The organism is Joostella atrarenae (assembly GCF_021764745.1).
GTDB classification, from domain to species: Bacteria; Bacteroidota; Bacteroidia; order Flavobacteriales; family Flavobacteriaceae; genus Galbibacter; species Galbibacter atrarenae.
Window position 1 is genome coordinate 1 of the sequence record NZ_JAETXX010000012.1, and the last position, 57,671, is coordinate 57,671.

Below are 57,671 nucleotides of genomic sequence, written 5' to 3' on the forward strand. Positions count from 1 at the left end.
CTTTTGATCGTTGCATGACCTTCTGAAGTTCCATCCCAGTTGTTTTGGTAATCTTTAGCACTATATACTTTGATCCCCCAACGGTCATATATATCCACCCTATTTCCAGGATAGTTTTCTATACAACGAACTGTGAAGTAGTCATTCTTACCATCTCCATTAGGCGTAAATTCATTGAAAATTTCAAAACATTCTGACAAAACTATATCAGCACCAGCACTGGCCTCATTATTAGTGTCGTTAAAATCTTCTTGATCTAAAGACTCTAAACGCGCAACATTATTATAATCTGTTATATTAAGTACTGAAACACGCATTATAAGTGTTACACTCTCACTAGGAGCCAAACTAACAACACTAAATACTCCTGTAATTTCATTATAGTTACTTCCAACACCTGAAGTTGCCCCAATAAAACGGTATCCATCAGGCAATCTATCACTAACGTCAATATTTGTAGCCTCGATTGTTCCTAAATTCTTTACCGTTATAGTAAACTCTATCTCTTCATTTAACACAACATATTGCTTATTAACTGACTTATATATTGCAATATCAGTTTCTGTGAGTGGTGGGGGTGGTGGAGATACTTGATCTTTACTACAAATTATTTGATGTGTACAAGATGAACTGTTCCCGCATTGATCTATCACAGTATACGTTCTTATTACAATGTATGGGTCCTCTACTGAACCAGCACCTCCATTATCAATATCTTCATAGGTAATGATTAAGTCTTCTTTAGGCGTCTCATTATCAATCGCATCTATAAACGATACGTCGCCTTCTGGAATTGAATTAATGTCACAGTCATCTATTATTATATCAGAAGGGCATGATGTAATAACTGGAGCCTCTATATCCTTTACTTCAATCTGTTGACTATGCATAGTTGTGTTTCCACAATCATCTGTAGCTGTCCATTTTCTAGTCAAAATAAAGCTACCTATACAGTCTCCTTCTGTTGTAATCTCTTCAAAAGACACTTTTGCTTCCGCACAATTGTCTGCAGCAAGCACTTCTGGGATTTCAGGAATATTATTTGAATCCGTGACCATATCTGTTGGCAATGTACTTGTAAAGAATGGTGCCGTAGTGTCTTCTACTGTTATTGTCTGTGTATGAACTGTTGTTAATCCACATTCATCTGTCGCTATCCATTCTCTTAATAAACTATAACTATTAGGGCAATCTCCTGCAGTTTCTGTTTCCGTAAAAGTTACGGTAGCTGTTCCGCAGTTATCCGTAGCGGTTAACGTTTCCGCAGTTGGAATTGCATCACAGTCAACAGTTATATCGGCTGGTAGTGTTTCCACAAAAGTAGGAGCCGTAGTGTCTTCTACCGTTATTGTTTGCGTGTGAACTGTTGTTAATCCACATTCATCGGTAGCTGTCCATTCTCTTAATAAGCTATAACTATTAGGACAATCTCCTGCAGTTTCTGTTTCCGTAAAAGTTACGGTAGCTGTTCCGCAGTTATCCGTAGCGGTTAGTATTTCTGCTGTTGGAATTGCATCACAATTAACAGTTCCATCTGCTGGTAGTGTTTCCACAAAAGTAGGAGCTGTAGTGTCTTCTACCGTTATTGTTTGTGTGTGAACTGTTGTTAATCCACATTCATCTGTCGCTATCCATTCTCTTAATAAGCTATAACTATTAGGACAATCTCCTGCAGTTTCTGTTTCCGTAAAAGTTACGGTAGCTGTTCCGCAGTTATCCGTAGCGGTTAGTATTTCCGCCGTTGGAATAGCATCACAGTTAACAGTTATATCTGCTGGTAGCGTTTCGACAAAAGTAGGAGCCGTTGTGTCTTCTACCGTTATTGTTTGCGTGTGAACTGTTGTTAATCCACATTCATCAGTAGCTGTCCATTCTCTTAATAAACTATAACTATTAGGACAATCTCCTGCAGTTTCTGTTTCCGTAAAAGTTACAGTTGCTGTTCCGCAGTTATCCGTAGCGGTTAATATTTCCGCCGTTGGAATAGCATCACAATTAACAGTTACATCTGCTGGTAGTGTTTCTGCAAAAATAGGAGCCGTTGTATCTTCTACTGTTATTATTTGCGCGTGAACTGTTGTTAATCCACATTCATCTGTCGCTATCCATTCTCTTAATAAACTATAACTATTAGGACAATCTCCTGCAGCTTCAGTTTCCGTAAAAGTTACAGTTGCTGTCCCGCAGTTATCCATAGCGGTTAGCGTTTCTGCCGTTGGAATAGCATCACAATCAACAGTTACATCTGCTGGTAGTGTTTCTACAAAAGTAGGAGCCGTAGTATCTTCTACCGTTATTGTTTGTGTATGAACAGTAGTTAATCCACATTCATCAGTAGCTGTCCATTCTCTTAATAAACTATAACTATTAGGACAATCTCCTGCAGTTTCTGTTTCCGTAAAAGTTACAGTTGCTGTCCCGCAGTTATCCGTAGCGGTTAGCGTTTCTGCCGTTGGAATAGCATCACAATTAACAGTTACATCTGCTGGTAGTGTTTCCACAAAAGTAGGAGCCGTTGTGTCTTCTACCGTTATTGCTTGTTCGCAGCTTACAGTATTTAAAATAGTATCCTCTCCTGTATCTCTTACACCATTACTGTTCACATCTTCATATTCTATAATAGTAAAAGTTCTTGTAACTATTTGAGAACAATCACCTGAGTCAGCAGTGTTACTTGCTGTGATTTCAATAACTCCACATGGGTCACCAATACTGCCATCAGCATTTCCAAGGGCTTCGAATTCTGTAATCGTATATGCGTACTGTGTTGAAATATCTTGATAACATTCCACAGCAGAAGTAGGGAAAGTAGGGCAAACAATTTCAAACTTGCAACAGTCTGTAGGTGCCTTTCCTGTAACATTTAACAGATTACAAGCATTATAATCTTCAATATTAACATTATAATCTATCATTGGTGAAATTTCATCTGAAGTCCATGTACTGCCTGACCAAGTTCCTGGAGCTCCTGTTCCAGATACAGTGGTAAAAGGACCTACACCTATAAAGTCGATGGTTACTGTGTAGTTACCATTCTCTTGACAGGTTGTATATGTTGTACTTGGATCACTATTTTGTTCAACTTCAGAGAATACTGTAATGTCTATGGTATCTAATCCAGATAAGCTAGACGTACACCCTAATGTCGAATTTAAAGCATAGGTTACCGTATATAATGTATTTTCAGTAGGAGCTACGTTTATAACACTTCCTGTTCCTATTGATACTCCAGACTCAAACCATTCAATATCGTAAATACTTTCTGGTAAAGCCATAATTAAATTTGTAGATTCACCTGTACAAATAGCATCCATACTTGCTATAGGATCAGGGTAAATAACGGTTCCTTGTTGTAAAGTTATGGTCTGTTCTGTATACCCGCAATCTGTAGTAATTCTAACCTTATAAGTACCTACACTTAAATTCTGAAATACATGAGACATTTCAGTAACATCATTTGTGAAATAGGTCTGTGTAGGGTTATCTGTGTCTGGATCTAAAGGGTCTAACCATATGTCATATTTAATAGAGCCTAAAGGAATTCCGGAGGCGACTAAAGCCATAATACCTGAATCATCATCATCGCTATCACAAAACAAGCTAGTAACATTGAATGCTACTTGTTCATAAGGAGGTATAGTTACAGTTGTTTCAAACTCTGTATAACCATTAAACATCTTTAAAGCTGCATCAAACATTACAGACTCTACAAAGCGAATGTCAGGTAATGTAGGATCCCTATAGGCAAATTGTTCAAACCTTAAAATGTAATCTCCTGGAGGAACACTACTAAACTGACCTGCATTTTTGTTGGATGGATTTTCTGAAGCATCTCTAATTAATGTAACACCATCACTTGCATATAGCCTTGTTATTGTATAATCTGTAATATTAGTGCCTCCCATATCAAAAATAATATCAGATGAAGCACAACCTGGTGTAAGCACAATAGAAGGATTGTATGTTGCAGGCTCTGTTAAATTAATAGTATTGGTTATACTATCACCACAAGCATCTACAAGCACTATTTGATATTCCCCTAATGGCAAGTCTTGAATTACAGGTCTTGATTTCCAATCATTCTCACCTCCATCTGGATCATCAAAAATGGCAGTCATGGGAAATGTATATGTATAAGACCCTGCTTGACTATATGGTTGAGTTGGGTTTATAGTTGTATTGGTAATGCCATCAGTTCGAGTTATTGTTGCAGTAATTGGCCAATTTAAAGGGTCATCTACATTCCAAGCTCCTCCATTTTTCTTAATCTCAATAGTAGAAGTTCCCTCTAATTTACCATTAGTTTCATCTAAAGTAGCTTCCATTAAAAGATTCTGATAAGTAACATTAGGAGTTATTATTTCTTCAACAGTATGACAATCGTCTTCAGCTACTATCTTATATGTGGCGTTGGGGTCATCAGCAGAGAGCACTAAACTACCTCCAAATATACTGAGTTGCTCTGAGTTGTAAACAGTTTCTAGAAGCTGAAAAATTCCCGATCCTGCTGGATCCTCCTTATAAAGGGAAACAGAATTACTTTCTTGAAAGGTAAAGGCTGCCCTACCAGGTGGTAAACCATCGTCTATAAGACCATCAATAAGGATATTAACCCCATCTTCACATGATGCTGTTCTAGAGGCTATAGCGTCTACATCTAAATAATCTTCAGGTAAGTCTGGTATTGTAATATCTTCTCTCGTGGCAACATTACATCCGTCTGTCACAAGTATGTTAGTAAGTATATCTCCAGGAGTTAATCCCGTAAAATCAAATACAGTAGAATTTTTTGCACTGCCATAGATAGTGGCTCCTCCATTAAGAGTAGCGCTTGCAGCGTATGGATCGCCCATTATTACCTCTGCATTACCACCGGTAATAGCTATTCTATAAGTTACTTTACCACATTCATCCTCGTCTGGCCTGGTTCGCTCATAACGATAAGCTATAGGAGTATTTGAAGTTTCTGCAATTGTAACACTTCGTATTTCTTGGCTTGAGCAAGAAGGACTGTTATCCGTAACACTTACACTATAATCACCTATAATTAAGTTGCTAAAAGTATAACTTGTTACAGCTATTGAGCCAGAGGTCTCAATAATACTCCCACCTAACAAAAGATTATAAGTAAATGGACCAATACCGCCGGTAACACTTACGCTAAGCGATCCATCATTTGGGTTATTAGTATCCGAGCTACTGCAAGTAGTATTACTCGAGGTCGTCATTAAGCTCATTGGCTCGTATGAACTCCCTACAGTTATAGATGACTCTTGAGAAATCATACTCCCCTGCTGTAAAATAACATCGTAAGTATTCGGAGCTAAATTAAAAAATGTACCAGTTCCTGTACTTGATAGGGTTATAAAATCTAAATCGGTACTAGTTTGTGCGAGTCTAATATAAGCAAAAACAGGAGCTGAAGAGCAATCTGTTGCCCCTGTAACTTGTACATTTATTTCGCCATTTTGTACACAGGTAGCATCTAATGGAGTTGCTGTAAAATTATTAATGTTACATTGCGAATACATACTGTATTGAGAGACAACAATAACGATTAATATAAAAAGTAATTTTTTTATCATATTATTTGGTTTAACATTATTATATTACTTAATTATTTCATTCAAGAAATACTTATTAATTAAACCAACTTTGCTAATCGTTGCCATAATATGTATACTCCTCATATTCGAGAACATGAAACTCGTGATTACCCACTATATGAGGTACGCCAATTTCATGTATTACTTCTTATTTATTCATAAAAAGAAAAGGGGGTAAATATTAAAAATAGACCTGCTATTCAATAATTTCTATAATTAATGGTCATTCAACTATCACATTTTATTAAAAAAAACGATAAAATATAAAGATTATATACCTCTACAACACATGTTAACTTTTATTATTTATAAAAGTCTAACCACCTAATCATAACATCTTTATCAATATTAACTCTTAATGTTTGGAACAATACATTCTTTTAAAGCATAATGAAATTGATTTTTAAGCTTATACATACGCTGACAAAGCACACCATATGACGTTATCCGTAAATATTTATAAATCAAATATTTATAAATAAATAAAGGTATACTTTTAATTCACACCAAGTCAATTAAACTTTAAATAATATATCAACGCAAAAGTCTCTAATTAAATAATATAAAAACATGATATTTATCACGTCCATGTATATAACTCACAATATCAGCATGATAAATCAAACTAGTCCGTAGTAAGAAAACTACATTAAAAAGAAAAATAAATTATGAATAATCGTCACAAAGACAATATATGTATTAATAAGAAATTAACACAAGAGTAAATAACCTACATGTAGTTACATGTAAAAAAAGGTTTCAACTTAAAAAAAAGTTGAAACCTTCAATAAATTATTGTATTTATTACTAGTTAATGACTAAGCCTCTCCAGTTGGGCCAAAATTTAACGGCATAGGTGGTTGCTCATAATCTTTAATTTCTCCATTAGCTTGTTCGAAACGTTGTACGTTATCTCCAAGTGCTTTCAAGAAACGTTTTGCATGCTGAGGAGTTAAGATAATTCTACTTTTTACTTTTGCCTTAGGTCTTCCAGGCATAATACTTACAAAGTCTACTACAAACTCAGAAACGGAATGATTGATAACCGCAAGGTTCGCATAAGTCCCTTCTGCTGTAGCATCATCTATTTCTATATTAATCTGATTCTTTTTTTGTTCGTTTTGATCACTCATTATTTTAATTTTAAAGTTGAAAAGCTGAAATATTTAAAACGAGAAGCACGATTGCTATATCTGTTTATATTAAAAGCTCTTGTAAAAATACTATTTAAAAAAAGAAAACCCCAAAGGAAATAATCCTTTGGGGTTTTAAATATAAATTTAGGTACGTTTAAAAGTTAACGTGCTGTTGTTTACTAGCCATAATCTCATTGTACTCATCTTTAGATCCTACGATAATATTATCGTAATCTCTCATTCCGGTACCAGCTGGGATTCTGTGTCCAACAATAACATTCTCTTTTAATCCTTCAAGATTATCAACTTTACCGCTTACTGCAGCTTCGTTCAGTACTTTTGTAGTTTCCTGGAACGATGCAGCCGAGATAAACGATTTCGTTTGTAATGACGCTCTTGTAATACCTTGAAGTATCGGTGTAGCAACCGCAGGAACTGCGTCTCTAGCCTCTACTAATTGCTTATCTGCTCTTTTAAGGATCGAATTCTCATCTCTCAATTCACGAGGAGTGATAATCTGACCTGCTTTTAAAGTTGTAGACTCACCAGCATCTTCGATAACTTTCATTCCAAAGATTCTATCGTTTTCTTGGATAAAATCAGATTTGTGAACTAGTTGTTGCTCTAAGAACGTAGTATCACCAGAATCTTTAATATTAACTTTACGCATCATCTGACGTACTACTACCTCAAAGTGCTTATCGTTAATTTTCACCCCTTGTAAACGGTATACCTCTTGTACTTCGTTTACTAAGTACTGCTGTACCGCAGATGGGCCTTTAATTCTTAAGATATCTTCTGGAGTAATAGAACCATCAGAAAGAGGCATTCCTGCACGAACGTAATCGTTCTCTTGAACAAGAATCTGATTTGATAGTTTTACCAAATACTTCTTAATGTCTCCTAACTTAGACTCTACAATAATCTCACGATTACCTCTTTTGATTTTACCAAAAGAAACAACTCCATCAATTTCTGATACTACAGCTGGATTAGAAGGATTACGTGCTTCGAAAAGCTCGGTAACTCTTGGTAGACCTCCTGTAATATCCCCTGCTTTAGAAGATCTTCTAGGAATCTTAACAAGTACTTTACCTTCTGCTATCTTCTCATTATTATCTACCATAATATGAGCACCTACAGGTAGGTTGTAAGAACGTAACGTTTCTCCTTTTCCGTCTTTAATCAATAACGTTGGAATCAATTTCTTGTTTCTAGATTCAGAAATTACTTTCTCTTGGAATCCAGTCTGCTCATCGATTTCAACTTGGTAAGTTACACCTTGATCAATATTTTCGTATGCAATTTTCCCTGAGAATTCAGAAACAATTACCGCGTTATAAGGATCCCACTGACAAATTACATCTCCTTTTTCTGAAATCTGACCTTCCTTTACAAAAATCTGCGATCCGTAAGGAACGTTACTTGTTGCAAGTGTAATACCTGTTTTTTCGTCAATAAACTTAACCTCTGCTGTTCTAGAGATTACGATATCAACTTTATTTCCTTCAGCATCAGTTCCTTTAACAGTTTTAAGATCTTCGATCTCAAGTCTACTCTTAAATTTAGTGATGATTTTATTTTCTTCTGAAATGTTTCCTGCAATACCCCCTACGTGGAAAGTACGTAGCGTAAGCTGTGTACCTGGCTCCCCAATAGATTGTGCTGCAACAACACCAACTGCTTCTCCTCGCTGAACCATTTTACCGGTAGCTAGATTACGTCCGTAACATTTCGAACAAATACCTCTTTTTGCTTCACAGGTAAGTGGCGAACGTACTTCCATTTTCTCAATTGGAGACGCTTTAATTTTCTTAACAATAGCTTCAGAAACTTCTTCTCCTGCACTCACCAATAACTCTTCTGTTAATGGATCATATACATCGTGTAAAGAAACACGACCAAGGATTCTTTCTCCTAAAGATTCTACTATCTCATCATTTTTCTTCAATGCTTCAACTTCTACACCACGTAAAGTACCACAATCCTCAGTGTTTACAATAACATCTTGAGAAACGTCTACTAAACGACGTGTTAAGTATCCTGCATCCGCAGTTTTTAATGCCGTATCCGCAAGTCCTTTACGTGCACCGTGAGTAGAGATAAAGTACTCAAGAATCGAAAGACCTTCCTTAAAGTTAGAAAGAATTGGATTCTCAATAATCTCACCACCACCAGCAGTAGATTTCTTAGGTTTCGCCATTAATCCACGCATACCTGTAAGCTGACGAATCTGTTCTTTAGATCCCCTTGCTCCAGAATCAAGCATCATGAATACCGAGTTAAATCCTTGGTTATCTTCACGAATACGCTTCATTGCAAGTTCTGTCAACATAGCATTTGCAGAAGTCCAAACGTCAATCACTTGGTTGTAACGCTCGTTGTTGGTAATAAGACCCATATTATAGTTGGTCATAATTCCATCTACTTGAACATTAGCTTCAGCAATCATTGGTTGTTTCTCTTCAGGAATAATAATATCTCCTAAACTGAATGATAATCCTCCTTTAAAGGCGAAGTTATAACCCATGCTCTTAATCTTATCTAAGAAATCGGCAGTGGTAGGAACATCTGTTGCTTTAAGGATATCTCCAATAATGTCTCTAAGTGACTTTTTAGTAAGTACTTCGTTAATGTAACCTGCTTTCTCTGGAACTACTTCGTTGAATAATATTCTACCAACTGTAGTTTCAATGATTTGGTACACTAATTCTCCTTCTTCATTAAAATCTTTCGCACGAACTTTAACCATCGCGTTCAAGTCTACTTTCTTCTCATTAAAAGCAATTGTTACTTCATCAGCAGAATAGAAAGTAAGACCTTCACCTTTTATTGGATGATCTGGCGTAGATCTTCTTGCTTTGGTCATATAATACAGACCCAAGACCATATCCTGAGAAGGTACTGTAACCGGAGAACCATTTGCAGGGTTCAATATGTTATGAGAAGCCAACATTAACATTTGTGCTTCTAATATAGCTTCTGGGCCTAGTGGTAAATGTACCGCCATCTGGTCACCATCGAAATCCGCGTTGAATGCCGTACATACTAATGGGTGTAACTGGATCGCTTTACCTTCTATCAACTTAGGTTGGAACGCTTGGATACCCAAACGGTGAAGCGTAGGAGCACGGTTAAGTAGTACTGGATGTCCTTTAAGAACATTCTCAAGAATATCCCAAACTACAGGTTCTCTCTTATCTATAATCTTTTTAGCAGACTTTACAGTTTTTACAATCCCTCTTTCTATTAGTTTTCTAATAACGAAAGGCTTGTAAAGCTCCGCTGCCATATTTTTAGGAAGACCACATTCGAACAATTTCATTTCAGGTCCAACAACAATTACCGAACGTGCTGAATAATCTACACGTTTACCTAAAAGGTTTTGACGGAAACGTCCTTGTTTTCCTTTTAATGAATCTGAAAGCGATTTTAATGGTCTATTAGATTCTGTTTTAACAGCAGAAGACTTACGTGTATTATCAAATAATGAATCTACAGATTCTTGAAGCATACGCTTCTCATTACGTAAGATTACCTCTGGTGCTTTAATCTCCATCAATCGTTTTAAACGATTGTTTCTGATAATTACTCTACGGTAAAGGTCATTTAAATCTGAAGTAGCAAAACGACCTCCATCAAGTGGAACTAATGGACGTAATTCTGGTGGAATAACCGGAATTACTTTCATAATCATCCACTCAGGATTATTCTCTCTATTCTTTTGAGATTCACGTAATGCCTCAACAACTTGAAGACGCTTAAGTGCTTCCGTTTTACGTTGCTTAGAAGTTTCTGTATTAGCTTTGTGTCTTAGCTCGTAAGAAAGTTCGTTAAGCTCTATTCTAGACAATAGCTCAATAAGACAGTCAGCTCCCATCTTAGCGATGAACTTATTTGGGTCTGAATCTTCTAAGTATAGGTTTTCTTGTGGAAGAGATTCAAGAATATTCAAGTACTCTTCTTCCGTTAAGAAATCCATTTTTTGAACAGGTTCTCCATCAGCATTTTTTGCATCTCCTGGTTGGATAACAACATAACGCTCGTAATAGATAATCATATCCAACTTCTTAGATGGTAATCCAAGAAGGTAACCTATTTTATTTGGTAAAGAACGGAAGTACCAGATATGTGCAACTGGTACAACTAGGTTAATGTGCCCAACTCTGTCTCTACGTACTTTTTTCTCAGTAACTTCAACACCACATCGGTCACAAACAATACCTTTATAACGTATTCTCTTATATTTACCACAAGCACATTCGTAATCCTTTACTGGACCGAAGATACGCTCACAGAAAAGACCGTCACGTTCAGGCTTATGTGTACGGTAATTAATAGTTTCAGGCTTAAGCACTTCTCCTCTAGACTCTCCTAAAATAGCCTCTGGAGATGCTAAACCGATAGAGATTTTGCTAAAGCTCTGTACTGTATTCTTATCTTTATTTCTTGCCATAATATATGGTGATAATGAATTAAGTGTGATTTTTATTACCTTTTTAATGGAGGCACTTAGGGATACTAAGCGCCTCTATTAAAATTATTATTCCTCTAATCTGATATCTAATCCAAGACCTTTCAATTCATGCATTAATACATTGAATGATTCTGGTAATCCTGGTTCTGGCATCATCTCTCCCTTAACGATAGACTCGTAAGTTTTAGCTCTACCAATAACATCATCAGATTTAACTGTCAATATTTCTCTAAGTGTACTTGATGCACCATATGCTTCAAGTGCCCAAACTTCCATCTCACCAAAACGCTGACCTCCAAATTGTGCTTTACCACCTAATGGTTGTTGTGTAATTAATGAGTATGGTCCTATTGAACGTGCGTGCATCTTGTCATCTACCATGTGACCTAACTTAAGCATGTAAATCACACCTACAGTAGCTGCTTGATCGAAACGTTCTCCAGTACCACCATCATATAAATATGTATGTCCGAATCTTGGAATTCCTGCCTCGTCTGTAAGTTCATTGATTTGTTCTAATGAAGCACCATCAAAAATTGGAGTAGCATACTTTTTACCTAAGTTTTTACCTGCCCAACCTAATACGGTTTCATAAATCTGACCAATGTTCATACGAGAAGGTACCCCTAGTGGATTTAATACGATATCTACTGGTGTTCCATCTTCTAAGAATGGCATATCTTCTTGTCTAGTAATTCTGGCAACAATACCTTTATTACCGTGACGACCCGCCATCTTATCTCCTACTTTAAGCTTACGTTTCTTAGCGATATACACTTTGGCAAGTTTCATGATTCCAGCTGGCAATTCATCTCCAACAGAAATTGTAAACTTATCTCTACGTAACGCACCTTGAAGGTCGTTTAGCTTAATTTTATAATTATGAAGAAGATCATTGATTAAAGCATTCGTCTCATCATCTGTAGTCCATGTTCCACTTACTAAGTGAGCGAAATCATCTACTGCATTCAACATCTTTTGAGTATATTTCTTTCCTTTAGGGAATACTTCTTCACCTAAATCATTAAATACACCTTGAGAAGTTTTTCCATTTACGATGGAGAATAACTTTTCTACCAATACATCTTTAAGTCCAGTGAATTTTGTTTCAAATTCTAATTCTAACTTAGCGATGTCTTCTTTATCTTTTGCTCTTTTGCGCTTATCTTTAATAGCTCTAGAGAACAATTTTTTATCTATTACAACTCCATTTAATGAAGGAGAAGCTTTTAAAGATGCATCTTTTACATCTCCAGCTTTATCACCAAAGATTGCACGAAGTAATTTTTCTTCTGGCGTAGGATCAGACTCTCCTTTTGGAGTAATCTTACCAATTAAAATATCACCAGGTTTTACCTCTGCACCAATACGAATCATTCCGTTTTCATCAAGGTCTTTTGTAGCCTCTTCAGAAACGTTAGGAATATCGTTTGTTAATTCTTCAGCTCCTAATTTAGTATCTCTAACTTCAAGAGAGTACTCATCAATATGGATAGAAGTAAAGATATCTTCTCTTACTACTTTTTCAGAAATTACAATTGCATCCTCAAAGTTATACCCTTTCCAAGGCATAAACGCTACTTGTAGGTTTCTACCTAAAGCAAGCTCTCCTTGTTGCGTAGCATATCCTTCACAAAGTACTTGTCCTTTTAAAACTTTATCACCTTTTCTTACGATAGGCTTTAAGTTAATAGAAGTACCTTGATTTGTTTTTCTGAACTTAACTAAGTTGTATGTTTTGAAGTCATCATCAAAACTAACTAATCTGTCATTTTCAGTTCTATCGTACTTAATTGTAATTTTTGAAGCATCTACATAATCAATTACTCCATCTCCTTCAGCATTAATTAATACTCTAGAGTCTGAAGCCACCTGACGTTCTAAACCTGTACCTACAATTGGAGATTCTGGTCTTAATAAAGGAACTGCCTGGCGCATCATGTTAGATCCCATCAATGCACGGTTGGCATCATCATGCTCCAAGAATGGAATTAACGATGCTGAAATCGATGCAATTTGGTTTGGAGCAACATCCGTATAGTGAATCTCTGCTGGATCAACTACTGGGAAGTCACCTTCCATACGAGCAATTACTTTATCTGTATCGATATTTCCATCTTCAGATAAAGGTATATTTGCTTGCGCTATTTTCTTTTCTTCTTCTTCTTCAGCACTTAAATAAAGAATCTCAGAAAGATCTACTTTACCTTCAGTCACTTTACGGTATGGAGTTTCGATGAATCCCATTCCGTTCACTTTTGCGAATACACTTAATGAAGATATCAAACCAATGTTTGGACCCTCTGGTGTTTCAATAGGACAAAGACGTCCGTAGTGAGTATAGTGAACATCACGCACCTCGAAACCTGCTCTCTCACGAGAAAGACCACCTGGTCCTAATGCTGATAAACGACGTTTGTGTGTAATCTCTGCTAATGGATTTGTTTGATCCATAAACTGAGATAACTGATTTGTTCCAAAGAAAGAGTTAATAACCGATGATAATGTTTTAGCATTAATCAAATCGATTGGTGTAAACACCTCGTTATCACGTACATTCATACGCTCACGAATTGTTCTTGCCATACGAGCAAGACCTACTCCAAACTGAGACGATAATTGCTCTCCTACTGTTCTAACACGACGGTTAGATAAGTGATCGATATCATCAATCTCTGCTTTAGAGTTAATTAACTCAATAAGATATTTTATAATGGTAATAATATCTTCTTTAGTTAAAACTTGTTTATCCATTGCGATATCCAAGCCTAACTTCTTATTCATTCTATAACGACCAACTTCACCTAAGTTATAACGTTGATCTGAGAAGAATAACTTGTCAATAATACCTCTTGCTGTCTCTTCATCTGGCGGTTCAGCATTACGTAATTGACGATATATATGTTCTACAGCCTCTTTTTCTGAGTTTGTAGGGTCTTTTTGTAACGTATTGTAGATAATAGCATAATCTCCAGTCTGGCTATCTTCTTTATGTAACAAGATAGTTTTAACGTCTGTATCTACTATTTCTTCAATGTGTTCTTTTTCAAGAATCGTATCTCTATCTAGAATGATTTCATTTCTTTCGATAGAAACCACCTCTCCCGTATCTTCATCTACGAAATCTTCATGCCAAGTTTTAAGCACACGTGCCGCTAACTTTCTGCCCAACACTTTCTTTAATCCGCTTTTAGATACTTTTACTTCTTCAGCAAGATCGAATATTTCTAGAATATCCTTATCACGCTCAAAACCTATAGCACGGAAAAGTGTAGTAACAGGTAATTTTTTCTTTCTATCGATATATGCGTACATAACGCTATTGATATCGGTAGCAAATTCTATCCAAGAACCTTTAAAAGGAATTACTCTTGCAGAATACAATTTTGTTCCATTTGCGTGAAACGATTGACCAAAGAATACACCTGGAGATCTATGTAATTGGGAAACAACAACACGCTCAGCTCCGTTTATAACAAAGGTACCACTAGGAGTCATGTAAGGAATTACTCCTAAGTATACATCCTGTACTATGGTTTCAAAATCTTCGTGCTCAGGATCTGTACAATAAAGTTTTAGTCTAGCCTTTAAAGGCACACTATAAGTCAAACCTCTCTCTATACACTCTTGAATCGAGTAACGTGGAGGATCGATAAAGTAGTCTAAAAATTCAAGTACAAATTGATTACGCGTATCAGTAATGGGGAAATTCTCCAAGAAGGTATTATAAAGACCCTCGTTACCTCTCTCTTCAGATTTTGTTTCCAGTTGAAAGAAATCCTGGAATGACTTAATCTGAATGTCCAAGAAATCCGGGTATGCCGGAGTATTCTTTGCAGAGGCGAAATTAATTCTTTCAGTCTGATTTGTGAACATCAATGGACAATATTTTGATTAAAGTGAAAATTGAAAAAAACGTATACATTCATATACGCAAAAAGGGTTTAGGTCACTACCCGAAAAACGGGAAGGACCTAAACCGTATCTTACAGCTAAGAGCTGTAGGGTGGAATTATTTTAATTCTACCTCAGCACCAGCTTCTTCTAAAGATGCTTTAAGGGCATTAGCCTCATCTTTAGATACACCTTCTTTTATTGCTTTAGGAGCTCCGTCTACCATCTCTTTAGCTTCTTTAAGTCCTAAACCAGTTAATTCTTTAACTAATTTTACAACAGCTAACTTAGATGCACCAGCAGCTTTAAGGATAACATCAAATTCAGTTTGCTCCTCAGCAGCTTCTCCTCCAGCAGCAGCACCACCAGCAACAGCTACAGCTGCAGCAGCAGGCTCTATACCGTACTCCTCTTTTAATATCTCAGCTAATTCGTTTACTTCTTTAACTGTTAAGTTAACTAATTGTTCTGCAAAATCTTTTAAATCTGCCATTTTCTATCGTTTTAATAAATTTTTAAAATATAATTGTTTAAGTGCGTACTACTTATGATTCTTTCTCTGATAAAGTTTTAAGAATACCAGCTAATTTACCACCACTTGCTTTAAGTCCGCTAATAACGTTCTTAGCAGGTGATTGTAATAATCCGATGATATCTCCAATAACTTCTTCTTTAGACTTGATACTTACAAGAGTGTCTAATTGCTCATCTCCTAAATATACAGCCTCTTCAATGAAAGCTCCTTTTAATAAAGGTTTATCAGATTTTTTACGGAAGTCTTTGATTAATTTTGCAGGACCATTTCCAGTTTCAGAAAACATTAAAGAAGTATTTCCTTTAAGTACTGTTGGAAGATCACCGAAATCTTTATCAGAAGCCTCCATTGCTTTCGCAAGCAATGTATTTTTTACAACTGCGAGTTTGATGTTTGCTTTAAAACAAGCTCTACGTAAGTTAGAAGTTGTCTGAGCATCCAATCCTGAAATATCAGCTAAATAGATATTTCCATTATCACCTAACTGCGCAGTTAAATCTTCTATTACCGTTAACTTTTCTTGTCTAGTCATGATTAAAAAATTTATACTGCCAATTATACTGCCTTAGGATCTACAGGAACACTAGGACTCATTGTGCTAGACATAAAGATACTCTTTACGTAAGTTCCTTTAGCCGCAGTTGGCTTAAGTTTTGATAATGTTTGTAATAATTCATTTACGTTATCAGCAAGTTTATCTGCCGAGAATGACGCTTTACCTATTGCAGCGTGAACGATACCAGTTTTATCAACTTTAAAGTCAATCTTACCAGCTTTTACTTCACCAACAGCTTTAGCAACATCCATAGTAACTGTTCCTGTTTTTGGGTTAGGCATTAATCCTCTTGGCCCTAAAACACGTCCTAAAGGTCCTAATTTACCCATTACGCTTGGCATTGTGATGATAACATCAACATCAGTCCAACCGTCTTTTATCTTTTGTAAGTATTCATCTAAACCTACGAAGTCTGCACCAGCTTCTTTAGCTTCAGCCTCCTTATCTGGAGTAACCAATGCTAACACTTTTACATCTTTTCCAGTTCCATGAGGAAGTGTTACAACCCCTCTAACCATTTGATTAGCTTTACGTGGATCTACTCCTAAACGTACTGCTAAATCTACAGATGCATCAAACTTAACGTTAGTGATATCTTTTACTAATTGAGAAGCTTCTAAAACAGAATATAATTTACTGTTGTCTACTTTCCCAACTGCTTCTTTTTGCTTTTTTGTTAATTTTGCCATTTCTAGATTCTTTTAAGATTTAAAAAGGCTTATCACCCGAAACCGTTAATCCCATTGATCTTGCTGTTCCTGCAACCATACTCATCGCTGATTCTACAGTAAAAGCATTAAGATCCTGCATTTTGTCTTCTGCGATAGCTTTTACTTGATCCCAAGTAACACTAGCCACCTTTTTACGGTTTGGCTCTCCAGAACCCTTCTTAACCTTAGCCGCTTCCATAAGCTGAACTGCCGCTGGCGGTGTCTTAATTATAAAGTCAAATGACTTGTCTTTATAAACGGTGATCGCAACTGGTAATACTTTACCTTGTTTGTCCTGCGTACGAGCATTAAACTGCTTACAGAACTCCATGATGTTAACACCGGCAGCACCTAGAGCGGGTCCAACCGGTGGCGACGGATTCGCAGCACCTCCCCTAACTTGTAGCTTAACTACTTTACTAACTTCTTTTGCCATTGTTTTTGTTCAATTTTAAAATTTGATACGCCAAATTTGCTGGAAGCAAGGCGAATCTATATATAAATGTGTAACAATTATACTTTTTCAACTTGCATATAACTCAACTCTAACGGCGTCTTTCTTCCGAAAATCTTAACCATCACCTCAAGTTTACGCTTTTCTTCATTTATCTTCTCAACAGTTCCATTGAAACCATTAAAAGGCCCATCTACAACTTTCACAGTTTCTCCTAAAACATAAGGAATAGCAACATTATCTGTAGTTACAGATAATTCATCAACTTTACCTAACATTCTATTTACTTCGGATTTTCTTAAAGGCACAGGATCTCCTCCTTTTACCTCACCAAGAAAACCTATAACTCCAGTTATAGACTTAATAACGTGAACAATCTCTCCACCTAAGTTGGCTTTCACCATTACATATCCAGGAAAATAAACACGTTCTTTATTTATTTTTTTTCCATTACGCACCTGAACTACTTTTTCCGAAGGAACTAGCACTTCATCCACATAATCTGAATACCCAAGACGAGATATATCCTGTTCAATGTAGCCTTTAACTTTATTTTCTTGACCGCTAACTGCCCTTACTACATACCACTGTTTTGCCAACGCTTCTGCCATTGCAATACTCGTCTTTAAATATTAATTATTAATTACACCAAAATAAAGCTTGATCAGTTTAGCAAAAACTGAATCAATACCCCAAATTGCTAATGAAAAAAGTATAGAGAAAACAGCAACAACAACCATTAGGTTTTGTCCTTCAGCCCATGTAGGCCAAGTAACATGTGCTCTTAACTCCTCAAATGATTCTTTTATATAATTCACCATTTTATCTCTATATATTTTTATCAGAAATGAAAACTTTTATTAGCACGGGTAGAGAGATTCGAACTCCCATCAACGGTTTTGGAGACCGGCATTCTACCATTGAACTATACCCGTTTATTCAAGTTTAAAGGCGTCTGATTCGAAAAAATCAGACACCTTTAAGACTTGTATACTTATGAAATTAGTCTAAAATTTCTGTAACCTGACCAGCTCCAACTGTTCTACCTCCTTCACGGATAGCAAAACGTAAACCTTTACTCAAGGCAATTGGCTGCAACAACTCAACAGTAATAGTTAAGTTATCTCCAGGCATAACCATCTCAACTCCATCAGGTAAAGAAATAGTACCCGTTACGTCAGTTGTACGCACGTAGAACTGTGGACGGTAGTTGTTATGGAATGGAGTGTGACGTCCACCTTCTTCTTTTTTAAGAACGTAAACCTCAGCTTTAAATTTAGCGTGTGGCTTAACAGAACCTGGCTTACAGATAACCATACCTCTTTTGATGTCAGTTTTCTCGATACCTCTTAAAAGGATACCTACGTTATCTCCAGCTTCACCTCTATCTAATATCTTACGGAACATCTCTACTCCAGTTACTGTAGAAGTTAATTTCTCAGCTCCCATTCCGATAATATCTACAGCTTCTCCCGTTTTAGCAACTCCAGACTCAATACGTCCTGTAGCAACTGTTCCACGTCCAGTAATTGTAAATACATCCTCGATAGGCATTAAGAAATCTTTATCAACATCTCTCTGAGGTAATTCAATCCACTCATCAACAGCTTCCATTAATGACATAACTGAATCAACCCATTTTTGCTCACCATTTAAAGCTCCAAGTGCAGAACCAGGAATAACTGGACCATTATCACCATCATACTCATAGAAAGAAAGTAATTCTCTTACCTCCATATCAACAAGCTCTAAAAGCTCCTCATCATCAACCATGTCAACTTTGTTCAAGAAAACAACGATTCTAGGAATACCTACCTGACGGCCTAAAAGGATGTGCTCACGAGTTTGTGGCATTGGACCATCTGTAGCAGCAACTACTAAGATAGCACCATCCATTTGCGCAGCACCTGTTACCATGTTCTTTACGTAATCCGCGTGACCAGGACAGTCAACGTGAGCGTAGTGACGATTAGCAGTTTGGTACTCTACGTGAGAAGTGTTAATTGTAATACCTCTTTCTTTTTCCTCAGGAGCGTTATCGATTGAATCGAATGAACGTGCATCAGAAAGACCAGCATCTGCCAATACTTTAGTGATAGCAGCCGTTAAAGTAGTTTTACCGTGATCTACGTGTCCAATAGTACCTATATTTAAGTGTGGTTTGGAACGATCAAAAGTTTCCTTTGCCATGATTTAATAATTTTAATCTTAGTTATATATTAGTGTTCAAATTTAAAACGCAACAAGAGCCAATGACGAGATTTGAACTCGTGACCTCTTCCTTACCAAGGAAACGCTCTACCCCTGAGCTACACCGGCTTAAAAGCTTAAGATCAAGTTTAAAAATTTCTCTCTAAAAGATCACCCAAACAAAACCATAAACTCAAAGTACTAGAATTAGAGAGGAGAACACATCTTATTTTCTTAAGATAATTCTCATCTCTATTTTAAAACCTGAATTAAAAACTCAAGCTATTCTGTTTTGAGCGGGAGACGAGGTTCGAACTCGCGACATTCAGCTTGGAAGGCTGACGCTCTACCAACTGAGCTACTCCCGCAGTAACAACTCCGAAAAACAGAGTCGGTTTGCAATTTATTTGTGGGGAGAGCAGGATTCGAACCTGCGAAGACGTAGTCAGCAGATTTACAGTCTGCCCTCGTTGGCCGCTTGAGTATCTCCCCAATCTAAGTTTCTTTAAAAATCATCAATCAAACTTAACGTTGAAATTGATTTTCTACTTAAAATTCCGAGCGCAAAACTAATAATTTTTATTTGAATAACAACTATTTTTTAAATCTTTTTTCAAAGATATTTTTTACACTCTTACAAATTGACAAATTTTCAAAAAACTAAAACTTTTTGAGCCGATGGAGGGACTCGAACCCACGACCTGCTGATTACAAATCAGCTGCTCTAGCCAGCTGAGCTACATCGGCTTTTCAGTAAAAAAGTCCGCTATTTCTAACGGACTGCAAATGTATATAAATTATTCTTTTTACAAAACAATTTTTAAAAAATTTTTATTCAAATATATGAACGCAATTTTTGTTTCCTTTTCTTTAGTGATCGCTCTAATGCACTTGCTGCAGAATCGACAGCTTCCTCAAAAGTTTTACACTGTTTCTTTACTATGTATTCATCTCCAGGAACATGCACCTTTACCTCAGCTATTTTATTCTCCTTAGCACTCGTGTTTTGTACCTTTAAATACACTTCTGAATGGACGACTTTATCGTAATAATGATCTAATTTATCCAATCTCTTTTGGATAAAATTTAACAATTTCTGATCTACATTAAAGTTTACAGATTGCGTGTTTACTTCCATTTCCTCTAAATTTAAGGTTAAACTATTCTCCCAATCTCATGGGCTAAACTTCATCGATTGTTCACATCGAATAGCACCGTTTACTACTTAAAACTTAAATACCACGCTCCTTCAAAGCAACTAACGCTACTTTTTATTTCTTGGGTGCGCATTTCCGTATTGTTTTTTTAATTCCGCGATACTATTATGAGTATATACTTGAGTAGATGCTAAACTTGCATGACCTAATAACTCTTTTACTGAATTTAGATCGGCTCCCTCATTTAAGAGATGCGTAGCAAATGTATGTCTTAATATATGCGGACTTTTTTTAAGTTTCGTTGATGCCTTACTAAAGTACTTATTTATTGTTCTATAAACAAGATTTTCATAAACTTTATGACCGCTTTTAAGAAGAAATAAACAGTCTTTTGAGTCCTCATTAACATAATCACTCCTTATCCTCAAGTAATCTTTTATAGTTATTTCCAAAGAAGAAGCCAATGGCACATAACGTTCTTTATTCCGCTTACCTAAAACCTTAATAGTTCTATTCGCAAAATCTATATCTTGAAGCCCCAAGTTAACAAGCTCTATCCTTCGCATTCCTGTTGCATAAAAAAGCTCTATGATTAACTTATCTCGTAATCCCTCAAAGCTATCTTCAAACTCCATATCATTTAAAACCTGCTTCATTTCTTGCACAGAAAAAGGCACCTCTATCTTTTTAGCAGTTTTTAGAGCTTTATGCTTTGCTAATGGATTCACTTCTATCTGTTTTGTCTTCAGTAAAAATTTATAATAGGCCTTTAAAGAAGACACTTTTCTATTTATACTCCTATTACTGATATTACTATCTACTAAAAGAACAATCCAAGATCGAATTTGAGAATAATTTATTTGCTGAATAGAGGTTTCTTCAAAAGTAGCTTCACAAAATTCAAGAAACGCAGCAAGGTCATTCTTATATGCTAGCACCGTATGCTTAGAATAGTTTTTTTCCAACTGAAGATAATCTAGAAACTTTGCGAACGGCATATAAAAAGGATTTAAATCAAAGATAAGGAAATAGTTGTTTGAAGTTTTGCCAAGTTCTTAGAAGATCTATTGAGTAGAAATAAAAAATCCCGCTTCAAAAGAAACGGGATGTTGATATTATTAAGCCTGAAAAAAGTTATATCTCTTCTAGGTTTCTTAATCTTTGAACGTAAGACGCTTTCTGGATCTGAGCTCTTTTCTCTACAGATGCCTTCGTAAATTCTTTTCTGCTACGTAGCTGACGCATTGTACCAGTTCTGTCAAATTTACGCTTGTAACGCTTAAGCGCTCTGTCTATATTTTCTCCTTCTTTTATCGGTATTATTAGCATAAGTGTACCACCTCCTCTCTTTTACGGCGGCAAAGATAAAAATTTATTTAAAATGAAAAATAAAAAAATAAAAAAATATCTTCTGCTAAAATACTAAGGCTCAGCCTAACAAACCTACTTTAAAATATTTCTAGCGATCACTACTTTCTGAATCTCTGTAGTTCCTTCTCCAATAGTACACAATTTAGCATCTCTATAAAATTTCTCTACAGGAAAATCTTTTGTATACCCATAACCTCCATGAATCTGTACAGCCTCATTTGCAATTCTAACACATGCTTCTGAAGCAAACATTTTACACATTGCACTCAGCTTTGTCATCTTTCTTCCTTTATTCTTTTCTGAAGCCGCTTTATGCAATAACAATTCTGAAGCTTCTATATCGGTAGCCATATCTGCCAACTTAAAAGAAATCCCTTGGAACTCTGAGATCGGTTTCCCAAACTGCACACGTTCTTTAGAATATTTAAGAGCAGCCTCATATGCTCCTCTTGCGATTCCTAGAGATAATGCTCCAATAGAAATTCTTCCGCCATCTAGTATTTTCATAGATTGAATAAATCCATTACCAACCTCTCCTAAACGATTTGCATCGGGCACTCTACAATCAGAAAAAACAAGCTCCGCAGTTTCGCTAGCTCTCATTCCTAATTTATTTTCTTTTTTTCCGCTAGAAAAACCAGGAGTCCCCTTCTCTACTACAAAAGCAGTCATTCCGTGGGAATCACCTTTCTCTCCAGTTCTTACGATTACTACTGCTACATTCCCACTAATACCGTGAGTAATAAAATTCTTAGCTCCATTTAAAACCCATTCATCTCCATCTTTAACAGCAGTAGTACTCATACCTCCTGCATCCGATCCTGTGTTATGCTCTGTTAACCCCCAAGCCCCAATCCACTCTGCAGTGGCTAACTTAGGCAACCATTTTTTCTTTTGCTCTTCGTTTCCAAAAGTTAAAATATGATTTGTACAAAGTGAGTTATGTGCTGCAACTGACAAGCCTATAGAAGGATCTACCTTAGAAATTTCATCTAAAATGGCAATGTATTCATGATACCCCAATCCGGAACCACCATATTCTTCAGGAACTAAAACTCCCATAAAGCCAAGTTCTCCTGCTTTTTTAAATACATCAACAGGAAAAATTTGGTCTTCATCCCACTCCATTATGTGTGGTCTTATATATTGTTCTGCAAATTCCTTTGCAGAGTTCGCTACTAAATGTTGCGTCTCTGTATAGTCAAAATTCATTTGTTCCGCTGTATCCAATTCCATTCTTTCTTTTTAATCAAGGCTCAAATATAATTCAATTCTGTTTAATTTATCAGTAGGAAAATCTTCTATTTTTGTTAATTCAGCAATCGAATTGATTTTCTGATGCTCCGTTCTATAAGATACAATTTTTATAGCCAACTCCCAGTTTATATATGGCAAACTGCTTAACTCTCTAACAGAGATATTATTAATATTATATTGATTGTATTCTGGCAAGTCTTTTATTTCAAACTTCTTCCAAAGCTGAAGAATAACTTCTGGCTTTAAACCATAAACTTCCGCGAGCTGATCTTTAAAATAAAATCCTTTAAGCAAGCTTCTATATTTAATGATTCTTTCAGATAGTTTTTCTCCAATACCATAAACGGCAATCAACTCCTCCTTCGTTGCACCATTAATATCTAATCTTACTACAACTTTTTTTGCTGATTTTTCTTTTCTGACAAAGGGTTTAAAAACAGGAAACTTAAAATATGGAGCGATTGTTTTTAGGAGTGAATCGGAAACTCCTGTAACTTTTTTAAAATCTTCTTTTGAGTTTACATACAAACCCTTAGCACGATAGGCCAATAATTTATCAATTTCATTAGAAGTGAGTCCCAAAGAGTAGCCTTTAAAATCGGAGATATAATTTGGGTTAAAAGGATAGATAGTATAATTACTTGTAGTCTGAGATACTTCAGCAGGAATAGTAATAGCTACTATTTCCTTTTGAGGACTAAATGAAGTCCACCCAATAGATATTAATTGAATAGAAGTGACAATTAGGAGCAAAAAAAATATCCCACTTCGCTGACTTTTTTTGAAGCGAAAGTGGGATATCAATTTCATATATATTTTATTTATGCAGTCTTATTATTTATTTTTTGTTTTTTAAATAATTCTCCTGCTTTTAATTTCTTCATATACTCACGAAGATCTTCTCTAACCTCCCCACTCATAATATACAATCCTATAATATTAGGGAAAGACATTGCTAAAATCATCATATCAGAGAAATCTAGCACCGCTCCTAAACTTACAGAAGCTCCAATTACGATAAATACCATAAAGAAAATCTTGTAAACGATCTCTGTTTTTTTACTCTTTCCAAATAAGAATGTCCAAGCTCTCATTCCGTAATAAGACCAAGAGATCATTGTTGAAAATGCAAATAAGAAAACTGCTACTGCTAATACATAAGGGAACCAGCTAATAACGCTTCCAAAAGCATCTGAAGTTAATTGCGCGCCTGCAATACCTTCTACTTCATGCATTCCTGTAAAGATTAATACTAATGCTGTTAATGTACAAACTACAACCGTATCAATAAACGGCTCTAATAAAGCTACAAAACCTTCAGAAGGCGGGTGATTTGTTTTTGCCGCACTATGCGCAATTGCTGCTGAACCTACTCCAGCTTCATTCGAGAATGCTGCTCTTTGGAAACCTACGATTAATACTCCTATAACTCCTCCTTTTAATGCACTAGGACTGAATGCTCCGTCATAGATTGCAGAAAATGCAGGCCCTATGTTTTCTATATTCACTCCAATTACAATAAAAGCAGCTACAACATAAATACCAGCCATAAACGGAACAATTTTTTCCGTTACTTTAGCGATACTACTAATCCCTCCAAGGATAACTGTACCTACAAGAACCGCTGTTATAACTCCGAACCAAAATCCATGCCCTTGTAAAGCTGGAAATTGACCTGCCAATTGCTCAAAAGACTGATTAGCCTGAAACATATTACCTCCTCCAAAAGAGGCTCCAACTGCTAAAACAGCAAAGAATACTGCTAGGAATTTCCCTAGCCCTTTCATGTTTTTCTTTTCTAGTCCATAACGTAAGTAATTCATTGGACCTCCAAATACACGTCCGTCAGGAAGAATATTTCTATACTTTACTCCTAAAGTACACTCAACGAATTTAGAAGACATTCCTAAAAGTCCAGCTAAAATCATCCACATAGTTGCTCCAGCTCCTCCTAAAGAAACTGCTACTGCAACCCCTGCTATGTTTCCTAATCCTACTGTTCCAGATACTGCTGTAGCAAGCGCTTGGAAATGCGTTACCTGTCCTGGAGCGTTTGGATCATCATATTTTCCTTTTGCTAAATCTAGAGAGTGTCTAAATCCACGGATATTAATGAAGCCCATTCTTAAAGTAAAGAAAGTTGCTCCTAATAATAACCAAACTACAATAAAAGGAATATTTTTAGTTTGAGGATCTCCATTAGGATGCAATAATGGAATAGGTTCATCATATTTAATTTCAGCTAAAAAGTGAGCTCCTTGTTCTATTACGTGTTTTTTATTATCAGAGTTGTAAATAACATTCCCTTCTTTCACTAAATACTTTAGCTTTCCGTTAGCTTCAGCAAAAACAGGCTCTGTTCCACCAGAAGCTTTAGAAACTACTGCTATCTTTTCTCCTTTTTTTACTGATGCGCCTTCAGGCTTTAGCCATTCTTGAAGCGTATATTTTTCTTCTAAATCTGCACTCCAACTTGGAATAGAGATTAGTTTCACATCTGCATACACTACAGGATCGTATATTCCTGAAGCTGCAAATGGGTCCCAAAATAAAACGGAACCTAAACCTGCTACTGCTGGGGTCATAGTTCCGTTGAATACTTCTGTTATTGATTCGGTCTCAATCTTATAAACCTTTTCGACTGAATTACCTGCGGCATCCTTAATTAATACCGAATAATCTACTCCTTCGGTAAGGCCAGAAGCCACATTAGACTTTAAAGATGTGGTTTGATTACTCCATTTGTATGTATACGGTGGAGTACCACCAGTAACATCGAGTTCTATCGCCCCATCATTGATTTTATTTGAGGGATTTATTAAACTTTCTTTTACTGTGAGCTCTTGTGCGAACATCGAAAAACCACACAGCATTATAAAAATCGAGAGAAATTGTTTTCTCATAAAGGATTATGTTTAGGTTATATTTAAATTAAGAATTATTAAAAACTGACGCGGCAATATCATAAAAAAAAGGCGTTTATTCAAATTTTACCCGTTAAATGTATTTTCTACGATATGAAACAGCGTATTTAATTTTTTTATTTGTTCTGGCTGTCCAAGTACCATAAGCTTAGAATTTGGCAATAATTCTACACTCGCATCTGGATTGATTATATACTTCCCATCTGGGTGTTTATAACCAATAGCTGTACACCCTGTTTGCCTTCTTAAATCTAGATCTACAAGTGTTTTATACAAATATCCTTCAGGTAGATTATCTACGGCTACCTCTTCTAAGTTTATAGTAGTTTCATCATCTATTGAAAGCTGATCCATAAACTCAATAAGATCTGGTAATACAACTAATGACGCCATGTGATCTCCGCCTATTTTATCTGGCATAATTGTTTTATTAGCTCCCGCTAATTTTAATTTTCTTTGCGATGCTTCTTGAGAAGCTCTACTTATAATAGTAATCCCTTTATTAAGTTGTCTTGAAGATAGGACAACGAATAAATTATCTGCATCATTTGGAAGCGCTGTTATTAAACACTCTGCTTTCTGAATTCCGGCTTCCTCTAAAGTTTCATCTTCATTTGCATTACCAATTACAAAAAGTACATCTTCACTATATCTATTAACAATCTCTTCATCTTGTTCTATCACTACAAAAGGCTTACGATACGCTTTTAATTTTTTTGCAGCCTGCATCCCATTTCTACCATATCCACATATTATGATATGATTATTAAGCTTAGCAATTTGTTTTTTCATTTTTCTGTATTTTATATTCTGAAGGGCACTTCTAGATAAAACATACTCTGTAACTACGGATATAGCATAAGCTACAATAAAAACACTCGAGGTAATTAATATTATTGTAAAAATCTTAGTAACATTGTCTGTTGGTCTCACCTCACTAAAACCTACGGTTGTTATGGTAATAACCGTCATATAAGCTGCTTCCACCCAAGAATAATCACTTAGAAATCGGTAACCTAATATTCCAAACAAAAAGATAAATAGCAATAATACAAGTGCTATATAAAATTTGGATCTAAATAGTTTAAACATAGTATCGATTAGCTGTGTTTGGTGACCTTACAGTATTAAATTACAATTATTTTTTATAGTTCTCTTTTTACAAATCGAAAACCGACGTCCTCTTTGTATAAACCAAGTCTTTCAATTTTAACCAAAAAGCTAAGGTTAAATAAACAAAGAACCAAATCCCTAATGTAGCAAAAGATGCATATATAAAAAAAAGACGTACATTTTTTGTCTTCATTCCCAGACGATCCGCCAATCTCGAAGATACAGCATATCCGTTCTTCTCGAAATAATATCTTAGATTTTTTATAGCACTCATGTTACAAATATAGAACTATCATCTAATTAATTTCACTCCAATCTCACAATGCAAGCATTTATTTTCAGAACAATACTCATTATAAAGCTGTAATAATGATTGACTCCCCAAAGCCGACTTTACATCAAAGCCTATATTTTCGAAGCTTTCCACAATACTATTCTTCTCTTTTTTGATTCCTCCAATTAAGTTTAATACTTCCTCTGTAGCATCTTTACCCTTATAATTTCCGTAGCAGAATTTTAAAGGTATAATTGTATTTACAATGAGTAAATTTATAAACTGCTTACTTGTTTTCTTCTCCCTTTTAGAAGGAGATTCTTTATTAAAAGTATAATGACTATCCCAATAATTACTAGCTGAAACCTCAAAAATCTTATAATAGCCTTCCAATTTATCACACTCCATTAATTGCTGAAAAAGATTGGTTTCTTTACTATAAAGTGCTGCTAATTGTGACAACCTAATGGTGGGAAAATTATACGGTCGCAACTTAAAATATTCAGGAGCTAACGTAGATTGCTCTAGAGTGTATTTCTTCTCAAGATATTTATATTCTTTTTTTAAACTGATATAATATTGACTTACAGATTCGTCATTTAACATGCCTGCTATACCAAATAGTAATGTCTCTAAAGTAAAATTAGATGTGCTATTTTTTCTGATGACTGAAAAAGGAAGTTTATTAGATATCTCAAAGAACGCTTCTCCATTGATTTTTAATCCAAAATTTCTAAGTAGCATCTTAAAAAGTACAGACTCCCAATCATTCTTACATTGCTGAAGCTCTCTAATAATAAATTCAGATTTCTCCTGCAAGCGATCTATATATAAGCGCCCCATCCATCGATCAATAAAAAAAGAAGGAATCGCTCCTAGTTGCTTTTCGCAGTTAATAAATTTTTGCTTCCCATAAAGCAATTGGTTGTAAGATAAGAGTGTCTCCGAATGAACGATATTTTTTAAGGCTAATGTTGGTATCGCCTCATTATTCTTATTAAAAACATCAATATCATGTTCCCAAACAACATGTAATATTACATTACTATAAGCAGGATCATTTTCATGATTATGAGCATACCAAAAGGAAGATTTTTCATGTATCTCTACATTTCCCGCCCAATGTAAGTCATTAATTCTAAGTTGCGCATTTAAAAAATCTGGACCCGAATGGAGATTATGCTGTCCCAAAGAAATTATAGCAATCTTCTCTCGGTTATCGGTTATTAAATCTTTTTCAGGAAACTTTTTAAACTTCCATATATAATGCAAAAAATCTTCTTTCAAAATATTGAAAATTCAAAATTCTGAAAGAAGATAGTTATAATTTAGCGAATATCGCCTATTTACTCTATTGTGATTTTTGTTTAATCTTCAACAACATCACCTTCCCACTCCATAAAACCTCCTAATAGGTTGTGTGTGTTTTCAAAACCAAGTTGATTCATCAACATACAAGCTTGTGCGCTACGCTTTCCTGAGCGACAATAAACATAGAAGTTTTTAGACTTATCTAATTCTCCTACTTCATCTAAGAAACCTTGACCTTTATAAATATCTATATTTAATGAATTAGGAATATACCCTTCTTCTCTCTCTTCTTCTGTACGCACGTCTAAAACTACTGCGTTAGTATCTTTTGTAAGTTCAGCTACCCACTCTTCTTGAGTTAAATCTGCCATAATTATTTTATTAAAAATTAAAAAAAATCTGAAGCTTACACTTCAGATTACAAATTTATATAAATCTTATACAATTGGTCTTAAGTTTTCATTAAAAGTGGACTTTCAAATCCTTATATCTTAATAGAACACCCTATTGCCTTTGTACTTTTTATCTCAATATCATTTCCTTGCAGCATAGCATCAATAGCGTCTTCAACGTATGTTGTTTCTACTGCTGTTTCATCTTGATAATTATCATCAATAGCTCCTATATATTTTACAATATTTCCTGAACTTGTTTTTTCTAGAAGAAAACAGTGTGGTGTTCTTTGAGCGCCATAAACTGGTGATATTTTTTGACCTTCGTCAACTAAATAAGGAAAAGTATATCCTTTTGCAGAAGCTCGCTCTTGCATTTTCGTGAAATTCTCATCAGGCTGAATCGACGGATTATTAGGGTTTATAGCAATTACAGGAACTCCCTTCTCCTTATATTTTTTATCAAGAGCAATAATTCTATCTTCATAAGCATTTGCATACGGACAACCATTGCAAGTAAATATAACCAAGAAACCTTTTGCCTCTTTATAATCAGCTAAAGAAACGGTATTTCCATCTACATTTTTTAACTTAAAATCTACGGCTTTATCTCCTATTTTGTATCCATCGTTATATACATTAGGCTCTGTAAAAGAACTACTAATAACAACTATTGCAAGGAGCAACACTATTCTTAACTGATTCATTTTATGTAAGTTGGTTTAGTTGGTAATAAAATCTTTAAGAGCATCCTCTAATTCTATAAAGGTAAAAGATTTTTCATAAAATGATCGTTTATTCTCAGAAATAATTAACGTTGCAGGAATAGATCCAGACCAATCACTATCTACTTTAGGAATCCATGTATTTTGTTTGGGATCGTTTAATAAAACAACATTACTATTAAATTGTTGTTTTTCTAAAAAAGGAATCAAAACTTCATCTACTTTTTTTGGAAAGTCTAAACTCACCAAAATCACTTCTACATCTTGCTCTTTATATATATTGTGTATTTTTTCAAAGTAAGGAAGTTCTTTTACACAAGGTTTACACCAAGTAGCCCAGAAGTTAACTATATAAGTTTTGTCTTCGTTAGCTAGAAGCAACTTTTCAAAACCATCATAATTATAAACTGGAACAGTAAAGTTTGAAGTTTTAATTACATCAATAGGAGTTACCACGCTCATTAAGTTAAACGCTAATTCCTTATCCTTAGATTTTTGTTCCTTGCAACTTGCTACTATTAATAATAATGCAAGTATAACAATCCGTTTCATACCTCAATCTTAGTTTTAAACTCCCTAAATGTATCAATAGAAACTACTCGCAAAATAGATTTAACATTATTTTACAAGTTAAAAAGTTGTAATTTCAATTAAACAGACATACATTTGTATATACAATTATTGTAACGACAAATGAAAATTGAAGACGCTATAAAATCTAATGACATGCCACTGGGCAGAAAGACTATAATTAATTTATTATATACTGCCAATGCTATTCAAGATAAAACCGTAGAGATATTAAAACCCTTCGATTTGTCTCCGCAACAATTTAATGTATTACGAATTTTAAGAGGACAAAAGGGAAAACCTGCAAACTTGTTTACGATTCAAGAAAGAATGATCAGTAAAATGAGTAATACTACAAGACTTGTTGACAAACTGATTACAAAAGGACTTGTAAACAGAATTACTTGCGAAGAAAACAGACGTAAGGTTGAAATTACAATTACTAAAAAGGGATTAGAATTGCTTGCAACTATAGATGAACCTGTAGAAGCTCAAAATGAAAGTATAATAAAAAGCCTATCTTCCGAAGAAATAAAACAATTAAATACTATACTCGAAAAAATTAGAGATTAAAAAAATTTACAACAACAATTGTATATACAACAAATGTAAAAACAACAATAATGAGCACATATAATAATAATTTAAGCTGGCGATACGCCACAAAGAAATTTGACACAACAAAAATAGTTTCTAACAACGATCTTGAAACATTAAAAGAATCAATTCAACTTACTGCATCCTCTTACGGATTGCAACCTTACAGAGTAATCATTGTTTCTGATGAAAAAACGAAAGAGAAGTTAAAAGCAGCTGCATATAATCAACCACAACTTGCAGATGCTTCTCATATCGTAGTTTTTGCAAGCATAAACGATGTTAATGATTCTCATGTTGACACGTATATGAATGAAATTAGCAAAACTAGAGGGGTAAGCAACGCTGATCTTGAAGGTTTTTCAGGAGTAATAAAAGGTACATTAGCCTCTTTATCCGTAGAAATGAAAAATGTATGGGCAGCAAAACAGACATATATTGCCTTAGGGAATCTATTGGCAGCCGCAGCAGATCTTAAAATTGACAGTTGCCCGATGGAAGGTTTTGAACCTGAAAAATTCGCTGAGATATTAGGACTAAAAGAAAAAGGTTTAACACCAACTGTTATCGCTCCTATTGGATACCGAGCAGAAGAAGATCCTACACAACACTATGAAAAAGTAAGAAAACCAGCTGATGAATTATTCATTAGCATATAATAGTTTACCAATTAAATATAAAAATAACAACAACATGAAAAAGAACATTTTAAAATCAGTATTAGCATTTACAATGGTATTGGGTGCAACGGCCTTTACAGAGATTGACACTAAAAAAGTTGACACCGAGAAAAGTAAAATTACTTGGAAAGGATATAAAGTAACAGGTTCTCATGAAGGAAACATAGATTTAAAAAGTGGAGAACTTAAATTTGATGGCGATAAACTTATCGGTGGGGAATTTACTGTAGACATGAGTTCTATAGGATCTACTGACTTAAGTGGAGAGTACAAAACAAAATTAGATGGTCACTTAAAATCTGATGATTTCTTTGGTGTTGAAAACCATCCTACCGCTACATTAGTTATTTCGAAAACTAAATCTACAGGTAAGAACTCTTATGAAGTAACTGGAGATTTAACTGTGAAAGGAAAAACAAATCCTATAACTTTTGAAATGTCTATATATGGAAGTAAAGCTACTGCAAATATAAAAATAGACCGAACTAAATATGATGTTCGTTATGGCTCTGGAAGCTTTTTTGATGATCTTGGAGACAAAACAATCTATGATGAATTCGATTTAGTTGTAGATTTAGTATTCTAGAATAAACGCTAATTCAAGAAAAAAGGAGCTTTTAAAAGCTTCTTTTTTTTGCTAACATTCTAACATTCAAAAAGAATTTAGTTGGAATTTTAATTTTTAGTTTGATATGTAGAAATACATTTCTATATTTGATGCACATATGAGAACAATTACAAATAATACTTGGTGGTGGTCTAACTTACGTAAAACGTCGTGAGGTAGCACTGCTGTGATATTTTTAAAAATATACAAAAAGGCTTGTCAATCACGACAAGCCTTTTTTTATGCTTAAAAATTGCCATCAGCTAAAATAAAGAAGAAATAATATAGAATAATTCGATTGGCATATCGAAGAATAAAATTTAGAATAAGAATCTATGAAAACATATCATTTAAAGACTAATTACAAGCAGATACTTGCAGACACTATTACGCCAGTTAGTGTATATCTTAAAATTCGTGATCGCTATCCAAATAGCATATTACTTGAGAGTAGTGATTATCATGCCAACGACAATAGCTTTTCGTATATCTGTTTTAATCCGATTGCTTCAATTAAGGCTGAAAACAATATAATTTCTAAGACTTTTCCAGACGGAACTGCTTCAGAAGAAGAAATTACAGAAGGAGTTCACGTTCCCTTAGTAATCGAAGATTTTAAGGCGCACTTTAAAACCGACAAGAATGATTTTAAGTTTATAAACAACGGTCTTTTTGGTTATATAGCTTATGATGGAGTTCAGTATTTTGAAGACATAACAATCACAAAAAAAGCAGATTCTCTCGATATTCCAGACATTTATTATGCGGTATATAAAAACATAATCGCTATCAATCATTTTAAAAATGAAGCTTATATATTTTGTCACTGTTATGATAGTAGTAATAATGTAGACGACATCCATCAACTAATTCAAGCTAAAAATTATGCCTCCTACAATTTCTCTAAAGTTGGTGAACCTGTTTCTAAACTTAAAGATGAAGACTATAGAGCACTTGTAGATCAGGGTAAAAAACATTGTCACCGTGGGGATGTCTTTCAATTAGTATTGAGTAGAAGGTTTGCTCAAAAATTTAAAGGTGATGAGTTTAATGTTTATAGAGCACTACGTTCTATAAATCCATCTCCATACCTATTCTATTTTGATTATGGAGATTTTAAAATCTTCGGAAGTTCTCCAGAAGCTCAGCTTATAGTAAAAGAAAATAAAGCTGAAATTCATCCAATCGCGGGTACATTTAAACGTACTGGAAACGACGAAAAAGATGCCGAATTGGCAAAAGAACTTGCTGTAGATGAGAAAGAAAATAGCGAACATGTAATGTTAGTTGATCTTGCTAGAAACGATCTTAGTAGAAATGGGAATATGGTCGAAGTGGAAACCTATCGTGAGGTACAGTTTTTTTCTCATGTAATCCATCTTGTATCAAAAGTAACAGGTCAGAAAAAGAAAGAAACTCCAACTATGCAGGTTGTTGCAGACACCTTCCCAGCTGGTACTTTAAGTGGTGCTCCAAAACATATGGCAATGCAACTCATAGACAAATATGAAGCTACAAATCGCGATTATTACGGTGGAGCAATCGGTTTTATGGATTTTGAAGGCAATTTTAATCATGCGATTATGATTCGTACTTTTTTAAGTAAAAACCACGAGCTATATTTTCAAGCTGGAGCAGGAATCGTGTCCGAATCGCAACCAGAAAGTGAATTACAAGAAACATATAACAAATTAGGTGCTTTGAAAAAAGCAATGGAAATGGCGGAAGACATTTAGTTTATAGCTATTAAATAATATTAAAATAGCCTTTAAAACTTTACAAACTTATAGAAATGAAAAAAGTATTAGTTATAGATAATTACGACAGTTTTACTTACAACCTTGTTCACTATTTAGAAGATTTAGGTTGCGAAGTTACTGTTAGGAGAAATGACCAATTAGCATTAGAGGATGTAGCTCCTTTCGAAAAGATAGTCCTCTCCCCTGGCCCAGGAATTCCAGAAGAAGCTGGTCTTCTCAAAGACATTATTAAAGAATATGCGCCAACAAAAAGCATCTTTGGAGTTTGTTTGGGGCAACAAGCTATTGGAGAAGTTTTTGGTGGAAAACTTATTAATATAGATGAAGTATACCACGGTGTTGCTACAAAAATAGAAATCTCGCAAGAGGAGCCTATTTATAAAGATTTACCAAAAGAAATTGAAGTCGGAAGATACCACAGTTGGGTTGTAGATCCTAAATTACCAAATGTATTAAAAGCTACTTCTTATGATAAAAATGGACAAGTAATGTCGCTTTGCCACGTAGAATATGATGTTTGTGGCGTGCAATACCATCCAGAATCAGTTTTAACTCCCGATGGTAAAAAGATTTTAGAAAACTGGCTGAATAAGTAATTTAAAAATCGGACGTAGAAAATTGAACATTTGTAATAAAGCAAATATTAAATAAAATGAAAGAAATATTAAATAGACTTATAAACCACGAAACAATTTCTAAAGAGGAAGCTAAGAATGTTTTAGTGAATATCTCAAACGGATCGTACAACACTAGTCAGATTGCGGCTTTTCTAACTGTATACATGATGCGAAGTGTAACTATTGAAGAGCTGGAAGGCTTTCGTGATGCCCTTTTAAATTTATGCTTAGCAGTCGATTTAAAAGAATATAATGCCATAGATTTATGCGGAACTGGAGGCGATGGAAAAGACACTTTTAACATCTCTACATTAGCATCTTTTGTTACCGCAGGTGCCGGAGTACATGTTACTAAGCACGGAAATTATGGAGTTTCTTCAAAATGTGGTTCCAGTAACGTAATGGAGCATTTGGGAATTAAATTTTCTAACGATCAAGACTTCCTAAAAAAGTCCATTGAAGAAGCAGGAATCTGTATTTTACATGCTCCACTCTTCCACCCTGCGATGAAAAATGTAGCTCCAATTAGAAAAGAGCTTGCTGTAAAAACATTTTTTAATATGCTTGGACCAATGGTAAATCCAGCATTTCCAAAAAATCAAATGGTAGGGGTTTTTAATTTAGAGCTTGCACGTATGTATGGATATTTATATCAGAATACAGATAAAAATTATACCATTTTACATGCTTTAGACGGTTATGATGAGATCTCATTGACAGGAGGAGCTACAAAAGCAATTAGAAATCATACGGAACAAATGCTTTCTGCAGCAGATTTTGGAGTAAAAGAACACCTGCAAACTGATATTACTGGTGGAGATACAATCGAAGATTCTGCTAATATTTTTGTTGATGTTCTTAACGGAAAAGGAACAGAAGCACAAAATAATGTTGTTTGTGCAAATGCAGGAATGGCAATTGCAACTGTAAAAGAATTGACTCCTAAAGAAGGTTTTGAATTGGCTAAAGAATCACTATTAAGCGGAAAAGGATTAACGGCTTTCAATAAACTAAGAGCTTTAAGTAGTTAGTTATAATAACGAGATTAAAAATATTTCAATAAAAAATAATGAATATTCTAGATAAAATAGTAGCTGATAAAAGAAAGGAAGTAGCTCTAAAAAAGGAACTTATTCCAACCTCACAATTAGAGGCTAGTGTCCTATTTGAGCGTGATTGTATTTCTTTAGCTGATAAATTACGAGCTAGTAATACTGGAATTATAGCAGAACACAAGCGTCGATCACCATCAAAATCGGTTATCAACCAATCATTAAACGTACAAGATGTAGCCAAAGGCTATGAAGAAGCGGGAGTATGTGGTATGTCTGTTCTTACCGACGGAAAGTATTTTGGAGGCTCATTAGACGATTTAATTTTAGCAAGAGCTGCAGTTAAAATGCCTCTTTTAAGAAAAGAGTTTATAATAGATCCCTATCAACTTATAGAAGCCAAGGCTTTTGGTGCCGATGTTATTTTACTGATTGCTGCTATTTTATCGAGAGATGAAATTAAAATGCTTTCAGAAACAGCAAAAAATTTAGGTCTAGATGTATTACTAGAAGTGCATAACGAAGAGGAATTACAGAAATCAATTATGCCGAGTTTGGATATGCTAGGAGTTAACAACCGTAATCTGAAAACGTTTGATGTTAGCTTAGACATCAGTAAAACACTTTCTGAAAAAATACCGAATGATTTTGTAAAAGTTTCCGAAAGTGGAATTAGTAACATCGAAGCCATAAAAGAGCTTCAGCCATATGGATACAAAGGTTTTTTAATAGGTGAAAACTTTATGAAAACCGATAACCCTGGTAAAAGTGCTACAGCATTTATTAAAGAATTACAATAACAGAACACTAATTCCTCAATAAAATTATAATGAAACTTAAAGTCTGCGGAATGAAATATCGAGAAAACATAGAAGCTGTTGCAGGATTGCAACCCGACTATCTCGGTTTTATTTTTTATGAAAAATCTTCTAGAAATAATGAAGATGTTGTTCCTAAACTTCCAAAAGGCATCAAAAAAATAGGTGTTTTTGTAAATGCATCGATTTCATTTATTACAGAAAAAGTAGCAACGCACAACTTAGATGGCGTACAATTACATGGGGAGGAATCGCCTGAATTTTGTAAAGATTTAAGGAAACAAGTTTCTCAAAAAATTATCATCATAAAAGTATTCTCCATAAAAGAGGAATTCGATTTTACAGTTTTAAAAAATTATGAAGCCTTCGTTGATTACTTTTTATTTGACACCAAAGGAAAACTTCCTGGTGGAAACGGATTTACATTTAATTGGGAGGTTTTACACGACTATCCATCTAAAAAACCTTTCTTTTTAAGTGGTGGAATAGGAATAGATCATCTTGAAAAAATAAAGAATATCAATCCGAGTTTACCTATTCATGCTATCGATGTAAATAGCAAGTTTGAGCTAAAACCAGGATTAAAAAACATAGAATTACTAACCGAATTTATAAAGGATTTAAAGTAGAAGATATTGATTTTAGAGCTCTTAACTTTATACTTTCAATTTTAAAAAATTTACAAAAAATATGAGCGCATATAATGTAAACGAAAAAGGATATTATGGTGATTTTGGGGGAGCTTATATCCCAGAAATGCTATATCCAAATGTAGAAGAACTCCGCCAGCAGTATCTTTCTATAATGAAAGAGGAATCTTTCAAAAAAGAATTCGATCAGTTACTAAAGGACTACGTAGGGAGACCTTCTCCCCTATATTTTGCTAAAAGAATGTCTGAAAAATATGGAACAAAAATCTACCTCAAAAGGGAAGATCTTAACCATACAGGAGCACATAAAATAAACAACACTATCGGTCAGATTTTAATGGCAAAAAAACTCGGTAAAAAACGAATTATTGCCGAAACTGGAGCTGGACAACATGGAGTAGCAACAGCAACTGTTTGCGCACTTATGGGAATTGATTGTGTAGTTTATATGGGCGAAATTGATATTGCAAGACAAGCGCCAAATGTAGCTCGTATGAAAATGCTTGGTGCAGAAGTACGCCCGGCATTATCTGGAAGTAGAACCCTGAAAGATGCTACCAATGAAGCAATTCGAGATTGGATTAATAATCCCGTAGACACCCATTATATCATCGGTTCTGCGATTGGCCCTCACCCATATCCAGATATGGTAACCCGCTTTCAAAGCATTATTTCCGAAGAAATAAAATGGCAGTTAAAAGAGAAAGAGGGTCGTGAAAATCCAGATTATGTCGTAGCATGTATTGGTGGCGGGAGTAATGCTGCTGGGACATATTATCATTTTTTAGACAATAAAGAGGTTGGTATCATTGCTGTAGAAGCCGCAGGAAAAGGGGTCGATTCTGGCGAAAGTGCAGCCACTTCAGCCTTAGGTAAAGAAGGAATTATTCACGGGTGTAAAACGCTCTTAATGCAAACTGGTGATGGACAAATTACGGAACCATATTCTATTTCCGCAGGTCTCGATTATCCAGGTGTAGGCCCTATGCATGCACATTTATATCGCTCTGGACGTGGTGAGTTTTTCTCCATTACCGATGCTGATGCTATGAAATCTGGTCTTGAACTATGCAAAACAGAAGGAATTATTCCTGCTATAGAAAGTTCGCATGCCTTGGCTATTTTCGATCATAAAAAATTCAAAGAAGATGACATTGTTGTTGTCAACCTCTCTGGACGTGGCGACAAAGATTTAAACACATATATCGATTATTTTAATTTATAGGGCGTTCCCTATCGGGCGGGCTTTTCGCGCTACACGGTAGCTTGCTTCAATCCCTAACGCAAAACAATTAACAACGTATCAAAATGAATCGCATAAATAAAAAATTACAAGAAAATAAAAAACTACTTTCTATATATTTCACTGCTGGTTATCCTAATCTTGAAGATACCGTTCCGATTATAGAAAGATTAGAAGAAAGTGGTGTAGATATGCTCGAAATTGGACTCCCATTTTCAGATCCACTTGCAGATGGACCTACAATTCAGCAAAGTTCTACACAAGCATTAAAAAATGGAATGACTACCGTTAAGCTTTTTGAGCAGCTAAAAGACATCAGAAAAACAGTTTCTATTCCTTTAATAATTATGGGATATTTTAATCCAATGATGCAATATGGTGTGGAGGCTTTCTGTAAAAAATGTTCAGAAATTGGTATCGACGGACTCATTATTCCAGATCTTCCTGTGGATGTATACCATGAACAATATCAAGAGATATTCGAAAAATATGGACTTATCAATGTATTCTTAATCACTCCACAAACTTCCAAAGAGCGTATTAATTTTATAGATTCAGTATCAAACGGATTTATTTATATGGTGAGTTCTGCAAGCGTTACAGGAGCTAAAAGTAACTTTGGTGATGCCCAGAATACGTATTTCCAAAGAATAGACGCAATGAAACTAAAAGCTCCACAAATTGTTGGATTTGGAATTAGTAACGCTGATACCTTTAACGCGGCTACAAAATACGCCAAAGGAGCTATTATAGGCTCGGCTTTTGTAAAGATGATAAAAGAGAAAGGTATTGAGGGAATAGATAAATTCGTAAAAGATATAAGACCATAAGCGTATATTTTCTATATTTAACAACTAAAACTATTTAAGTATAGAATTCATGTCCAAAAAAAAACGTCTTATGTATCTCCTTATAATTATTGGTGCACTACTTCTTGGAGTAGCTATTTATGCTTTAAGTCCTATTTTATATGACAATAAAGTAAATGATCCAGTAATTTCAAGCCAGGAAATAACCGAGAATAATAATATTACTATTATTGCTAGCGGAGAATTCAAAGATGCAGACGAGCGTCATAAAGGAAGTGGTATTGCAGAAATTATAAAAAGAGAGGATGGCTTTTATCTTCAACTAAAAGATTTTAATGCCACCAACGGTCCAAATTTAAAACTTTGGCTCTCTACTTATAAGGAACCTACTAATAAAAATGCTACAGATGAAAATTCGTATTTAGATTTAGGAAATTTAAAAGGAAATGTTGGAAATCAATCTTATAAACTCCCCGATGATTTCCAAATTAACGATTATCATTCTGTAACCGTTTATTGTAAATTATTTAGGGTTTTATTTACAACAGCAACATTAAAACACACTAAGAAATAATTAAAATCTTAATGTAATTACCTCAACAACTACGAATTACTGTAGATTGTTTTTCAAGATTACTATAGTTCTTTAAGGGGCTATTTTAAAAAGTAACTATCTAATAATTAGATTTATAAAATCTACTTCTAGATTCAACTTACTTTTTAAAATAGCCTTTTCTTTACATCAATAAATCCAAACTACAACGATATATGTTAAAATCAATTTCAATAAATTAAACGTTTGTTTAATTTAAACAGATGTTTAACTTTGCATCGTCATTAATTTATAAAACATGGATTTTAACGATAAGCAAGTAAAAATTCTTGAGGTTTCAGAAAAGATGTTTGCTGAAAAAGGATATGATGGTACTTCCATTAGAGCCATTTCAAAAGAGGCAGATATTAATATTGCAATGATCTCTTATTACTTCGGGTCAAAAGAAAAACTCCTAGAAGCACTCTTAAGCTATAAAACGGCAAGTTTTAGTATTGAATTAGAATCAGTTTTATCAAAAGATATAGACTATCTAGAAAAACTGGATGAGATAATTACTTTGATAATAAGAAGAGTCCACAAGAATAGACGCATCTATAAGATTATCCATTTTGAATACTCTAATGAAACACGACAAATAGATTTCGATAGTTATATAAAATCGAAAACAGAGAATTTCCGTATCATCCAAAACTTCGTTAACGAAGGTCAAGAAGCTGGAGTATTCAGTAAAAATATCAACGTTCCTTTAGTAGTCCCTACAGTTTTGGGGAGCTATTTTAATTTCTACTACAACAAAAGGTTTTTCGTGGAAATTCATCAACTAAACACAAACGACTCTTTAGACGACTACGTACATATAACCCTTACAAACCACATAAAACAAACAATAAAAGCCTTATTCACACATGAGAATTAAAATCATCTTAATATGCCTATTGGGCATCATTGGAATAAAAAGTATGGAGGCTCAGGAGACCTCACTTTCATTGGAAGAAGCTATTAAGTTAGCGCTTATAAACAGCGATGAATCAAAAATTGCAGACACCAAAGTAAATACTGCTGAATACGAAGTAAAAGTAGCTAAAAGCAAACGTTATCCAGATTTAAAAATTGCAGGGCAATACCAACATCTTACCAAGGTAAACGCTGATATTCAATTTGACACTGGTGGGCAACAAACTGGAGCTGCAGAGCCAGATATTAGTAGTATTATGTTTGGACAAGCAACAGCTTCTGTTCCTGTTTTTACAGGTTTTGAACTAAATAATTTAGTAAAAGCGAGTCAAAACAACTATGAGGCTGCAACGTTAGATGCAAAAAGCGAAAAGGAAGATATAGCGCTACAAACGGTAAATGCCTACGTGAATTTATATAAAGCTAATAAAACTGTTAGCCTTATTGAAGAGAATTTGAAAAGTGCGCAACAGCGAGTAAAAGATTTTTCTGCAATGGAAGAAAATGGTCTTCTTGCAAGAAACGATTTATTGAAAGCGCAATTACAGGAATCTAATATCGAAGTTAGTTTAGAGGAAGCTAAAAAGAATGAAAAGATTTTAAACTATAGCCTTGTAACTACGCTAAAAATGCCTGAAGATACCAAGATTAATATTGAAGACACTAATTTTCAACTTACGCTTGGTTCAGAAATAAATGACAGCATTCAGAGAAGTGATTTAAAAGCTTTAGAATACAGAAAAGAAGCAGCAAAAAACAATATCAAAATAGCGCAAAGTAAATACTATCCAGATGTAGCTTTAATGAGTGGTTATGCTGCATTTGATATAAAAAATGCACTTACTATTACCGATGCCATGAATTTTGGTGTTGGTGTTTCCTATAATCTAGCTGATATTTTTAAAGCTAAAAGTGACGTAAAAGTTGCCAAAAGTCAGGCGGAAGAACTACAGCATACTATAGATATGGTTCAAGACAAAATTAAGATTCAAATTGAAGACGCTAATCAGAATTATAATCTTGCGAACAGAAAATATGATGTTTATATAAAGTCTGAGGAACAAGCTATTGAAAACTACAGAATTGTAAAAGATAAGTATGACAATGGTTTGGTAGACACTAACGATTTATTAGAAGCAGATATAGATCAGCTTCAAGCAAAAATCAACTTAGCATATGCTAAAGCGGATATCATCCAAAACTATTACAAGCTATTAAACGCTCAAGGACAAATTAACACAGACATACAATAATCTACTATCATTAATAAAATGGAACAAAAGAAAAAAACAAACAAGAAATTTACCATAATCATCGGTGCTTCAATCATTCTTGGAATTATATACGGTGGTATAAAAATAGTTCATTCATTTTCTCATGAAGAAACTGATGATGCGCAAATAGAAGCTAATATGAGTCCGATTATACCTCATGTAGGCGGATATGTTGAAAAAGTATATGTTGATGATAATGATAAAGTAAAAAAAGGAGATACTCTTTTTACGATTAACGATCAAGATTATATGGTTCAGTTAGAACAAGCAAAAGCTGCTTTAGCTGGTGCTGAAAGTCAGCTTATCGTTGCAAAGGCGAGTATTGGTTCTTATCAAGCTAATGTAGCGACTTCTAATGCCCAAGTAAATTCTGCTTTAGGAAATATAGAAAATGCTAAGATTGCATTATGGCGAGCTGAAAACGATTTTAAACGTTATGAGAATTTATTTAAAAATCATTCTATAACAGAGCAACAATATGAAGAAGCTCTTGCAGCAAAACAATCAGCTGAAAAAAGACTAGAGGTTTTAAAGAGTCAGCAAAACGCTAGTAATAGTCAACGTAAAGCTGCTGTTTCTCAAACTGAAATCTCCGAAAAACAAGTTGCAGTTGCAGAAGCAAATGTAAAAAGTGCACAAGCACAATTAGATGCTGCAAGACTTAATATGAGTTATACTTATGTTACGGCTCCTATAGACGGACAACTATCTAATGTTGATTTGCAGGCTGGACAATTTGTTCAACCGGGGCAATCGCTATTTTACCTTGTGAATACGAACGATAAATGGGTGGTAGCAAACTTCAAGGAAACTCAATTAGAAAAAATGAGTATCGGTCAAAAGGTAACTATAGAAGTAGATGCATTCCCTGGGGAAGAATTTAATGCAGAAATTACTGCTTTCTCTCCAGCAACGGGAGCTAAATTCTCTTTATTACCTCCAGACAATGCTTCAGGAAACTTTGTAAAAACAATACAGCGTCTTCCTGTAAAAATCGACTTCTCAAAAGAAAATGACGTAGAAAAACTAGCAAAATTACGTTCAGGAATGAATGTTTTGGTAGATGTTCATTTAAAATAAGTTATGGCAGAAGCACAAGTTCAAGTTCAAGACGAAGACAGTTTAGTAGAATATGGTTTTACTAGGGTCATAATAACCATTACGGCTATTCTTTGTGCCCTCCTTGAAATCATTGATACTACAATTGTTAACGTTGCATTAAACGACATGAGAGGAAGTTTAGGTGCCTCTCTTACAGATATTGCTTGGGTTATTACGGCCTATGCAATTGCAAACGTAATTATTATCCCGATGACGAGTTGGTTATCAAAACAATTTGGGAGACGTAATTATTTTGCAGCCTCTATTATGATATTTACTATCGCTTCATTCTTATGTGGAAATGCAACTAATTTATGGGAATTAGTAGCCTTCCGTTTCATACAAGGTATGGGTGGAGGTGCATTGCTAGTAACTGCCCAAACTATAATTACAGAAACATATCCTGTTGCAAAAAGAGGAATGGCGCAAGCTATTTATGGAATGGGAGTTATTGTTGGACCTACATTAGGACCTCCTTTAGGGGGATATCTAGTAGATAATTTTTCGTGGCCTTATATATTTTATATCAATGTGCCTATTGGGATTATCGCAACATTTTTAACCATCATTTATATAAAGAGTCCGAAGTATGGGGAGAAACTAAAAGCGAGTCAAGTAGACTGGTGGGGAATTATATTTCTAGCTGCTTTTATTGGGTCTCTACAGTTTATTTTAGAACATGGTCAACAAGACGATTGGTTTGCAAATACAACCATAGTATCGCTTAGTGTCGTATCTGTTTTAGGGTTATTACTATTTATATGGAGAGAACTCGTATATGAACATCCTATTGTAAATCTTAGGGTTTTAAAAGATTATAACTTAAGAATTGGTACCATTCTAACTTTTATTCTTGGTTTCGGACTTTATGGTTCTACTTTTATTATTCCGATTTACACACAATCGATTTTAGGATGGACAGCTACCGATGCAGGTTTATTACTTGTTCCTAGTTCAGTTACAACTGCACTAATGATGCCTATTATAGGTAAGTTATTGGAACGTGGAGTGCCACAAAAATATCTTGCATCCATAGGTTTTGTTGTATTCTTTATTTATAGTTATTGGATGTATAATATGATGACTCCAGATACAGGTTCTGAACATATGTTCTGGCCACTTGTAGCACGTGGATTCGGATTAGGATTACTATTTGTACCTATTACCACTCTTTCGCTATCTACGTTAAGAGGAAAAGATATTGGAGAAGGTGCAGCCTTTACTGGAATGATGAGACAGCTAGGTGGTTCTTTTGGGATTGCAATCATTACAACTTTTGTTGCACGTTTAAGTCAGCAACATCGTGTGGATTTATTACCAAACTTATCGAAAGTAGATTTTGAAGTTCAAGAGCGGTTAAAAGCGTATCAACAAATGTTTATGTCGAAAGGTTTTAGTGTAAACGAATCCTTAAACAAAGCATACCAATTAATGGAAGGAAGTATCACTTTACAAAGTACCGTATTATCGTATATGGATATCTTTTTATATTTAGGAATTCTATTTTTAATTTGTGTGCCTTTTGTATTGATGATAAAAAAAGGAAAGGGAAAAGTTGACGCATCGGCAATGCACTAAGTAGTTAAATGTTAAACCATTAACAATAACTTACAATTGTTTTAAGAACCTTTACCTTATATGATTTGTATCTTTAAGTGAATCAAAAAAACATAAAGTTATGAGCACTATCAAAGATAAAAAATGGAAAAGAAAACACGAACAAACAAATCCTACAAACCCAACGGGAGATAGGAATATAAATACTAATAAGTTTGATATTGATGAGAAAACCATCAAAGATCAGCAGAATAAAAAATAATGAGTGTTTTTAGTAGTTAATGTACTTACTAAAATTTCTCAGAAATAATAAATCCCCCACATAAATCATTGCGAGGTTGTATAAAAGCCGTTTTTAAAGAAAACTGCATATTTTATACAACCTCGCTTTATTTTTGATACCTTACCTACAAATCAAAAATCTATGAAAACAAAAATAATTACACTTCTTAGTGTTCTCCTAATATGCGGAATTGCTAATACGGCGTCAGCAATGGGAAGAGATTATAACAATACATCAACTATTAGTAATATAGAAAAAGACAGTCTCCTAAGACATGTGGTTCTTTTTAAGTTTAAAGGGGATGCCACGAAAGAAGATGTGAAGAACATTGAAAATGCTTTTAAAGCATTGCCTTCTAAAATTAAAGAAATAGTAAGTTACGAATGGGGATTAAATAATAGTCCTGAAGGATTGAACAAAGGGTTCACTCATTGCTTTTTCTTAACCTTTAAAAATGAACAAGACAGAGCTATTTATCTTGACCACAAAGACCATAAAGCTTTTGGAACGATTCTTAAACCACATTTAGAAGATGTATTGGTTGTAGATTATTGGGCTTCCAAATAATTAAACAAAGTAATTAATATACTGAAGCACTCTAAAATCAATAGTATTGAGATTAGGGTGCTTCTTTTTTAGTACTTTATATTCTGGTATAGCTCCCACTGCCCTATTTGCTGCTCCAGATGGAGCCGTTAGCGAAACGGTCTTTATGATTCGGCTTCCTATTTTAAATTGATATTCACGAGGCACTTCCGAAGAAATTGTTTCTAATGCGATCCCTTTCTCTTTTAACTGCTTTCTGAAAAGATATTCAGGTCCATTTTTACTATTTCCCCCCATAAATAAAATCGTTTCAATAGATGGGTTTTCATTTAAATAAAAAATCAAATCTCTACATTTAATATTAGTCATCCCTAAATCTGATGCATCGATATTTTCTCTTTCAGCAGAAGCTACAATATCACAAATCCCAATTCTATAGACCGATAAAAATAGTTTTCGTTGCTGAATAGCTTCCTCAGTTGTTTTGTAGGCAAGATTCAAGCTAAAAATTCGATCTAGAATAGGCCATAAATAACCGTCTCTACTTCCATAGGAAAAATTTACATCGCCCTCTTTAAACTCTTTTACCGAAAATCTTGGCGGAGGCAATGTTCCTACAATCAATTTAGTTGCATTTTTGGGTATAAATGGCGAATATGGATGTGTATGCAGAAACATATATTTTATTTAGAGCAACAAATTAAGTAACTTTATGGAATTACTAAATGAAAAAGATATGGGAAAAGGAGATAAAAAAACAAAACGCGGAAAAATAAGCAGAGGAAGTTACGGTGTTAAGCGTCGTAAGAAAATAAAAAAACAGGCCCCTGTTGAAGAAAGAATAAGTGTAGACACTAAAAAATGATCAAAAAAAAATGCCTCCAAAATATACTTGGAGGCATTTTTTTGATTTATATTTTTATTACTAACGGATAAAAACTAATTCATTTTTCTTTTTAGTCTCTTCTTCACTAAAAGAATATCCATCGTAATTAAATCCTTTTAAATCTTCAATAGTTTTAGCATCGGTATCTACAATATAACGAACCATAGAGCCACGTGCCTTTTTTGCATAAAAGCTTATTATTTTTAGCTTGTCATTTTTCCAATCTTTAAAAACTGGAGTAATAACAGGAACTTTTAATGCCTTTTCGTCTACAGCACTGAAATACTCGTTACTAGCTAAGTTTAAGAAAATTTCATCTTCAGAAAGCTCATCATTAAGTTTTGAAGTTACTTTCTTTTTCCAAAATTCATATAAATTTTTATTCTTACCTATAGTTAATTTCGTTCCCATTTCTAAGCGGTATGGCTGCATTAAATCTAAAGGCTTAAGCACCCCATATAATCCACTTAAAATTCTAAGCTTATCTTGTAACGAATCTATTTTTTCCTTCGGAAGATTATAAACATCTAGCCCTGTGTAAACATCTCCATTAAAAGCATATACCGCCGGACGTGCATTTTCAGGAGTAAACGGAGTCTTAAAATCTTGATTTCGTTGCCAATTTAAGTTAGCTAACTTATCAGAAATACTCATTAAATCTGAAAGATTCTTAGGTGTCTTTTTCTGTAATACCCCATTTAGCTTTTCAGCTTCTGCTAAAAAATCAGGTGCAGTATATTTATCAGTAGGTAACTCTGTTTTATAATCTAATGACTTTGCTGGCGATACAACTATCTTCACGTCTCTTATTTTTTATTAATTCTATTTCTATTATAAAGATACAATTAACAGGAAATTTAATAAGAGATTATTGTTTGTTCTTTTCTATGCACAAATCAGAAAAATCTATTACTCTCCTATTTCTTGATGCTTAGCGTAGTGTCTCCATTTCTCAAAACACTGTTGCATATCTTCAGGAATGTCTGTATCAAAACTCATAAACTTTCCAGTTACTGGATGCTCAAAACCTAGCGTTTTTGCATGTAATGCTTGTCTTGGTAATATTTTAAAGCAATTATCTACAAACTGTTTATACTTTGTAAATGTTGTCCCTTTTAATATTTTTTCGCCACCGTAACGTTCATCATTAAACAATGTATGCCCAATATATTTCATGTGCGCACGGATTTGATGCGTTCTTCCAGTCTCTAATTTACAAGAAACCAATGTTACGTATCCAAAGCGCTCAATCACTTTAAAGTGAGTTATGGCTTCTTTTCCATTAACGCCATCAGGGAAAACCGTCATCTGTAAACGATTTTTAGGATGACGACCAATATGTCCTTCTACAGTTCCTTCCTCTTCTTCTATATTCCCCCAAACTAAAGCAACATACTCACGTTCACTCGTTTTATTAAAAAACTGCTTGGAGAGATGCGCCAACGCCTCTTCAGTTTTTGCCACAACCAAAAGTCCACTTGTATCCTTATCAATTCTATGAACCAATCCTGGGCGCTCATTACTATTCATCGGTAAGTTCTCAAAATGAAATATCAATGCATTTATTAAGGTTCCCGAATAATTACCATGTCCAGGATGCACAACCATTCCTGCGGGTTTATTAACTACCAATAAAGTTTCATCTTCATAAACAATATCCAAAGGGATATCTTCTGGAGTTAATAAATATTCGTGTGGAGGATGCTCAAAAAGCACTTTTACCACATCGTTTGCTTTTACCTTATGGTTGGATTTTACAGCTACATCATTTACATATATATTTCCGCTTTTGGCAGCTTGCTGAATTTTATTCCTAGTAGCATTTTCAATGAAATTCATTAAAAATTTATCTACACGCAATGGTTCTTGTCCTTTTCCAGCTAGAAAATTATAATGCTCGTAAAGTTCATCATCTTGATTTATATCGTCTCGACCTTCTTCTATCATTTCTTCAACTACAAATTATTCTACAACTACTTTGGCATTATTCCCATTTCCACAAACCAATTCTACCTCTGTAGTTTTTGGTAATTGATGACCTGGCAAAATATTTTCCCCTTCATAACGTACATAATACACCATGTCTTTACCAATCTCATTGATATAAGAAACTTTACCAACACTCAAACCTACAGCTTTAAGCATTGATTCTGCATTACGTTTTGTTACTTGAATAACATTAGGAACACTTACTTTTCTATATCCTGAAGGGTTTATCGTTAAATATATTTTACGCCCTTCTTTTACTTGATGATTTGCCTGTGGATCTTGTTCTATAACAGAAAATCTAGGGTAATCAGGATTGTAATTTGTAGAGTCTAAAACTACATAATTTAAACTTGCATTATCTACAATCTCCTCTACCTCGCGAAGAGACTTTTTAGAAAGATCTGGTACTAATACAAATTCTCCGTGATTGGTTGTTATTTTTAAATACTGAAGGATTACAATTACCAAAACAATAACTGCTAGAATAGCAAACCCTATTTGCTTTAAAAAAGCTTTACTTGTAATAAATTTTATAAAATTCATGGTTTTTTAATATTCTGCAAAGATATAAAAACTAGACACCTATTTTTATTTCTATTAACAATTAGATACAAACTATTTTAATCCGATTTTAAATTAAATTATTAATACTTTTGAATAACGTTTAATTCCCTCTTATAATATATAATAGCGGATTACTTTTTAAAAAAATCTTACAGATACAAAAGTTGGATACATTTAATTGGTGACGGTTTCTTAAAACATTAAAAATAGTAAAAGTAGGCACATGAAAAAAAATATAGGTGTGGTTATGGGTGGTTATTCATCCGAGTATCAGATATCCTTAAAAAGTGGTGATGTTGTTTGTAAACATTTAGATAAAGAAAAATATAATATTTATAAGATCCATTTATTAAAAGACAAATGGATTTATATTACAGAAAATAACGAAGAAATACCTGTCAACAAGGGAGATTTTAGTATTACTGTTTCCGGAGAAAAGGTAACTTTCGACTGCATTTTTAATGCCATTCATGGGACTCCTGGAGAGGATGGATATTTACAAGGTTACTTAGAACTTCTCGAAATCCCTCATACTTCTTGCCCTATGTACCAAGCTGGACTCACCTTTAATAAAAGAGATTGTTTGGCTGCTTTAAAGCCTTTTGGAATTAAGTGCGCCACTTCTTATTATATTAATAAAGGACAAGAAATCAATGAATCGGAAATTATAGAAAAAGTAGGCCTTCCTTGTTTTGTTAAAGCAAATAAAGCAGGTTCTAGCTTCGGAATTTCCAAAGTAAATACAAAAGAGCAACTACTTCCTGCAATCGAAGTTTCTTTTAAAGAAGATGATGAGATTATTATTGAATCTTTTTTAGATGGTACTGAGGTATCTGTTGGAGTTATTACTTATAAAGGTGAAGTTACAGTTTTACCAATAACAGAGATTGTTTCTGAAAATGATTTCTTTGATTATGAAGCTAAATATCAAGGAAAATCTCAAGAAATCACTCCTGCTCGCATAAGTGATGATATGACACAAAAAGTTACTGAAGTAGCTAAAAAAGTATACGAAATATTAAAAATGAAAGGCTTCAGCAGAAGTGAATATATATTTGTAGGCGGAGAACCTTACCTTTTAGAGGTAAATACAATTCCAGGAATGACTGCAGAAAGTATTTTACCACAACAAGCTGCAAAAGCTGGAATATCTCTGAACGATTTATTTGATAATGCTATTGAAGAAGCTTTCAAAAAATAAACACTTCACATTAAATCATCATATTGTCAACGTAAGCTTGTTGGAAATTACATAAAACATTCCAACAAGCTTATTGACAAAACCCTCCACATAGCTCTTAAAATAACCATCAAACTTCATAAATTAATTTGTTGCAAAGTCAATTTTGCTATATTTACAACTCTATAAACCACCATTTGTAAAAAAAGCAGGATGCGAAGAGCAATTTTTCCTGGGTCTTTCGACCCTATAACTTTAGGCCATTACGATATTATTACTCGTGGGATTACCCTATTTGATGAACTAGTTATTGCAATTGGAATTAATTCTGAAAAAAACTATATGTTTTCTTTAGAAGAAAGGAAACAGTTTATAGAAGAAGCTTTTAAAGACCAACCAAAAATAAAAGTGATGACTTATGAAGGGTTGACAGTCGATTTCTGTAAAAAAATTGACGCCCAATTTATCCTAAGAGGACTCCGTAATCCTGGAGATTTCGAGTTTGAAAAAGCCATTGCCCATACCAATCGAAAATTATCTGAAATTGAAACTGTATTCTTATTAACCTCATCTGGTAAAAGCTATATTTCTTCATCCATTGTAAGAGATGTTATTAGAAATAATGGTGATTATACAGGCTTGGTGCCAGATACTGTTCGTGTAACTAAATAGATCTAATGTAAAAAATAACCCACCACTCGCTTTTTATGAACAACCTACTAATGGTTAAACTCTGTCCGTCCCCAATGGCTTTGTTTGACTACAACCTTTGCTTAATTTCTGCATCAGATGCTTGGTATACCTTTTTAGGAATCTCAACAGATCATTCTATAGATTCATTTCAGGAGCATATTCCAGCACATGCAACTTCCCTATCATCTGTTATCAGTAAATTCAATAAAAACTCATCTTATATTGAAGGTGAAGATTCTTTAATCACTGAAGATGGAAATAAAATATACTTTCAGTATAAAATCCAGCCTTTAGAAGATAATTTTATTCTTTATCTAGAAGATATTTCAGCTAAAATAGAGAATAGAAAAAATAAGGCTTTCTTAGAGCAATCTAGTAAAATTGCAAAAATCGGGACTTGGTCTTTTAATATTGAAGAAGATTACTTGGAGTGGTCTCCGATTACAAAAGATATTTTTGAGGTTTCTCCTGATTACCAACCACATTTAGAGACTATTTTTAACTTCTTTAAAGATGGCATTCACATAGAAAGTGCAATGGAAGCCATTAATAATGCAATTAGTTTTGGTACTTCTTTTAAAGTTGAGCTTCAAATAATCACTGCTAATGAAGAAGAGAAATGGATTATATTTTGTGGAGATGTAGAGACAGTGAACGGCAATTCTTCAAAGATTTATGGAACTGTTAAAGACATCAGTAGTAAAAAAAATACGGCTCTTCAATTAGCACTTAATGAAAAGCAAATAAAGAGTACTAAAAGAGCGCTTGCAGAAAACAAACAGGTTTTTAAAAGTATATTTAATTCTACATTTCAATTTACTGGCTTTCTAAATTTAAAAGGAAGGCTTTTAGATATAAATGAACCTGCTTTAAACTTTGGAGGCTTAGAAACAGAAGATGTTATAAACAAATATTTTTGGGACACCTATTGGTGGCAAAGCTCTATAAAGGAGCAAAAAAAGCTTAGAAAAGGCATAAAGAAAGCTTCCAGAGGAGAATTTATAAGATATGAAGCTAAAGTTTTAGATAAAGACAAAAAAACAACCTATGTAGATTTTTCTTTAAAACCCGTTTTTGATGAAAAAGAAAGGGTCACTTTTATTATTGCTGAAGGAAGAGTTATTCAGGAAATGGTAGAAGCCAGAAAGAAATTAAAGGAAAGTGAAAAGCTCCATAAAACACTATTGGAATTATCTCCAACAGGGCTTGTTCTTAACGACGCTATTTCTGGGGAGTTTTTAGACATGAATAATTCTTTTAAGAATAGCATGGGATATAACTCTCAAGAGCTTTTAAAAATGACTCATCAAGATGTTATTCCAAAAAGTGAAAAAAATAAAGAATTGCGAGCCCTAAAACACGTCTTAGAAGAGGGATCTTATGGACCATATGAAGGGAAGTACCTTAATAAAAACTCAGAACTAATCCCTTCTCTAATTACGAGAATTCTGATTACAAACTCTAATGATCAGAAGTTAATCTGGTCTGTAGTTCAAGACATAAGGCATATAAAAGAAAAAGAAGAAGAGCTACTAGAAGTGATTAATGTAGCAAGTGAGCAAAACAATAGGCTGTTAAATTTCGCTCATATTGTATCTCACAACTTACGTTCCCACGCTTCAAATTTTTCCATGTTAATTGAACTTTTAGGAGTAGAAGAAGATGTTTTTAAGAAGATAGAAATCATCGAAATGCTTAATTCTGCTTCTAGTAATATGCTAGAAACCATCTCTAATCTGAATGAAATTATTGCGATTAATACAAACCTAAACATCAAAACGGAACGTGTTAATCTTAGAGATGAAGTTGAAGAGGCATTTACCAATATTAGCGAACTTATAAAAGGAACATTTACAGAAGTAGAAAATAATATTCCTGAAGATGTGAATATAAATATCGTAAAAGCTTACTTAGAAAGTATTTTATTGAATATCTTCACTAATGCAATTAAGTATAAAGCACCAAAAAGATACCCTAAAATTGTAATTAATTGCAAACGCGTAAAAGGTTTTACAATTTTAAGCGTTGAAGATAATGGTGTTGGGATAGATTTAGAGAAACACGGACATAAACTATTTGGAATGTACAAAACTTTTCATGGAAATAGTGATGCTCGTGGGATTGGACTTTTTATCACCAAAAACCAAATCGACGCTATGAAAGGGAAAATTGAAGTGGAAAGCGAAATTGACAAGGGAACTAAATTTAATATATACTTCAATGAAAACTATTAATGCAATTTGTTTAATCGATGATGATCCGATTACGATTTTCAGCGTTAAAAAACTCATCGAAGTAACTAAAATTACTAAGAATGTAATTTCTTTTAACAACGGAATAGAGGCTTTAAAGCATTATAATAACCCCGAGAATGTTCTCTTTCCGGAGCTCATTCTATTAGACTTAAACATGCCAATTATTGATGGTTGGGAATTTATTGATGCTTTTAGCAAACTTGATATCAGTAAAAAAACATGTATTTATATCCTTACCTCTTCTATAAATCCAGAAGACATCGAAAAGGTAAAAACCTATGATCAAAAATATCCATTTACCATAAAACACCTAATAAAACCAGTTACAAAAGAGAAACTTAAATCTCTAGCTAGCTCATTTTTATTAGAATCAGAATTATAAATCGATTTTGATGCAATAAAAAACCTCGGAGGCAAGCTCCGAGGTTTTCTATTTTTTTGTCCGAAGTACCCCTCGAAATATAAGACACTAATTATAGCTAATCTTTAATAAGCTTGTACTCTGACAACGACTTAGGAAATTCCTCAGGATTAGCTGCCAGATGATATCTAGGATCGTCTATTGCATCTACAATCACCTCTCTAAACTTAGGCGAAGATTTATACAATAAAGCTTTACAATCTTCACTTAAGTGTTTTAGTTTAATTGTTTTTCCTGCAGCTTCATATTTTTCAACGATATTGTAAATTGCTTCTATCGCAGAATGATCACTCACTCTAGATTCTACAAAATCAATCTCTACATTTTCAGGATCTGCTTTTATATCAAACTTTTCATTAAAAGCTGTAATAGAACCAAAGAATAGAGGTCCCCATATTTCATATATTTTTGTTCCATCAGCTTTAAAACGCTTTCTCGCTCTAATTTTCTTAGCATTCTCCCATGCAAAAACTAAAGCTGAAATTATAACTCCAACAAATACAGCTATAGCCAAGTCATAAAAAACGGTAACAGCAGAAACTATAACTAAAACAATAGCATCGGATTTAGGAATTTTTCTAATAATTCTAAAGCTAGACCATGCAAATGTTTCAATAACCATCATAATCATCACTCCTACCAAAGCTGCAATTGGCACCTGCTCAATAAGCTTATCTGTAAACAAAATAAAGGTTAATAATGTTAATGCCATCATCACACCAGAAAGTCGTCCACGTCCTCCTGCATTAATATTAATTACAGTTTGACCTATCATTCCACAACCTCCAGTTCCTCCAAAAAGCCCACTCAACATATTACCAGCTCCCTGAGCAATACATTCACGGTTTCCATTTCCTCGAGTTTCTGTTAATTCATCTACCAAATTCATCGTCATAAGCGACTCAATTAATCCAACGCAAGCAGCTAGAAATGCATATGGTAATATAAAACTAAGCGTATCTAAATTAAAAGGTAAATTCTCCCACAACTCCATATTTGGCGTAGGCAACTCTCCTTTTAGTCCTGTTCCCCCACCTTCAATTATATAAGATCCAACGGTACTTACTTCCATTCCGCTAAACACAACAATAGCAGTAGTTACTAAAATTGCTGTTAGCGATGCTGGAATCTTTTTAGTAAGCTTAGGCAATGCCCAAATAACTCCCATAGTCAATAACACAAGCCCTATCATAGTGTAAAGTTCAGTTCCTTCCATCGGAACATTAATATATTTTTTAACACCTTCTGCAGTAACCTCAAGCTTTTTATGAGTAAACATTTTTACTTGCGCTATAAAAATAACGATCGCTAAACCGTTTACAAACCCCATCATTACAGGGTGTGGGATTAGCCTTACGAATCTTCCTAATTTAAAAACTCCAGCTACTATCTGAAAAACTCCCATCATCACAACGGCAGCAAGCAAATAATAATACCCCATATTTTCAACAGGAACATCAAACATCATCCCTTTTGTATGTCCCTCAGAAATCATCGTTACAAAAATAACAGCTACCGCTCCTGCAGCACCAGAAATTAATCCTGGTCGACCACCAAAAATTGCTGTTATCAATCCTATAATAAATGCTCCAGAAAGTGCCACTAAAGGATCTATTTGTGCAACGAAAGCAAAAGCAACAACCTCTGGAATCATTGCTAATGAAACAGTTATCCCAGCTAAAACATCATCTTTTGCATTTGGAACTATCTTCCTAATAAATTCGGTCATAATAATATATCTTCTTAGTAGGGTTTAAATCTAAGTCACAAACCTACATATGAGGCAGTTAACTTTTAGAGGGTGCAAAACTACTCCATTTTTTTAGTTAGACAAATAGATTGCTCTACTATATTGTTATATTTTTGTTGCTCCTTAAATTATAAAAATTACTCCCAATGAAAAAGGCACTTATTATTCTAACAATAATAATTTCTACTGCATATCTTCATGCCCAAAACAATGATTTTACTACAGAATTTGAAAGGTCAAAAGGGGAAGTTACTGCCACTTATGACGAAACTATTTCTTTTTATAATGAGTTAGCCAAAACTTACCCTTCAATAAAAATTATAGAGGAAGGAATAACGGATAGCGGTAAGAATTTACATCTTATTCTTTTAAACCCTTCTGGGGATTTCAACTTAAAAGAAGTCAGAAAAGACAAAAGGATTTTATTTATAAATAATGGAATTCATCCTGGGGAACCAGATGGAATTGATGCCACTATGATGCTATATCGAGATATAGCTCAAGGAAAAATTGAGATTCCAAAACATACCATACTAGCCACTATTCCTATTTACAATATTGGTGGTTCTTTGAATAGAAATAGTACTTCTAGAACAAATCAAAACGGACCTGTATCTTATGGTTTCAGAGGAAACGCTAGAAATTATGACCTCAACAGAGATTTTATAAAGAATGACACTAAAAATGCACAATCTTTTGCTGAAATCTTTCATTACCTGCAACCAGATGTTTTTATAGATAATCATGTAAGTAATGGAGCTGATTATCAATATATCCTGACCCATCTTTTCACGCAACATAATAAGCTTGGCGGAGAAGCTGGCACATATTTACATAATAAGCTAATGCCAGAAATGATTTCTTCTTTAAAAGACAAAGAATATGATATTACTCCTTATGTAAATGTTTTCAATGAAGTTCCTGAAAAGGGATTTTCGCAATTTTATGATGCGCCAAGATATTCCACAGGGTACACTACTTTATGGAACACATTAGGAATGATGGTTGAAACACATATGCTTAAAGATTATAAAAAAAGAGTGTATGGAACGTATGAGTTAATGAAAAGCATGATTTCTATTATCGAAAAAGACTATAAAGAGATAAAAGAAGTTCGCGAGGCTACAGCCAAATCTTTTTTATCAGCAGAGAATTATGTTGTAAACTGGGAGGTTAACAAAGACAAACATTCTACATTAAACTTTAAAGGTTTTGAAGGGGAGCATATTGTAAGTGAAGTTACAGGATTAGAGCGTTTAAAATACAATCGAAACAAACCATTTACTAAAGAAGTCACCTACTACGATCACTTTAAGGCTTCAGAAAGCATTAAAATTCCTGAAGCATATTTGGTACCCAAAGCATGGACTAAAGTGGTAAATTTATTAAAGCTGAATAATGTAAAATTAGAAGAGATTGAGGAAACAAAAAAATGGAATCTTGAAGTATATCATATTGCTGATTTTTCTACCGTTGGAAGTCCATATGAAGGTCATTATTTACACAAAAACACCTCTGTGAATGCTAGCAATGAAGCTATAACTATTAATCGTAAAGATTTCTATTTGGTTAAAACCAGACAAACTTCTATTCGATATATTATAGAAACACTCGAACCAGCTGCAATAGATTCTTTTTTTAATTGGAATTTCTTCGATACTATTCTTCAGCAAAAAGAAGGCTTTTCTCCTTATGTATGGGAAGATAAAGCTTTGGAATTCTTAAATAGCAACCCAAGTATTAAAGCTGAGTTTGAAGCTAAAAAATCTAATGATTCTGAGTTTAGTAAAAATTGGTATGCGCAATTAGACTGGATTCATAAAAAATCTCCAAACTACGAAAAAGCACATTTAAGATACCCTGTGTATAGAGTTGTTGAGTTTTAAGTTTGGGGAGTAAATATCTAATATAAATGGTTATGACAAGAATATACTTTCAATTATAGTGCTTAACTCATTCACTTAAATCTTTAAACACCACCCTTTTTAATTGTTCATCAATATCATAGAAAGATAATACTCCCTTTTCTTTATCAATTACTTTTAGTTCATCAATTAAGCTTCCTATTGTCAAAACATTAGACTTAAGCACTTCATCATACTCAAATCTTAAAGAGTTTAAATCATCACTAACAATTGAAGATTTGTAGTGAATTAATTTATTTCTAGCTTTGATTA

52 protein-coding genes and 5 tRNA genes (1 of these 57 running past the window's edge) are annotated in these 57,671 nt (G+C 34.2%); 23 read left to right on the forward strand and 34 right to left on the reverse strand.

Going from position 1 to position 57,671, the window contains the following annotated elements:
• From JM658_RS14600 to JM658_RS14735, 28 genes are all read right to left on the reverse strand, one after another.
• Positions 1 to 5,585: T9SS type B sorting domain-containing protein (locus JM658_RS14600; protein ID WP_236960026.1), on the reverse strand; the 5,585-nt coding region annotated here is incomplete at its 3' end.
• Between the two features lie 839 nt (positions 5,586 to 6,424).
• The gene (locus JM658_RS14605) at positions 6,425 to 6,739 is read right to left on the reverse strand and encodes a DUF3467 domain-containing protein (RefSeq protein ID WP_236960027.1); all 315 of its coding nucleotides are present in this window, start codon (positions 6,737 to 6,739) and stop codon (positions 6,425 to 6,427) included.
• A 157-nt stretch (positions 6,740 to 6,896) separates the two neighbouring features.
• On the reverse strand, positions 6,897 to 11,198 hold the full coding sequence (gene rpoC, locus JM658_RS14610) for a DNA-directed RNA polymerase subunit beta' (RefSeq protein ID WP_236960028.1): 4,302 nt from the start codon (positions 11,196 to 11,198) through the stop codon (positions 6,897 to 6,899).
• An 87-nt stretch (positions 11,199 to 11,285) separates the two neighbouring features.
• A complete protein-coding gene (rpoB, locus tag JM658_RS14615; protein WP_236960029.1) occupies positions 11,286 to 15,095 on the reverse strand; it encodes a DNA-directed RNA polymerase subunit beta in 3,810 nt (1,269 codons plus the stop codon).
• Between the two features lie 136 nt (positions 15,096 to 15,231).
• The gene (gene rplL / locus JM658_RS14620) at positions 15,232 to 15,606 is read right to left on the reverse strand and encodes a 50S ribosomal protein L7/L12 (protein WP_236960030.1); all 375 of its coding nucleotides are present in this window, start codon (positions 15,604 to 15,606) and stop codon (positions 15,232 to 15,234) included.
• 52 nt (positions 15,607 to 15,658) lie between these two features.
• Positions 15,659 to 16,180, reverse strand: coding sequence for a 50S ribosomal protein L10 (gene rplJ / locus JM658_RS14625; protein ID WP_236960031.1), 522 nt, complete (start codon positions 16,178 to 16,180; stop codon positions 15,659 to 15,661).
• 23 nt (positions 16,181 to 16,203) lie between these two features.
• Positions 16,204 to 16,893 carry a 50S ribosomal protein L1 gene (gene rplA / locus JM658_RS14630; protein WP_236960032.1) on the reverse strand — a complete coding sequence of 230 codons (690 nt, stop codon included), beginning with the start codon at positions 16,891 to 16,893 and terminating at the stop codon, positions 16,204 to 16,206.
• Between the two features lie 19 nt (positions 16,894 to 16,912).
• Positions 16,913 to 17,350: a 50S ribosomal protein L11 gene (rplK, locus tag JM658_RS14635; RefSeq protein ID WP_236960033.1), complete on the reverse strand. Its 438-nt coding sequence runs from the start codon at positions 17,348 to 17,350 to the stop codon at positions 16,913 to 16,915.
• A gap of 77 nt (positions 17,351 to 17,427) precedes the next feature.
• Complete coding sequence (nusG, locus tag JM658_RS14640) at positions 17,428 to 17,979, reverse strand: transcription termination/antitermination protein NusG (RefSeq protein WP_236960034.1); 552 nt, start codon at positions 17,977 to 17,979, stop codon at positions 17,428 to 17,430.
• 21 nt (positions 17,980 to 18,000) lie between these two features.
• On the reverse strand, positions 18,001 to 18,189 hold the full coding sequence (gene secE, locus JM658_RS14645) for a preprotein translocase subunit SecE (RefSeq protein WP_236960035.1): 189 nt from the start codon (positions 18,187 to 18,189) through the stop codon (positions 18,001 to 18,003).
• 43 nt (positions 18,190 to 18,232) lie between these two features.
• A tRNA-Trp gene (locus tag JM658_RS14650) sits at positions 18,233 to 18,303 on the reverse strand.
• A 67-nt stretch (positions 18,304 to 18,370) separates the two neighbouring features.
• Positions 18,371 to 19,558, reverse strand: coding sequence for an elongation factor Tu (gene tuf / locus JM658_RS14655; RefSeq protein WP_236960036.1), 1,188 nt, complete (start codon positions 19,556 to 19,558; stop codon positions 18,371 to 18,373).
• A gap of 57 nt (positions 19,559 to 19,615) precedes the next feature.
• Positions 19,616 to 19,687: transfer RNA gene (locus tag JM658_RS14660), tRNA-Thr, on the reverse strand.
• A 166-nt stretch (positions 19,688 to 19,853) separates the two neighbouring features.
• Positions 19,854 to 19,926, reverse strand: a tRNA-Gly gene (locus JM658_RS14665).
• 42 nt (positions 19,927 to 19,968) lie between these two features.
• Positions 19,969 to 20,050, reverse strand: a tRNA-Tyr gene (locus tag JM658_RS14670).
• Positions 20,051 to 20,231: 181 nt separating this feature from the next.
• Positions 20,232 to 20,305 (reverse strand) — tRNA-Thr (locus JM658_RS14675).
• Between the two features lie 88 nt (positions 20,306 to 20,393).
• Positions 20,394 to 20,696, reverse strand: coding sequence for a ribosome hibernation-promoting factor, HPF/YfiA family (hpf, locus tag JM658_RS14680; RefSeq protein WP_236960037.1), 303 nt, complete (start codon positions 20,694 to 20,696; stop codon positions 20,394 to 20,396).
• Between the two features lie 126 nt (positions 20,697 to 20,822).
• The gene (locus JM658_RS14685) at positions 20,823 to 21,713 is read right to left on the reverse strand and encodes a tyrosine-type recombinase/integrase (protein ID WP_236960038.1); all 891 of its coding nucleotides are present in this window, start codon (positions 21,711 to 21,713) and stop codon (positions 20,823 to 20,825) included.
• Positions 21,714 to 21,849: 136 nt separating this feature from the next.
• Complete coding sequence (gene rpsU / locus JM658_RS14690; protein WP_236960039.1) at positions 21,850 to 22,044, reverse strand: 30S ribosomal protein S21; 195 nt, start codon at positions 22,042 to 22,044, stop codon at positions 21,850 to 21,852.
• Between the two features lie 114 nt (positions 22,045 to 22,158).
• Entirely contained in the window at positions 22,159 to 23,298 is a 1,140-nt protein-coding gene (locus tag JM658_RS14695; protein ID WP_236960170.1) for an acyl-CoA dehydrogenase family protein, read from the reverse strand.
• A gap of 33 nt (positions 23,299 to 23,331) precedes the next feature.
• A complete protein-coding gene (locus JM658_RS14700) occupies positions 23,332 to 24,153 on the reverse strand; it encodes a helix-hairpin-helix domain-containing protein (RefSeq protein ID WP_236960040.1) in 822 nt (273 codons plus the stop codon).
• 11 nt (positions 24,154 to 24,164) lie between these two features.
• Positions 24,165 to 26,246, reverse strand: a complete 2,082-nt coding sequence (locus tag JM658_RS14705; RefSeq protein ID WP_236960041.1) for an amino acid carrier protein — start codon at positions 26,244 to 26,246, stop codon at positions 24,165 to 24,167.
• Positions 26,247 to 26,333: 87 nt separating this feature from the next.
• The gene (locus JM658_RS14710; protein ID WP_394800490.1) at positions 26,334 to 27,368 is read right to left on the reverse strand and encodes a potassium channel family protein; all 1,035 of its coding nucleotides are present in this window, start codon (positions 27,366 to 27,368) and stop codon (positions 26,334 to 26,336) included.
• Positions 27,369 to 27,426: 58 nt separating this feature from the next.
• A complete protein-coding gene (locus tag JM658_RS14715) occupies positions 27,427 to 27,654 on the reverse strand; it encodes a PspC domain-containing protein (RefSeq protein ID WP_236960043.1) in 228 nt (75 codons plus the stop codon).
• Positions 27,655 to 27,672: 18 nt separating this feature from the next.
• On the reverse strand, positions 27,673 to 28,941 hold the full coding sequence (locus JM658_RS14720; RefSeq protein WP_236960044.1) for a DUF2851 family protein: 1,269 nt from the start codon (positions 28,939 to 28,941) through the stop codon (positions 27,673 to 27,675).
• A gap of 80 nt (positions 28,942 to 29,021) precedes the next feature.
• Complete coding sequence (locus JM658_RS14725; protein WP_236960045.1) at positions 29,022 to 29,336, reverse strand: rhodanese-like domain-containing protein; 315 nt, start codon at positions 29,334 to 29,336, stop codon at positions 29,022 to 29,024.
• 113 nt (positions 29,337 to 29,449) lie between these two features.
• Entirely contained in the window at positions 29,450 to 30,064 is a 615-nt protein-coding gene (locus JM658_RS14730) for a thioredoxin family protein (protein WP_236960046.1), read from the reverse strand.
• Between the two features lie 15 nt (positions 30,065 to 30,079).
• The gene (locus JM658_RS14735; protein ID WP_236960047.1) at positions 30,080 to 30,634 is read right to left on the reverse strand and encodes a TlpA disulfide reductase family protein; all 555 of its coding nucleotides are present in this window, start codon (positions 30,632 to 30,634) and stop codon (positions 30,080 to 30,082) included.
• 141 nt (positions 30,635 to 30,775) lie between these two features.
• Between JM658_RS14735 and JM658_RS14740 the strand changes: the two genes are divergently transcribed.
• From JM658_RS14740 to JM658_RS14820, 17 genes are all read left to right on the forward strand, one after another.
• Positions 30,776 to 31,225: a MarR family winged helix-turn-helix transcriptional regulator gene (locus tag JM658_RS14740; protein WP_236960048.1), complete on the forward strand. Its 450-nt coding sequence runs from the start codon at positions 30,776 to 30,778 to the stop codon at positions 31,223 to 31,225.
• A gap of 50 nt (positions 31,226 to 31,275) precedes the next feature.
• Complete coding sequence (locus JM658_RS14745; RefSeq protein ID WP_236960049.1) at positions 31,276 to 31,908, forward strand: NAD(P)H-dependent oxidoreductase; 633 nt, start codon at positions 31,276 to 31,278, stop codon at positions 31,906 to 31,908.
• Positions 31,909 to 31,942: 34 nt separating this feature from the next.
• Entirely contained in the window at positions 31,943 to 32,515 is a 573-nt protein-coding gene (locus tag JM658_RS14750) for a YceI family protein (protein WP_236960050.1), read from the forward strand.
• 356 nt (positions 32,516 to 32,871) lie between these two features.
• Positions 32,872 to 34,272: an anthranilate synthase component I family protein gene (locus JM658_RS14755; protein ID WP_236960051.1), complete on the forward strand. Its 1,401-nt coding sequence runs from the start codon at positions 32,872 to 32,874 to the stop codon at positions 34,270 to 34,272.
• 56 nt (positions 34,273 to 34,328) lie between these two features.
• Complete coding sequence (locus tag JM658_RS14760) at positions 34,329 to 34,892, forward strand: anthranilate synthase component II (protein ID WP_236960052.1); 564 nt, start codon at positions 34,329 to 34,331, stop codon at positions 34,890 to 34,892.
• Between the two features lie 56 nt (positions 34,893 to 34,948).
• Positions 34,949 to 35,944, forward strand: a complete 996-nt coding sequence (gene trpD, locus JM658_RS14765) for an anthranilate phosphoribosyltransferase (RefSeq protein WP_236960053.1) — start codon at positions 34,949 to 34,951, stop codon at positions 35,942 to 35,944.
• 38 nt (positions 35,945 to 35,982) lie between these two features.
• The gene (gene trpC / locus JM658_RS14770; protein ID WP_236960054.1) at positions 35,983 to 36,765 is read left to right on the forward strand and encodes an indole-3-glycerol phosphate synthase TrpC; all 783 of its coding nucleotides are present in this window, start codon (positions 35,983 to 35,985) and stop codon (positions 36,763 to 36,765) included.
• Between the two features lie 29 nt (positions 36,766 to 36,794).
• A complete protein-coding gene (locus JM658_RS14775; RefSeq protein ID WP_236960055.1) occupies positions 36,795 to 37,412 on the forward strand; it encodes a phosphoribosylanthranilate isomerase in 618 nt (205 codons plus the stop codon).
• 61 nt (positions 37,413 to 37,473) lie between these two features.
• Positions 37,474 to 38,658: a tryptophan synthase subunit beta gene (gene trpB, locus JM658_RS14780; protein WP_236960056.1), complete on the forward strand. Its 1,185-nt coding sequence runs from the start codon at positions 37,474 to 37,476 to the stop codon at positions 38,656 to 38,658.
• A gap of 83 nt (positions 38,659 to 38,741) precedes the next feature.
• The gene (trpA, locus tag JM658_RS14785; RefSeq protein ID WP_236960057.1) at positions 38,742 to 39,506 is read left to right on the forward strand and encodes a tryptophan synthase subunit alpha; all 765 of its coding nucleotides are present in this window, start codon (positions 38,742 to 38,744) and stop codon (positions 39,504 to 39,506) included.
• 49 nt (positions 39,507 to 39,555) lie between these two features.
• A complete protein-coding gene (locus JM658_RS14790) occupies positions 39,556 to 40,059 on the forward strand; it encodes a DM13 domain-containing protein (protein ID WP_236960058.1) in 504 nt (167 codons plus the stop codon).
• Positions 40,060 to 40,336: 277 nt separating this feature from the next.
• Complete coding sequence (locus tag JM658_RS14795) at positions 40,337 to 40,957, forward strand: TetR family transcriptional regulator (RefSeq protein WP_236960059.1); 621 nt, start codon at positions 40,337 to 40,339, stop codon at positions 40,955 to 40,957.
• Entirely contained in the window at positions 40,947 to 42,248 is a 1,302-nt protein-coding gene (locus JM658_RS14800; RefSeq protein WP_236960060.1) for a TolC family protein, read from the forward strand. The genes JM658_RS14795 and JM658_RS14800 overlap by 11 nt, the downstream gene beginning before the upstream one ends.
• 18 nt (positions 42,249 to 42,266) lie before the next feature.
• Entirely contained in the window at positions 42,267 to 43,349 is a 1,083-nt protein-coding gene (locus JM658_RS14805; RefSeq protein ID WP_236960061.1) for an HlyD family secretion protein, read from the forward strand.
• Positions 43,350 to 43,352: 3 nt separating this feature from the next.
• A complete protein-coding gene (locus JM658_RS14810; protein WP_236960062.1) occupies positions 43,353 to 44,948 on the forward strand; it encodes a DHA2 family efflux MFS transporter permease subunit in 1,596 nt (531 codons plus the stop codon).
• A gap of 100 nt (positions 44,949 to 45,048) precedes the next feature.
• Positions 45,049 to 45,189 (forward strand): hypothetical protein, encoded by a 141-nt coding sequence (locus tag JM658_RS14815; RefSeq protein WP_236960063.1) that lies wholly within the window; start codon positions 45,049 to 45,051, stop codon positions 45,187 to 45,189.
• A 162-nt stretch (positions 45,190 to 45,351) separates the two neighbouring features.
• Positions 45,352 to 45,777 (forward strand): Dabb family protein, encoded by a 426-nt coding sequence (locus JM658_RS14820; RefSeq protein WP_236960064.1) that lies wholly within the window; start codon positions 45,352 to 45,354, stop codon positions 45,775 to 45,777.
• Here the strand turns inward: JM658_RS14820 and JM658_RS14825 are convergent, their stop codons facing one another.
• The gene (locus JM658_RS14825) at positions 45,778 to 46,434 is read right to left on the reverse strand and encodes a uracil-DNA glycosylase family protein (protein WP_236960065.1); all 657 of its coding nucleotides are present in this window, start codon (positions 46,432 to 46,434) and stop codon (positions 45,778 to 45,780) included.
• A 58-nt stretch (positions 46,435 to 46,492) separates the two neighbouring features.
• On the opposite strand from JM658_RS14825, the gene JM658_RS14830 reads away from it, so the two are divergent.
• A complete protein-coding gene (locus JM658_RS14830; RefSeq protein ID WP_236960172.1) occupies positions 46,493 to 46,621 on the forward strand; it encodes a 30S ribosomal protein THX in 129 nt (42 codons plus the stop codon).
• Positions 46,622 to 46,681: 60 nt separating this feature from the next.
• On the opposite strand, the gene yaaA is transcribed toward JM658_RS14830, so the two are convergent.
• The 3 genes from yaaA to JM658_RS14845 all read right to left on the reverse strand — a co-directional run bounded on the left by yaaA (position 46,682) and on the right by JM658_RS14845 (position 49,174).
• Positions 46,682 to 47,443, reverse strand: a complete 762-nt coding sequence (gene yaaA / locus JM658_RS14835; RefSeq protein ID WP_236960066.1) for a peroxide stress protein YaaA — start codon at positions 47,441 to 47,443, stop codon at positions 46,682 to 46,684.
• A 108-nt stretch (positions 47,444 to 47,551) separates the two neighbouring features.
• Positions 47,552 to 48,589 carry an RluA family pseudouridine synthase gene (locus JM658_RS14840; RefSeq protein ID WP_236960067.1) on the reverse strand — a complete coding sequence of 346 codons (1,038 nt, stop codon included), beginning with the start codon at positions 48,587 to 48,589 and terminating at the stop codon, positions 47,552 to 47,554.
• A gap of 15 nt (positions 48,590 to 48,604) precedes the next feature.
• Positions 48,605 to 49,174, reverse strand: coding sequence for a PASTA domain-containing protein (locus tag JM658_RS14845; protein ID WP_236960068.1), 570 nt, complete (start codon positions 49,172 to 49,174; stop codon positions 48,605 to 48,607).
• A gap of 244 nt (positions 49,175 to 49,418) precedes the next feature.
• On the opposite strand from JM658_RS14845, the gene JM658_RS14850 reads away from it, so the two are divergent.
• From JM658_RS14850 to JM658_RS14865, 4 genes are all read left to right on the forward strand, one after another.
• A complete protein-coding gene (locus tag JM658_RS14850; protein WP_236960069.1) occupies positions 49,419 to 50,396 on the forward strand; it encodes a D-alanine--D-alanine ligase in 978 nt (325 codons plus the stop codon).
• A gap of 192 nt (positions 50,397 to 50,588) precedes the next feature.
• Entirely contained in the window at positions 50,589 to 51,047 is a 459-nt protein-coding gene (gene coaD, locus JM658_RS14855; RefSeq protein WP_236960070.1) for a pantetheine-phosphate adenylyltransferase, read from the forward strand.
• Positions 51,048 to 51,082: 35 nt separating this feature from the next.
• A complete protein-coding gene (locus tag JM658_RS14860; protein WP_236960071.1) occupies positions 51,083 to 53,302 on the forward strand; it encodes a PAS domain-containing sensor histidine kinase in 2,220 nt (739 codons plus the stop codon).
• Positions 53,289 to 53,705, forward strand: coding sequence for a response regulator (locus tag JM658_RS14865; protein WP_236960072.1), 417 nt, complete (start codon positions 53,289 to 53,291; stop codon positions 53,703 to 53,705). Before JM658_RS14860 ends, JM658_RS14865 begins: the two co-directional genes overlap by 14 nt.
• 97 nt (positions 53,706 to 53,802) lie before the next feature.
• On the opposite strand, the gene JM658_RS14870 is transcribed toward JM658_RS14865, so the two are convergent.
• Entirely contained in the window at positions 53,803 to 55,473 is a 1,671-nt protein-coding gene (locus JM658_RS14870) for a SulP family inorganic anion transporter (RefSeq protein ID WP_236960073.1), read from the reverse strand.
• Positions 55,474 to 55,640: 167 nt separating this feature from the next.
• Here JM658_RS14870 and JM658_RS14875 point away from each other — a divergent pair, with 167 nt between their 5' ends.
• Positions 55,641 to 57,380 carry a M14 family metallopeptidase gene (locus JM658_RS14875; RefSeq protein ID WP_236960074.1) on the forward strand — a complete coding sequence of 580 codons (1,740 nt, stop codon included), beginning with the start codon at positions 55,641 to 55,643 and terminating at the stop codon, positions 57,378 to 57,380.
• 67 nt (positions 57,381 to 57,447) lie between these two features.
• On the opposite strand, the gene JM658_RS14880 is transcribed toward JM658_RS14875, so the two are convergent.
• A protein-coding gene (locus JM658_RS14880) for a hypothetical protein (protein ID WP_236960075.1) crosses the window boundary here: on the reverse strand, positions 57,448 to 57,671 show its end. 421 nt of this gene lie beyond the right edge of the window; only the last 224 of its 645 coding nucleotides appear in the window; its start codon lies beyond the right edge, outside the window; its stop codon occupies positions 57,448 to 57,450.

Bases quoted from the DNA above. Each gene is read 5' to 3' on its own strand.
- JM658_RS14605 (WP_236960027.1), bottom strand. From the start codon at position 6,739: ATGAGTGATCAAAACGAACAAAAAAAGAATCAGATTAATATAGAAATA.
- rpoC (WP_236960028.1), bottom strand. From the start codon at position 11,198: ATGGCAAGAAATAAAGATAAGAATACAGTACAGAGCTTTAGCAAAATC.
- rpoB (WP_236960029.1), bottom strand. From the start codon at position 15,095: ATGTTCACAAATCAGACTGAAAGAATTAATTTCGCCTCTGCAAAGAAT.
- rplL (WP_236960030.1), bottom strand. From the start codon at position 15,606: ATGGCAGATTTAAAAGATTTTGCAGAACAATTAGTTAACTTAACAGTT.
- rplJ (WP_236960031.1), bottom strand. From the start codon at position 16,180: ATGACTAGACAAGAAAAGTTAACGGTAATAGAAGATTTAACTGCGCAG.
- rplA (WP_236960032.1), bottom strand. From the start codon at position 16,893: ATGGCAAAATTAACAAAAAAGCAAAAAGAAGCAGTTGGGAAAGTAGAC.
- rplK (WP_236960033.1), bottom strand. From the start codon at position 17,350: ATGGCAAAAGAAGTTAGTAAAGTAGTTAAGCTACAAGTTAGGGGAGGT.
- nusG (WP_236960034.1), bottom strand. From the start codon at position 17,979: ATGGCAGAAGCGTTGGCAAAACAGTGGTATGTAGTAAGGGCAGTTAGC.
- secE (WP_236960035.1), bottom strand. From the start codon at position 18,189: ATGGTGAATTATATAAAAGAATCATTTGAGGAGTTAAGAGCACATGTT.
- tuf (WP_236960036.1), bottom strand. From the start codon at position 19,558: ATGGCAAAGGAAACTTTTGATCGTTCCAAACCACACTTAAATATAGGT.
- hpf (WP_236960037.1), bottom strand. From the start codon at position 20,696: ATGGAAGTAAACACGCAATCTGTAAACTTTAATGTAGATCAGAAATTG.
- JM658_RS14685 (WP_236960038.1), bottom strand. From the start codon at position 21,713: ATGCCGTTCGCAAAGTTTCTAGATTATCTTCAGTTGGAAAAAAACTAT.
- rpsU (WP_236960039.1), bottom strand. From the start codon at position 22,044: ATGCTAATAATACCGATAAAAGAAGGAGAAAATATAGACAGAGCGCTT.
- JM658_RS14695 (WP_236960170.1), bottom strand. From the start codon at position 23,298: ATGAATTTTGACTATACAGAGACGCAACATTTAGTAGCGAACTCTGCA.
- JM658_RS14700 (WP_236960040.1), bottom strand. From the start codon at position 24,153: ATGAAATTGATATCCCACTTTCGCTTCAAAAAAAGTCAGCGAAGTGGG.
- JM658_RS14705 (WP_236960041.1), bottom strand. From the start codon at position 26,246: ATGAGAAAACAATTTCTCTCGATTTTTATAATGCTGTGTGGTTTTTCG.
- JM658_RS14715 (WP_236960043.1), bottom strand. From the start codon at position 27,654: ATGAGTGCTATAAAAAATCTAAGATATTATTTCGAGAAGAACGGATAT.
- JM658_RS14725 (WP_236960045.1), bottom strand. From the start codon at position 29,336: ATGGCAGATTTAACTCAAGAAGAGTGGGTAGCTGAACTTACAAAAGAT.
- JM658_RS14730 (WP_236960046.1), bottom strand. From the start codon at position 30,064: ATGAATCAGTTAAGAATAGTGTTGCTCCTTGCAATAGTTGTTATTAGT.
- JM658_RS14735 (WP_236960047.1), bottom strand. From the start codon at position 30,634: ATGAAACGGATTGTTATACTTGCATTATTATTAATAGTAGCAAGTTGC.
- JM658_RS14740 (WP_236960048.1), top strand. From the start codon at position 30,776: ATGAAAATTGAAGACGCTATAAAATCTAATGACATGCCACTGGGCAGA.
- JM658_RS14745 (WP_236960049.1), top strand. From the start codon at position 31,276: ATGAGCACATATAATAATAATTTAAGCTGGCGATACGCCACAAAGAAA.
- JM658_RS14750 (WP_236960050.1), top strand. From the start codon at position 31,943: ATGAAAAAGAACATTTTAAAATCAGTATTAGCATTTACAATGGTATTG.
- JM658_RS14755 (WP_236960051.1), top strand. From the start codon at position 32,872: ATGAAAACATATCATTTAAAGACTAATTACAAGCAGATACTTGCAGAC.
- JM658_RS14760 (WP_236960052.1), top strand. From the start codon at position 34,329: ATGAAAAAAGTATTAGTTATAGATAATTACGACAGTTTTACTTACAAC.
- trpD (WP_236960053.1), top strand. From the start codon at position 34,949: ATGAAAGAAATATTAAATAGACTTATAAACCACGAAACAATTTCTAAA.
- trpC (WP_236960054.1), top strand. From the start codon at position 35,983: ATGAATATTCTAGATAAAATAGTAGCTGATAAAAGAAAGGAAGTAGCT.
- JM658_RS14775 (WP_236960055.1), top strand. From the start codon at position 36,795: ATGAAACTTAAAGTCTGCGGAATGAAATATCGAGAAAACATAGAAGCT.
- trpB (WP_236960056.1), top strand. From the start codon at position 37,474: ATGAGCGCATATAATGTAAACGAAAAAGGATATTATGGTGATTTTGGG.
- trpA (WP_236960057.1), top strand. From the start codon at position 38,742: ATGAATCGCATAAATAAAAAATTACAAGAAAATAAAAAACTACTTTCT.
- JM658_RS14790 (WP_236960058.1), top strand. From the start codon at position 39,556: ATGTCCAAAAAAAAACGTCTTATGTATCTCCTTATAATTATTGGTGCA.
- JM658_RS14795 (WP_236960059.1), top strand. From the start codon at position 40,337: ATGGATTTTAACGATAAGCAAGTAAAAATTCTTGAGGTTTCAGAAAAG.
- JM658_RS14800 (WP_236960060.1), top strand. From the start codon at position 40,947: ATGAGAATTAAAATCATCTTAATATGCCTATTGGGCATCATTGGAATA.
- JM658_RS14805 (WP_236960061.1), top strand. From the start codon at position 42,267: ATGGAACAAAAGAAAAAAACAAACAAGAAATTTACCATAATCATCGGT.
- JM658_RS14810 (WP_236960062.1), top strand. From the start codon at position 43,353: ATGGCAGAAGCACAAGTTCAAGTTCAAGACGAAGACAGTTTAGTAGAA.
- JM658_RS14815 (WP_236960063.1), top strand. From the start codon at position 45,049: ATGAGCACTATCAAAGATAAAAAATGGAAAAGAAAACACGAACAAACA.
- JM658_RS14820 (WP_236960064.1), top strand. From the start codon at position 45,352: ATGAAAACAAAAATAATTACACTTCTTAGTGTTCTCCTAATATGCGGA.
- JM658_RS14825 (WP_236960065.1), bottom strand. From the start codon at position 46,434: ATGTTTCTGCATACACATCCATATTCGCCATTTATACCCAAAAATGCA.
- JM658_RS14830 (WP_236960172.1), top strand. From the start codon at position 46,493: ATGGGAAAAGGAGATAAAAAAACAAAACGCGGAAAAATAAGCAGAGGA.
- JM658_RS14840 (WP_236960067.1), bottom strand. From the start codon at position 48,589: ATGATAGAAGAAGGTCGAGACGATATAAATCAAGATGATGAACTTTAC.
- JM658_RS14845 (WP_236960068.1), bottom strand. From the start codon at position 49,174: ATGAATTTTATAAAATTTATTACAAGTAAAGCTTTTTTAAAGCAAATA.
- JM658_RS14850 (WP_236960069.1), top strand. From the start codon at position 49,419: ATGAAAAAAAATATAGGTGTGGTTATGGGTGGTTATTCATCCGAGTAT.
- coaD (WP_236960070.1), top strand. From the start codon at position 50,589: ATGCGAAGAGCAATTTTTCCTGGGTCTTTCGACCCTATAACTTTAGGC.
- JM658_RS14860 (WP_236960071.1), top strand. From the start codon at position 51,083: ATGAACAACCTACTAATGGTTAAACTCTGTCCGTCCCCAATGGCTTTG.
- JM658_RS14865 (WP_236960072.1), top strand. From the start codon at position 53,289: ATGAAAACTATTAATGCAATTTGTTTAATCGATGATGATCCGATTACG.
- JM658_RS14870 (WP_236960073.1), bottom strand. From the start codon at position 55,473: ATGACCGAATTTATTAGGAAGATAGTTCCAAATGCAAAAGATGATGTT.
- JM658_RS14875 (WP_236960074.1), top strand. From the start codon at position 55,641: ATGAAAAAGGCACTTATTATTCTAACAATAATAATTTCTACTGCATAT.